This window comes from Sulfitobacter marinus, from assembly GCF_900116285.1.
In the GTDB taxonomy this organism is placed as follows: Bacteria; Pseudomonadota; Alphaproteobacteria; order Rhodobacterales; family Rhodobacteraceae; genus Sulfitobacter; species Sulfitobacter marinus.
Map to the genome: position 1 here is coordinate 1 of NZ_FPAJ01000007.1, position 57,671 is coordinate 57,671.

Annotated in this window: 51 protein-coding genes, 1 tRNA gene and 1 other RNA gene (1 of these 53 running past the window's edge); 27 read left to right on the top strand and 26 right to left on the bottom strand. The window is 57.5% G+C overall.

Going from position 1 to position 57,671, the window contains the following annotated elements:
* The first annotated feature begins 306 nt into the window (after positions 1-306).
* On the top strand, positions 307-1,698 hold the full coding sequence (locus BM347_RS15835) for an MATE family efflux transporter (RefSeq protein ID WP_093917487.1): 1,392 nt from the start codon (positions 307-309) through the stop codon (positions 1,696-1,698).
* Here BM347_RS15835 and ccoS read toward each other — a convergent pair.
* From ccoS to fnrL, 10 genes are all read right to left on the bottom strand, one after another.
* Positions 1,693-1,866: a cbb3-type cytochrome oxidase assembly protein CcoS gene (gene ccoS / locus BM347_RS15840; RefSeq protein WP_093917488.1), complete on the bottom strand. Its 174-nt coding sequence runs from the start codon at positions 1,864-1,866 to the stop codon at positions 1,693-1,695. The genes BM347_RS15835 and ccoS overlap by 6 nt on opposite strands.
* Complete coding sequence (locus tag BM347_RS15845) at positions 1,863-4,013, bottom strand: heavy metal translocating P-type ATPase (protein ID WP_093917489.1); 2,151 nt, start codon at positions 4,011-4,013, stop codon at positions 1,863-1,865. Before BM347_RS15845 ends, ccoS begins: the two co-directional genes overlap by 4 nt.
* Entirely contained in the window at positions 4,010-4,462 is a 453-nt protein-coding gene (locus BM347_RS15850; protein ID WP_093917490.1) for a FixH family protein, read from the bottom strand. The genes BM347_RS15845 and BM347_RS15850 overlap by 4 nt, the downstream gene beginning before the upstream one ends.
* Entirely contained in the window at positions 4,463-6,010 is a 1,548-nt protein-coding gene (ccoG, locus tag BM347_RS15855) for a cytochrome c oxidase accessory protein CcoG (protein ID WP_093917491.1), read from the bottom strand.
* Positions 6,011-6,157: 147 nt separating this feature from the next.
* On the bottom strand, positions 6,158-7,021 hold the full coding sequence (ccoP, locus tag BM347_RS15860) for a cytochrome-c oxidase, cbb3-type subunit III (protein ID WP_093917617.1): 864 nt from the start codon (positions 7,019-7,021) through the stop codon (positions 6,158-6,160).
* A complete protein-coding gene (locus BM347_RS15865; protein ID WP_093917492.1) occupies positions 7,014-7,208 on the bottom strand; it encodes a cbb3-type cytochrome c oxidase subunit 3 in 195 nt (64 codons plus the stop codon). The genes ccoP and BM347_RS15865 overlap by 8 nt, the downstream gene beginning before the upstream one ends.
* Positions 7,209-7,219: 11 nt before the next feature.
* Entirely contained in the window at positions 7,220-7,945 is a 726-nt protein-coding gene (ccoO, locus tag BM347_RS15870; protein ID WP_093917493.1) for a cytochrome-c oxidase, cbb3-type subunit II, read from the bottom strand.
* Between the two features lie 12 nt (positions 7,946-7,957).
* Positions 7,958-9,559, bottom strand: coding sequence for a cytochrome-c oxidase, cbb3-type subunit I (ccoN, locus tag BM347_RS15875; protein WP_093917494.1), 1,602 nt, complete (start codon positions 9,557-9,559; stop codon positions 7,958-7,960).
* A gap of 120 nt (positions 9,560-9,679) precedes the next feature.
* Positions 9,680-10,087, bottom strand: a complete 408-nt coding sequence (locus tag BM347_RS15880; protein WP_093917495.1) for a universal stress protein — start codon at positions 10,085-10,087, stop codon at positions 9,680-9,682.
* Positions 10,088-10,187: 100 nt separating this feature from the next.
* On the bottom strand, positions 10,188-10,922 hold the full coding sequence (gene fnrL, locus BM347_RS15885; RefSeq protein ID WP_093917496.1) for a transcriptional regulator FnrL: 735 nt from the start codon (positions 10,920-10,922) through the stop codon (positions 10,188-10,190).
* A gap of 50 nt (positions 10,923-10,972) precedes the next feature.
* On the opposite strand from fnrL, the gene hemN reads away from it, so the two are divergent.
* Complete coding sequence (hemN, locus tag BM347_RS15890; RefSeq protein WP_093917497.1) at positions 10,973-12,328, top strand: oxygen-independent coproporphyrinogen III oxidase; 1,356 nt, start codon at positions 10,973-10,975, stop codon at positions 12,326-12,328.
* A 2-nt stretch (positions 12,329-12,330) separates the two neighbouring features.
* Here the strand turns inward: hemN and BM347_RS15895 are convergent, their stop codons facing one another.
* Complete coding sequence (locus BM347_RS15895; RefSeq protein ID WP_093917498.1) at positions 12,331-13,287, bottom strand: acetamidase/formamidase family protein; 957 nt, start codon at positions 13,285-13,287, stop codon at positions 12,331-12,333.
* 27 nt (positions 13,288-13,314) lie between these two features.
* Positions 13,315-13,929 carry a response regulator gene (locus tag BM347_RS15900; protein WP_093917499.1) on the bottom strand — a complete coding sequence of 205 codons (615 nt, stop codon included), beginning with the start codon at positions 13,927-13,929 and terminating at the stop codon, positions 13,315-13,317.
* Between the two features lie 337 nt (positions 13,930-14,266).
* On the opposite strand from BM347_RS15900, the gene BM347_RS15905 reads away from it, so the two are divergent.
* The 5 genes from BM347_RS15905 to BM347_RS15925 all read left to right on the top strand — a co-directional run bounded on the left by BM347_RS15905 (position 14,267) and on the right by BM347_RS15925 (position 20,818).
* On the top strand, positions 14,267-14,773 hold the full coding sequence (locus BM347_RS15905) for a putative pterin-binding protein (protein ID WP_093917500.1): 507 nt from the start codon (positions 14,267-14,269) through the stop codon (positions 14,771-14,773).
* 92 nt (positions 14,774-14,865) lie between these two features.
* Positions 14,866-17,391 (top strand): hybrid sensor histidine kinase/response regulator, encoded by a 2,526-nt coding sequence (locus tag BM347_RS15910; protein ID WP_245764299.1) that lies wholly within the window; start codon positions 14,866-14,868, stop codon positions 17,389-17,391.
* A 248-nt stretch (positions 17,392-17,639) separates the two neighbouring features.
* Positions 17,640-18,638, top strand: coding sequence for a glycosyltransferase family 2 protein (locus tag BM347_RS15915; RefSeq protein ID WP_093917501.1), 999 nt, complete (start codon positions 17,640-17,642; stop codon positions 18,636-18,638).
* Positions 18,639-18,738: 100 nt separating this feature from the next.
* Positions 18,739-20,196: a cobyric acid synthase gene (locus BM347_RS15920; RefSeq protein WP_093917502.1), complete on the top strand. Its 1,458-nt coding sequence runs from the start codon at positions 18,739-18,741 to the stop codon at positions 20,194-20,196.
* Between the two features lie 76 nt (positions 20,197-20,272).
* On the top strand, positions 20,273-20,818 hold the full coding sequence (locus tag BM347_RS15925; RefSeq protein ID WP_093917503.1) for a biotin transporter BioY: 546 nt from the start codon (positions 20,273-20,275) through the stop codon (positions 20,816-20,818).
* 35 nt (positions 20,819-20,853) lie between these two features.
* Here the strand turns inward: BM347_RS15925 and BM347_RS15930 are convergent, their stop codons facing one another.
* The 5 genes from BM347_RS15930 to BM347_RS15950 all read right to left on the bottom strand — a co-directional run bounded on the left by BM347_RS15930 (position 20,854) and on the right by BM347_RS15950 (position 28,221).
* Positions 20,854-22,230 (bottom strand): M20 family metallopeptidase, encoded by a 1,377-nt coding sequence (locus tag BM347_RS15930; protein WP_093917619.1) that lies wholly within the window; start codon positions 22,228-22,230, stop codon positions 20,854-20,856.
* Between the two features lie 4 nt (positions 22,231-22,234).
* Positions 22,235-23,656 carry a mannose-1-phosphate guanylyltransferase/mannose-6-phosphate isomerase gene (locus BM347_RS15935; protein WP_093917504.1) on the bottom strand — a complete coding sequence of 474 codons (1,422 nt, stop codon included), beginning with the start codon at positions 23,654-23,656 and terminating at the stop codon, positions 22,235-22,237.
* Positions 23,657-23,711: 55 nt separating this feature from the next.
* A complete protein-coding gene (gene fcl / locus BM347_RS15940) occupies positions 23,712-24,680 on the bottom strand; it encodes a GDP-L-fucose synthase (protein ID WP_093917505.1) in 969 nt (322 codons plus the stop codon).
* Positions 24,681-24,684: 4 nt separating this feature from the next.
* On the bottom strand, positions 24,685-25,809 hold the full coding sequence (gene gmd / locus BM347_RS15945) for a GDP-mannose 4,6-dehydratase (protein WP_093917620.1): 1,125 nt from the start codon (positions 25,807-25,809) through the stop codon (positions 24,685-24,687).
* 198 nt (positions 25,810-26,007) lie between these two features.
* On the bottom strand, positions 26,008-28,221 hold the full coding sequence (locus tag BM347_RS15950) for an NADP-dependent isocitrate dehydrogenase (protein ID WP_093917506.1): 2,214 nt from the start codon (positions 28,219-28,221) through the stop codon (positions 26,008-26,010).
* Positions 28,222-28,455: 234 nt separating this feature from the next.
* Between BM347_RS15950 and BM347_RS15955 the strand changes: the two genes are divergently transcribed.
* Both BM347_RS15955 and BM347_RS15960 read left to right on the top strand, forming a co-directional pair.
* Entirely contained in the window at positions 28,456-29,043 is a 588-nt protein-coding gene (locus BM347_RS15955) for a histidine phosphatase family protein (protein ID WP_093917507.1), read from the top strand.
* 39 nt (positions 29,044-29,082) lie between these two features.
* Positions 29,083-29,997: a 3-hydroxyacyl-CoA dehydrogenase NAD-binding domain-containing protein gene (locus BM347_RS15960; RefSeq protein WP_093917508.1), complete on the top strand. Its 915-nt coding sequence runs from the start codon at positions 29,083-29,085 to the stop codon at positions 29,995-29,997.
* Here the strand turns inward: BM347_RS15960 and recR are convergent, their stop codons facing one another.
* From recR to BM347_RS15975, 3 genes are all read right to left on the bottom strand, one after another.
* The gene (gene recR / locus BM347_RS15965) at positions 29,998-30,591 is read right to left on the bottom strand and encodes a recombination mediator RecR (protein ID WP_093917509.1); all 594 of its coding nucleotides are present in this window, start codon (positions 30,589-30,591) and stop codon (positions 29,998-30,000) included.
* A gap of 73 nt (positions 30,592-30,664) precedes the next feature.
* Positions 30,665-31,009: a YbaB/EbfC family nucleoid-associated protein gene (locus tag BM347_RS15970; protein ID WP_093917510.1), complete on the bottom strand. Its 345-nt coding sequence runs from the start codon at positions 31,007-31,009 to the stop codon at positions 30,665-30,667.
* 78 nt (positions 31,010-31,087) lie between these two features.
* Positions 31,088-32,827 (bottom strand): DNA polymerase III subunit gamma/tau, encoded by a 1,740-nt coding sequence (locus BM347_RS15975; protein ID WP_093917511.1) that lies wholly within the window; start codon positions 32,825-32,827, stop codon positions 31,088-31,090.
* A 193-nt stretch (positions 32,828-33,020) separates the two neighbouring features.
* Between BM347_RS15975 and ypfJ the strand changes: the two genes are divergently transcribed.
* Positions 33,021-33,863, top strand: a complete 843-nt coding sequence (gene ypfJ / locus BM347_RS15980; RefSeq protein WP_093917512.1) for a KPN_02809 family neutral zinc metallopeptidase — start codon at positions 33,021-33,023, stop codon at positions 33,861-33,863.
* 221 nt (positions 33,864-34,084) lie between these two features.
* On the opposite strand, the gene ffs is transcribed toward ypfJ, so the two are convergent.
* Positions 34,085-34,182: signal recognition particle sRNA small type (gene ffs, locus BM347_RS15985), an RNA gene on the bottom strand.
* Between the two features lie 37 nt (positions 34,183-34,219).
* A complete protein-coding gene (locus tag BM347_RS15990; RefSeq protein ID WP_139226519.1) occupies positions 34,220-36,001 on the bottom strand; it encodes a bifunctional metallophosphatase/5'-nucleotidase in 1,782 nt (593 codons plus the stop codon).
* Positions 36,002-36,219: 218 nt separating this feature from the next.
* On the opposite strand from BM347_RS15990, the gene nudC reads away from it, so the two are divergent.
* Both nudC and BM347_RS16000 read left to right on the top strand, forming a co-directional pair.
* Entirely contained in the window at positions 36,220-37,188 is a 969-nt protein-coding gene (gene nudC, locus BM347_RS15995) for an NAD(+) diphosphatase (protein ID WP_093917514.1), read from the top strand.
* A gap of 55 nt (positions 37,189-37,243) precedes the next feature.
* On the top strand, positions 37,244-37,726 hold the full coding sequence (locus BM347_RS16000; protein ID WP_093917515.1) for an SRPBCC family protein: 483 nt from the start codon (positions 37,244-37,246) through the stop codon (positions 37,724-37,726).
* Positions 37,727-37,748: 22 nt separating this feature from the next.
* Here BM347_RS16000 and BM347_RS16005 read toward each other — a convergent pair whose 3' ends face one another.
* Positions 37,749-38,594: a prephenate dehydratase gene (locus BM347_RS16005; protein WP_093917621.1), complete on the bottom strand. Its 846-nt coding sequence runs from the start codon at positions 38,592-38,594 to the stop codon at positions 37,749-37,751.
* 132 nt (positions 38,595-38,726) lie between these two features.
* Between BM347_RS16005 and BM347_RS16010 the strand changes: the two genes are divergently transcribed.
* The 5 genes from BM347_RS16010 (at position 38,727) to BM347_RS16030 (ending at position 45,153) form a co-directional block, all read left to right on the top strand.
* Positions 38,727-39,233, top strand: coding sequence for a c-type cytochrome (locus BM347_RS16010; RefSeq protein ID WP_093917516.1), 507 nt, complete (start codon positions 38,727-38,729; stop codon positions 39,231-39,233).
* Between the two features lie 172 nt (positions 39,234-39,405).
* Positions 39,406-41,337, top strand: a complete 1,932-nt coding sequence (locus BM347_RS16015) for an extracellular solute-binding protein (protein WP_093917517.1) — start codon at positions 39,406-39,408, stop codon at positions 41,335-41,337.
* A gap of 9 nt (positions 41,338-41,346) precedes the next feature.
* Complete coding sequence (locus tag BM347_RS16020; RefSeq protein ID WP_093917518.1) at positions 41,347-42,435, top strand: microcin C ABC transporter permease YejB; 1,089 nt, start codon at positions 41,347-41,349, stop codon at positions 42,433-42,435.
* Positions 42,436-42,439: 4 nt separating this feature from the next.
* The gene (locus BM347_RS16025) at positions 42,440-43,546 is read left to right on the top strand and encodes an ABC transporter permease (protein WP_093917519.1); all 1,107 of its coding nucleotides are present in this window, start codon (positions 42,440-42,442) and stop codon (positions 43,544-43,546) included.
* Positions 43,543-45,153, top strand: coding sequence for an ABC transporter ATP-binding protein (locus BM347_RS16030; RefSeq protein ID WP_245764300.1), 1,611 nt, complete (start codon positions 43,543-43,545; stop codon positions 45,151-45,153). The genes BM347_RS16025 and BM347_RS16030 overlap by 4 nt, the downstream gene beginning before the upstream one ends.
* Positions 45,154-45,175: 22 nt before the next feature.
* Here BM347_RS16030 and BM347_RS16035 read toward each other — a convergent pair whose 3' ends face one another.
* Both BM347_RS16035 and BM347_RS16040 read right to left on the bottom strand, forming a co-directional pair.
* Positions 45,176-46,639 (bottom strand): D-alanyl-D-alanine carboxypeptidase family protein, encoded by a 1,464-nt coding sequence (locus BM347_RS16035; RefSeq protein WP_093917520.1) that lies wholly within the window; start codon positions 46,637-46,639, stop codon positions 45,176-45,178.
* Between the two features lie 251 nt (positions 46,640-46,890).
* A complete protein-coding gene (locus BM347_RS16040) occupies positions 46,891-47,583 on the bottom strand; it encodes an HAD family hydrolase (RefSeq protein ID WP_093917521.1) in 693 nt (230 codons plus the stop codon).
* Between the two features lie 91 nt (positions 47,584-47,674).
* On the opposite strand from BM347_RS16040, the gene clpS reads away from it, so the two are divergent.
* Genes clpS through hemF form a run of 4 tightly spaced genes read left to right on the top strand, consistent with a single transcriptional unit; the run spans position 47,675 to position 50,761 of the window.
* Entirely contained in the window at positions 47,675-48,016 is a 342-nt protein-coding gene (gene clpS / locus BM347_RS16045; RefSeq protein ID WP_093917522.1) for an ATP-dependent Clp protease adapter ClpS, read from the top strand.
* Positions 48,017-48,019: 3 nt separating this feature from the next.
* A complete protein-coding gene (locus BM347_RS16050; protein ID WP_093917523.1) occupies positions 48,020-49,012 on the top strand; it encodes a class I SAM-dependent methyltransferase in 993 nt (330 codons plus the stop codon).
* A gap of 30 nt (positions 49,013-49,042) precedes the next feature.
* Complete coding sequence (locus tag BM347_RS16055) at positions 49,043-49,843, top strand: SDR family NAD(P)-dependent oxidoreductase (RefSeq protein WP_093917524.1); 801 nt, start codon at positions 49,043-49,045, stop codon at positions 49,841-49,843.
* A gap of 24 nt (positions 49,844-49,867) precedes the next feature.
* Positions 49,868-50,761 carry an oxygen-dependent coproporphyrinogen oxidase gene (gene hemF / locus BM347_RS16060; protein WP_093917525.1) on the top strand — a complete coding sequence of 298 codons (894 nt, stop codon included), beginning with the start codon at positions 49,868-49,870 and terminating at the stop codon, positions 50,759-50,761.
* 86 nt (positions 50,762-50,847) lie between these two features.
* On the opposite strand, the gene hemC is transcribed toward hemF, so the two are convergent.
* Positions 50,848-51,801, bottom strand: a complete 954-nt coding sequence (gene hemC / locus BM347_RS16065; RefSeq protein WP_093917526.1) for a hydroxymethylbilane synthase — start codon at positions 51,799-51,801, stop codon at positions 50,848-50,850.
* Positions 51,802-51,910: 109 nt separating this feature from the next.
* On the opposite strand from hemC, the gene hemE reads away from it, so the two are divergent.
* From hemE to BM347_RS16095, 6 genes are all read left to right on the top strand, one after another.
* Positions 51,911-52,960, top strand: coding sequence for a uroporphyrinogen decarboxylase (gene hemE, locus BM347_RS16070; RefSeq protein WP_093917527.1), 1,050 nt, complete (start codon positions 51,911-51,913; stop codon positions 52,958-52,960).
* Positions 52,961-53,022: 62 nt separating this feature from the next.
* Positions 53,023-53,099 (top strand) — tRNA-Met (locus BM347_RS16075).
* 416 nt (positions 53,100-53,515) lie between these two features.
* A complete protein-coding gene (locus tag BM347_RS16080; RefSeq protein ID WP_093917528.1) occupies positions 53,516-54,550 on the top strand; it encodes a TRAP transporter substrate-binding protein in 1,035 nt (344 codons plus the stop codon).
* A gap of 149 nt (positions 54,551-54,699) precedes the next feature.
* A complete protein-coding gene (locus BM347_RS16085) occupies positions 54,700-55,218 on the top strand; it encodes a TRAP transporter small permease (RefSeq protein ID WP_425442476.1) in 519 nt (172 codons plus the stop codon).
* A 1-nt stretch (position 55,219) separates the two neighbouring features.
* Positions 55,220-56,539 carry a TRAP transporter large permease gene (locus BM347_RS16090; protein ID WP_093917530.1) on the top strand — a complete coding sequence of 440 codons (1,320 nt, stop codon included), beginning with the start codon at positions 55,220-55,222 and terminating at the stop codon, positions 56,537-56,539.
* Positions 56,540-56,619: 80 nt separating this feature from the next.
* A protein-coding gene (locus BM347_RS16095; protein ID WP_093917531.1) for a feruloyl-CoA synthase crosses the window boundary here: on the top strand, positions 56,620-57,671 show its 5' portion. 763 nt of this gene lie beyond the right edge of the window; the window shows 1,052 of its 1,815 coding nt (coding positions 1-1,052); it begins with the start codon at positions 56,620-56,622; the stop codon falls past the right edge of the window.

A 57,671-nucleotide genomic window follows, 5' to 3' on the forward strand; every position in this document is an offset into this window, starting at 1 on the left:
CAAACCTAATAAGTTCAATAAATGTATATCTCTCAATACGATAACAATACAAAAAACGCCCGCTGTGAAAATATCACAGCGGGCGTTCTTGCGTTAAAAGGGAGCGATTGGCTGACCCTTGGTCTCTTGACCCGGAACAGTTTCCACATTACCCAGATCACAGGCTGTGGACGCCTGCCTCCCGCTGACGATTGTCTTGGTAAAGTTCTACGCTCGATTATTTCTATTACCTCTTTCCGCAAGTCGCGCGGATGGTAACGCGGGTCCCATCTCATACTGTGCGATCAAGCGAGAGAGATATGGGATATGTCTGATACCCCCAAAAATACCTTCACCGATGGGCCCCTTGGCACCATCTATCTGAAAACAGCCCTGCCGATCATTGTTGTGATGGGGATGAACGGGCTTCTATCCGTCGCTGATGCGCTGTTTCTGGGCATCTATGTCGGACCGGAAGCGCTGGCGGCGGTCACGCTGATGTTTCCGATTTATATGTTGATTGTTGCGCTCTCCACGCTGGTGTCGAACGGCATGTCCAGTTTGCTTGCGCGGTATCTTGGTGCAGGCGATTTGGACGGAGCCCGCGCTGTGTTTACGGGCGCGCATGGGCTGGCACTTGGTCTGGGTGCCTGTCTGATCTTTCTGTTCATCTTTCTGGGCCGGCCGATGACACTGCTCGCTGCTGGCGGGTCGGATGTTCTGGCAGAGATGGGCCTAGTCTATCTACGGATCACTGTGTTCTTCTCGCCGCTGTTGTTCGTTCTATCGGTCAATTCAGATGCTTTGCGTAACGAAGGTCGCGTCGGCTTTATGGCCGCGATGAGCCTGCTGGTTTCCCTCGCGAATATCGCTTTCAACTATGTTTTGATCGCCCTGTTAGACATGGGCGTCGCGGGGTCGGCATATGGCACTGCCGCTGCACAGGCACTCGCTTTTGCGATCATTATGGCCTTTCGGTTCTGGGGCGACACGTCGCTGCGGCCATCGACCTTACTGCGCCATTCACTGCGTGGCGGCTGGGGCAGGATCCTCGCATTGGGCGCGCCGCAAAGCCTGAACTTTATCGGTCTGGCGCTTGGTTCCGCTGCAATTATGACGGCCCTACAATGGGTTGATAGCCCCAGCTACGCCGCTACGGTTTCAGCCTACGGGATCATTACCCGCGTTATCACCTTTGCCTTTCTGCCGCTTTTGGGGCTGTCCTTTGCGATGCAGACGATCACGGGCAACAACTATGGTGCCGCTCTTTGGCAAAGGTCGGATGCCAGCCTGCGGATCGCGATATGGATCGCGTTCATCTACTGTCTTGTGATCCAGTTGTTGGTGACGCGGTTCCCCAGCCAGATCGCGGGCGCATTTGTTGACGACATGGGCGTTATTACCGAGGTGGCCCGCATCCTGCCAATCATGACCTGCGTCTTTTTCCTGATGGGGCCATTAATGATGGTTGCCGCATATTTTCAGGCCATCGGGTCCGCGACCAAGGCCGCGATCTTGGGGCTGTCCAAAACCTACGTCTTTGCGATCCCGCTGACGTTCAGCCTGCCTGTTTGGTTTGGCGAGATTGGTGTTTGGTACGCAGGCCCGCTGGCCGAGCTCATGCTGCTTGCGCTTACGGGGCTTGTGCTTTGGCGCAGCGCCCAAGGGACCCAGCTGAAATGGGGCATCTTTCATCGTGAAAAGGCAGCGGTCTTATGAACGCCTGACCGGTTCATCTTTGTCCGGTTCATCATCGTCCAGCAATAGCCGTGCGGCGCTGCCTTCGGCATCGTCGTACTGGCCGCTGCGCAGGGTCCATAGAAAACCGCACAGGCCCAAGCCGCCCAGGATGATGGACACGGGGATCAGGATCAGCAGAACATTCATCGGACAAACCTGACCCGCATGGCGTTGAGGATAACGGTGATCGACGATGCCGACATCGCGATCGCCGCCAGCAAGGGGGTCGCATAGCCGAGTAGGGCGACGGGGATCGCGATGGCGTTATACCCGGCGGCGATGGCAAAGTTCTGTTTTGACAGGCGCGAGGTGCTGCGCGCGATGCGGATCAGCAGGGGGAAATCATCCAAGTTCTCGCGTAGCAAGACGACGTCAGCCGCATTTCGCGACGCGTCCAACGCAGAGGAGGGCGCCACGGAGGCATGTGCGGCGGCCAAAGACGCCGTATCATTCAGCCCGTCGCCGACCATCAGCACATGGTGCCCCTCATTCTGCAATTCCGTCAGATAGGTGTGTTTCTCTGTCGCGCTTATTTCGGCGTGAATGTCCTGAACGCCAAGCTGGCGGGCGAGGGCGCTTACCGTGCCCTGCCTGTCACCGCTAAGGATCTGCGGCGGAATGCCCAAATCACGAAGCCCTTGAAGGGCCACATCAACACCTTGGCGCGGTGTTTCGTGTAGGGGGAGTTCGACGGCAGCTTGCTCACCAATCTTCAGCCCAAGCCCGTCAAACGAGGCACCCAGCCATGCGCCGCGTCCAAGCTTGACGGTTTCACCGTGCCAAAGCGCCTCCATGCCATTTCCTGAAACTTCAGAGATATCGGTAAGCGTTGCTGCTGGCGCATCGGGCAAGGCACCGATCAGCGCACGGGATACGGGATGGTCAGACGCTTGCGCCAAGCCGCGTGCGACGGCGGCCTGCTCGTCCGTCAGGTGATCCAACCGCGCGCTGCCCCCGGCGAGGGTCAGCGTTCCGGTCTTGTCGAAAATCGCGACATCAACCTCGGCCAGACGTTCCAGCGCGGTGCCTGATTTCACCAAAAAACCCAACCCATATAGCCGCCCGATTGCTGCGGTGGCCACGGCTGGCACGGCCAGACCAAGGGCACAGGGGCAGGTGATAATCAGCACGGCAACGGCGATATTCAATGCATGGCGCACGTCGCCATCAATTAAAATCCACGCTACAAACGACGCGAACGCCAATAGGTGCACCGCCGGTGCATAGATACGCGCCGCGCGGTCAGCGAGGTTGGTATAGCTGTTGCGGCTGTTCTCAGCCATCTCGACCAAATGCGCGACGCGCCGCAAAGTTGTGTCATCGCCGACGGCGGTGGCGGTCATCTCGAACGGGGCACCCAGATTAATCTCGCCAGCTTGAACCTGTTGACCTTTCGCCAGTGTGATTGCGGCGGATTCACCGGTCAGAAACGACCGATCCGAAAGCGCCTGCGCGCTGTCCAATCTGCCATCGACGGGCACACGCACGCCCGACGGGATCAGCAGACGGTCACCAACAGCAAGGCTGGACACTGGCGTTTTGACGGCCTTGCCGTCCTCGATCCGCTGGGCTTGGTGGACCTCAAGCGCTGCCAGTTCCTTGGCCGCTGATCTGACAGAACTGCGCGTGTGATGATCCAGATAGCGACCGATCAGCAAAAAGAACGTCAGCGAAAGTGCCGCGTCGAAATAGGCATGCGCGCCGCCGTTCAATACCTCATACAGGGACATGCCCGTGGCCAGCAAAATCGCCAGCGAAATCGGGACGTCCATGTTCAGCCCGCGCACCCGCAGAGCAGACCACGCGCTGGCGAAAAACGGTTGCCCGCAATACAGCACCGCAGGCAAGGAAATCGCGGCAGAAATCAGGTGAAACAGCTCGCGGGTGGTATCGGTGGCGCCCGACCATATCGCGACTGAAAACAGCATGACATTCATCATCGCAAAGCCAGCCACTGCCAGACGCACCAACAGGTTGCGGCCCACGCTGTCTTGGCGTGTTTCAAGCATCCCCACATCCAGCGGATAGGCGTCATATCCGATAGACTTTAGCGCCGCGACGATTGTGTCGGTGTCGAGATCATCGCCATAAACCGACAGCTGCTTGAGCGACAGATTGACCCGCGCGCTGTCCACATCGGGCATGGCGTTCAACTTGCGTTCAACCTTGCCGATGCAGGCGGCGCAATGGATGGTGGGCAGGGATAGGACAACAGCAGGGGCCGCATGGTTTTCGGCGTGTTTCAACGCCAAGGGGGCCGCAACGCAGCCCGGACAGGCCGCAACCATTGTCATTTCTGTACCCTTACAATCACGCGCTGTTGAAACAATGCCCCGTCGATGGACCGCATTTTCAGCCGCAGGTTCCAATTGCCTGCCCCTGCATCCACATCGGCCACATAGGATTGACCGTTGAATTTGAAATCCGGCGTTTGATCAGCTGCAACGCTGGTGGCGCGGCCAAAGATGGCCTCTTCGATCACGGGGGAAACCGGCGCGTCGCCTTTCAGAATGGTGAGCACCAGATGATCACCTGTCAACGTCGCCGCGACATCCCAATTCAGCGCCTCTTGCGCCGCGCGGTCCGCGTCAAAGCTTTGCGAAGCGACATAGGAATTCTTGACCTCAAGGCCCGGAAAGGTGCGCACGGCATTGAATGCCAGTGTCAGATTGACGGCGATGATGACACCAAAAGCCATCGCAAACCCCGTGAAAACATGCCAGCCTTTAAGCTCGTGTTGCATCTAGTTTCCCTTTCCATTGAACGTTGTCGCTTTGGACGCACGTGTTTGTGCGGTGGTGTCTTCGACCCAGATACGCAGGTCAGTCGCAGCGCTATTTGCCGCCTGATCTTGGGGGCGGGCCGTGACATAGACGCGCTGTAGAACGGTTGTATCTGCGGGAATGTTCAGGGACAGATCATCGGTCCCTTCCAGTTCGATACGCAGGATTTCGTCGCTGGTCAGACGCAGGCGGAAATCGCGGTCTTCGCCTGATTTGTTGCGCAGACGCACATCATAAATGTTGCGGATCGTGCCATCGGACAGGGTCACATAAGTCGGGTTGCGCACCGGGCTGACCGTCAGTTCAATGTCGGAGCGGACAAACAGCGCATAGATCAGCCCCAGACCGATCAGCAGCCAAATGGCGGTATAGAGGATCGTGCGGGGCCGCAGGATATGTTTCCACAACGGTTTGACAGGCGCGCCCGCCCGCTCGGCGGTTTCGTCAGACAGGGCCAGATAATCAATCAAACCGCGCGGTTTGCCGATCTTGTCCATGACATCATCGCAGGCATCAATGCACAGCGCACAGGTGATGCATTCCATCTGTTGACCGTTACGGATGTCGATGCCCATGGGGCAGACATTCACACAGGCCATGCAGTCAATGCAATCACCCGTTTCGGAAACAGGGGACAGCACGGGTGCGGCGGGCTTGTCGTCTTGGCGGTATGGGGTGCCAGAATATCGCGCCGCGCCCGGCCCGGCAGCTTGGGCATCTGCTTCGGCTTGAAGGGCCTTTACCTTGCCGCGGCGGCTTTTGTTGCCCTTGCCGCGCGGCTCGCCGCGCCAGTCGCGATAGGCAACCGTAATGGTATCAGGATCCATCATTGCCGCTTGGATGCGGGGCCAGGGGCACATGTAAATGCATACCTGTTCGCGCAGAAAACCGCCAAAGATAAAGGTTGTCGCGGTGAGAATCGCGATGGTGATATAGGCCGCCGGATGCGCGGTCAGGCTGACCAGATCGCGGGCCAATGTCGGCGCGTCGGTGAAATAGAACACCCAAGCGCCACCGGTCGCGACAGCAATCGCCAGCCACACAGCCCATTTGGTCAGGCGCAGCCGCCATTTGCGAACACCCCAGCTTGCTTTGTGCAGTCTGACGCGGGCGTTCCGATCACCTTCGATCCAGCGTTCAACAAGGATAAACAGATCGGTCCAGACGGTCTGCGGGCAGGTATATCCGCACCAGACCCGGCCCAGTGCCGATGTGAACAAAAACAGCCCCAAGCCCGCCATGATCAGCAAACCGGCGACGAAATAAAATTCATGTGGCCAAATTTCGATCCAGAAGAAATAGAATCGGCGGCTGGCCAGATCGACCAACACGGCCTGGTCCGGCAGGCTCGGCCCGCGGTCCCAACGGATCCATGGGGTGATATAGTAAATGCCCAGCGTGACGACCAGGATCGCCCATTTAAAACGGCGGAAAAACCCCGTGACCTTGCGCGGAAAAATCGGTTCGCGCGGCGCGTATAGGGACGGAGGGGATGCTTGATCGGTCATATGTTACTTCCTGTTCGCCCCTTCACCTAACCCGGTTCTGGCCAGCGAACTTTGATCTTGATCAACAACACCCCCGAAGCGGCTTGTTTTGCGAACAAGCGCGCTTGCGGGGATGGACCAGTCAGGGACTAACTGGTCGTTGCCGTGCTACTCTCCGCCTCCCAAAGAGTGCACGTATGCGGAAACGGCGCGAACATCGGCCTCGGTCAGGCGCGGACCCCAAGCTGGCATCACACCAAAGCGGGCGTTTTTCACGGTTTCGGTCAAGGCCTCGCGGTCGCCGCCGTATAGCCAGATCGCATCGGCCAGATTGGGCGCACCTTGGCTGCGGTCGCCCAGCCCGGCTTCCCCGTGGCAGGCAGCGCAGTTGTCAGCGTAAACGACCGCCCCTGTTTCTGCCAATTGGGCGTCGAAATCTGCGTTTGACAGAGACACCACATGTTCGACCACGGCGGTGATCTCGTCTTTTTCCAGCATCTCACCAAAGGCGGGCATCTGGGAATAGCGCGCATCGTCGTCTTGCTCGTTACGAATGCCGTGGCGCACAGTGTATTCAATCTCGGCCATATCACCGCCCCAAAGCCAGTCGTCATCCAGAAGGTTCGGGTAGCCTTTTGCGCCAGCTGCACCAGATCCGTGACATTGCGAACAATTGGCACGGAACACCGCACCACCGCGCGCAACAGCATAGCGGTTCAGATCGGCACTGGCTGGCAATACGTCCATATCAGTCGCCAAAAGCTGCGCCACCAGATCGGCATTCTTGCCCTCATGGGCCGTAATCTCGGCCGCGACATTCGCGCGGGTGGACCAGCCCAAGACACCTTTGGTCGCGCCGGAAACCATCGGCCATGCGGGATAGGCAATCGTGTAAAGAATGCCCCAAATGATGCACAGATATAGCGTCCATAGCCACCAGCGCGGCAGGGGTGTGTTCAGCTCTTCGATGCCGTCCCAGCTGTGGCCAGTGGTATCGGTGCCGGTGACGTCGTCGGTTTTGCCCTTAGACATGGTCATCCCCTTTATCTGTCATGCTTTTGGGTTTTGTGTCGTCGCCCAAGGGTATCTTGGCCACGGCGGCGTAAACTTTGGTGCTGCCGGGCCGGAATGCCCACAGGATGACGCCGGCAAAGAACAGGAACATCGCAAGCAAAACCCAGCTATCGGCAAGTTCGCGCAGGAAGGAATAGGTGTTCATTTCAGGTCTCCTTAGCGGCTGGCATCTGGGGTGAAGGTCGAAAAATCAACCATGGTGCCAAGAACTTGCAGGTACGCGATCAGCGCATCCATTTCCGTCAGTTCCGGTTGGCTGTCAAAGTTGGCTACGGCGGCACCAGGATAGCGTTCCAGCATGCCGTCATAATCGGAATCCGGGTTGGCCTGGGCGCGGAAATCTGCGCTGGCTTCTTCGATCTGTTCGTCCGAATAGGGGACGCCGACAAACCTGTGGGTCTTTAACAGGGCCTCGATATGGGTCGGCTCAATCTGTGCGTCCATAAGGAAGGCGTATTTCGGCATGATCGATTCCGGTACAACGGATTGCGGATCGCTTAAGTGATCTACGTGCCACGCGTCGGAATAGCGCCCGCCGACACGGGCCACATCAGGCCCGGTTCGTTTGGATCCCCATTGAAACGGGTGGTCATACATTGACTCAGCCGCCAGCGAATAGTGGCCATAGCGTTCGACCTCGTCGCGCATGGGACGGATCATCTGGCTGTGGCAGACATAGCAGCCTTCGCGCACATAGATGTCGCGCCCCGTCAGTTCGAGCGGCGAATAGGGCCGCACGCCTTCGACTTCTTCGATGGTGTTTTCCAGCCAGAACAGGGGTGCGATTTCTACGATCCCCCCGACCGTGACCACCAGCAGCGATGCAACCAGCAGCAGGGTGGGGCTTTTCTCAAGGATGGCGTGTTTGTCGATAAAGGCCATTGTTTCAGCTCCTTATTCTGCGGGTGTTGCGTTGGACGGCAGGGCCGTGGTGACCGGTTTCGCACCGCGAATGGTCATCCACATATTCCACACCATGATCAGCCCACCGGCGAGGTAGAGAACCCCACCCAAGCCGCGCACCACATACATCGGGAATTTCGCAGCAACGGTGTCGGCAAAGGAGTTGACCAAGAAGCCCTGATCATCAACTTCGCGCCACATCAGACCTTCCATGATGCCGGTGACCCACATCGACGAGGCGTAGAGAACGATACCGATCGTGGCCAACCAGAAGTGCCAGTTGATCGCGGACGTTGAGAACATCTTGTCACGGCCCCAGAGCTTCGGCGTCAGGAAGTACAACGCGCCAAAGGTGATCATGCCGTTCCAGCCAAGCGCACCGGAATGCACGTGCCCGATGGTCCAGTCGGTGTAGTGCGACAACGAATTGACGGCGCGGATCGACATCATCGGACCCTCGAAGGTGGACATGCCGTAGAACCCAAGGGAGATGACAAACATCCGCAAAATCGGGTCGGTGCGCAGTTTGTCCCATGCCCCTTGCAGGGTCATCAGGCCGTTGATCATGCCGCCCCAGCTGGGCATCCACAGTACGATGGAAAACACCATACCAAGGGTCGCGGCCCAATCGGGCAGAGCAGTATAATGCAGGTGGTGCGGACCAGCCCAGATATAAAGAAAGATCAACGACCAAAAATGAATGATCGACAGCTTGTAGGAATAGACGGGGCGGTTCGCCTGTTTAGGGACGAAATAATACATCATACCCAGAAAACCGGCGGTCAGGAAAAAGCCCACGGCGTTATGGCCATACCACCACTGCGTCATGGCATCCTGAACGCCCGCAAACACCTGTACGGATTTCGATCCCCAGAAACTGACCGGAATCGACAGGTTGTTGACGATATGCAGCATCGCAACGGTAATGATAAAGCTTAGGTAGAACCAGTTGGCCACATAGATATGGCGTTCACGGCGCTTGAAAATCGTGCCGAGGAATACGACCAGATAGGCAACCCAAATGATGGTCAGCCAGACGTCGGTATACCATTCAGGTTCGGCGTATTCTTTCGACTGTGTGGCCCCCAGCAGATACCCTGTGGCGGCCAGAACGATGAACAGCTGATAGCCCCAGAATACAAACCACGACAAATTGCCCCCGAACAGACGCACGGAACTGGTGCGTTGCACGACATAGAACGACGTACAGATCAGCGCGTTGCCGCCAAAGGCGAAAATCACCGCTGACGTATGTAGCGGCCGCAACCGCCCAAAGTTGGTAAAGGGCTGGCCCCAGTCAAAGTTCAGCTCTGGAAAGGCCAGTTGAAAGGCTATGAAGGTACCGACCAGAAACCCCGCGATGCCCCAAAAGGCTGTCGCGATCACACCGGCGCGGACGACACCGTCAGCATAGCCGGTTTCAGCGGCGGGCACAGGTTCATCAATGCGCCTCAGCACCCAGATGAACATCCCGGCGGCAACCGCCATGATGATGAAAGCATGAACCTTATAGGCCAGATCATGACCCCAGTTCGTGCCGATGGCGGCTATCAGGGCAATAATCCCCAAAACGACGAGTTTAAAATAGTTCATAGTGCACCTTCTTCTGGGCGCAGCCCGCTTTTGGGATACGCGCGGCTGTTCGCAACTGTCGCCTAGCGACTGAGACGCGGGCCTTCTTTGATCTAAATCAATTTTGCCAGCGCGCGGGGGCTAGCGGATGACATGAACCGCGCATTTTGCGTGGCGCACCACGTAATGTGCGACCGATCCCAGCAAAATGTCCGAGATATTCGGCCGGTGAGACGCGATAACGATGCAATCAGAATTGTTTTGTTCAGCCCATTTCAGGATTTGCGTACCGGGGCGGCCCTCGGTGATGGCGGCATGACAATTGGGCAATGTCTTGCTCAGCTCGTCCAGTTTGCTGCGCAATGTTTTGCGTGCCTCGACGACAAAATCGTTCGGAACATATTCAGACACATATACCGGGATATCTTCGAGAACGTGCAGCAAGGTGAAATGCGCCCCTTCATCTGCCAGCGCACGCGCCGCCTCGAACGCAGCTTTGTTTTTCTCGGGGTGGTCCAGTATGACGGGTATCACGATATTCTTGTACATCTGTTAGTCTCCTCTTGGTTGAAAACACGTAATCAGGTCACGGCACGGGCCGTTTTGATACAAATCAAGTCACACTATAGGCAGGCCTGCGCAGGGCGGCTTACACCAGCACGCCGCCATCTGAATCGTCGCCCGTCGCAAGCTGAAGCGCTGGAAAATCAATGACTTCAAAATGTCGCCGGTCCGAAAAGCGCAGGATGCCGTTTTTCTTCATGATGCCCAGCTGGCGGCTGACCGTTTCAAGGGTCAGACCCAGATAATTGGCGATTTGTTCCTGTGTCAGCGGCAAGGACAGCGCCTGCCCCGGCAGGTCTGTTCCTGCGATATGCTGGCGTTGCACCAGCATCTGAACGAAGGTCGCGATCTTTTCGCGGGCGGTTTTCCGCCCCAGCAGCAGCATCCATTCGCGCGCCACGTCCAGTTCATCCAGGGCCATTTCGACCAGACGCTGCGCGACATGTGGCGTAGAGGCGATTAGTGCTTCAAAAGGTTTGATCTGAAAACAGCACAGTGTCACATCCGTGACGGCAACCACATCGAATTCAATCTCGCTCCGGCCGGGCCGTCCGATAAAATCTGATGGCAGCAGCAGTCCGACCATTTGGGTGCGACCGTCCTCCAAGGTTTTGCTAAGGGTGGCAACGCCGTGCACCAAGGATCCCACATAGGTCAATTTATCTGCGCGCCACAAAATAGGCTCGCCCGCCTTGAAGGTTTTATAGCTCTTGAGCTGTTCCAACACATCCAGTTCATCGCCGGTACAATATGCACAGACCGCCCGGTGCCGGATCGGACAGTCGGTGCAGGTCACGCGCGCGCTTAGCTCAATGGTCATGTTTGATCTAAATCAAGGAAAAATGGCCTTAGTAGATGCAAGCTACAGTCATGACAGATTTTAAGCAACTCAGCCGCTATGGCATTCTGGATGCCAAAGTGCCGCGCTACACCAGTTATCCGCCCGCCAATCACTTTAACGCTCAGGTCGGAAACGCCGAGCAATCCGACTGGCTGCGCGCTGTGCCCGAAGGTGCCAGCGTTTCGCTTTATGTGCATATTCCGTTTTGCAAACGTCTGTGTTGGTTCTGTGCCTGCCGGACCCAGGGGACATCCACGCTTCGCCCGGTGGAATCATATGTAGAAACCCTTTTGCGGGAAATCGATTTGGTGCGGGCACGTCTGCCCCAAGACGTGAAACTGTCGCGGCTGCATCTTGGCGGGGGCACCCCCACGATATTGTCATCCGCACTGATGGCGTTGCTGCTGGATAAAATCTTTGCGAATTTCGAAAAGGGTGCCAGTTTTGAATTTTCGGTCGAGATCGACCCGACCGAGGCATCGCCCGCGTTGCTGGATACATTGATCATCTATGGCATGAACCGCGCCAGTATCGGTGTGCAGGATTTCGACCCGCGTGTGCAAGCTGCTATCGGGCGGATGCAATCGTTTCAGCAGACATCCGATGTGGTGCATCATCTAAGGTCTGGCGATCTGGACAGTTTGAACATGGATTTGCTGTACGGGTTGCCCCTTCAAACGCCGCAAAGCCTAAGCCAAACCTTGCAAGAAGTGATGTCTTTGCAGCCCGACCGCTTGGCGCTGTACGGCTATGCGCATGTGCCTTGGATGTCGAAGCGGCAGGTGCTGATCGACGAGGCTGCTCTGCCTGATCCGAAAATGCGCTATGACCTGTCCGAGATCGCACGGGTCTTGTTGACGTCGGACGGGTTTGAACAGATCGGGTTTGACCATTTCGCGCGCCCGGGTGACGGGCTCGCCACGGCCAAGGCAACGGGGCATCTGCGCCGCAATTTTCAAGGTTATACCGATGACACAGCCGAGGTTCTGATCGGGCTTGGGGCTTCGTCCATCTCGAAATTTCCGCAAGGCTACAGCCAGAACGAATCTGCTACGGCCAAATATGTCGCGGCGGTCGAGGGGCAGACCCTTGCCGGGGCGCGGGGCTATGTGCTGTCAGACGCAGATCGTTGGGTCGCCTTGGCGATCGAGCAGCTGATGTGTGGGTTTCAGGTTGATATCGCGCAGTTGCAGGCCGATTTCCCGGCGTATGGACCGGCCATATCAACGGCCTTTGCGCAGCTTGCATCGGCATACCCGCTGGGCGTCGCCCTAACCGGGGACCGCCTGTCCGTAAATCCGGGGTTCGAGCCGCTGGTACGCATCTTTGCGGGCCAACTGGACGTCTTTCAGGCACCTCAAACGTCACATAGCAGCGCAATCTGATCTCAGCCGGCGGCGAGCAACGATTTACGCAATCGACCATGCACGCCTTTTTCTTGGTTCACCGATTGCGTCACTGCAAAGTCTGCGGCCAGAGAACACAGCTGGTAGGCTTGGGTTTCGCTGATATCAACGCGTTCTCGGATCATCGTGATCATTTCGCGCAGCGCTATTTGCAACGCCGTATCCAGGCTGGCGTGAAACCCCATCGAAATAATTTCTGTCGCTGTTTCGGCCCGAGGCAGGGCCATCCGCGCGCCCGCAGCTTTGAGCACCTCAAAGCGGAACGTTCCCGTCAAAGCAGTCTCTAACGCGGTGATACAGACCTCTCCGTCGCCTTGGCAGCCATGCCCGTCACCGCAGGAAAACAGCGCGCCTTTTGTGTGGACCGGCAGATATAGCGTCGCCCCTTCGGTTAGTAATTTCAGATCCATGTTGCCGCCATGCAGGCGCGGCTGGATCGATGTGACCTCGCCCCACTGGGCAGGCGGGGCGACCCCCATCACGCCAAAGAACGGGTTCAGTGGTAGTATGGCACCCCATGGCAGGCGCGCTGTTTTTGCGGCAATATCAATCGGGATATGGGTAATGGTTTCGGTCGAGACGGGAAATTCGCCCGGCAGGGTGCCCGCAGCAGGGCGCACAACATTGAACCCCCAATCCGCGCCAAGGTCGATTTTCTCGATGTTGATTTTCAACACGTCGCCGGGCATCGCGCCCTCTATGGCGATGGGGCCGGTCAGCAGATGCGCCTGCCCCGGAATATCGGCCTCCAAGATGGCGTGCTGTTCTGGCGCAACCGTCATGCCTGAATCAGGCGGCGGCAGAACCGTGGCACGTCCGGAAAATGTCTGGATGGTGGCGCGGTCCCCATCCGCGATGGTCAAAACCGGAGGATGCTCGGACCAGAACCGCCCCCAATGCACAGTTTCAGGGGTGGCCAGCAGGGAATGATCGGACATTTTTGAATTCCAAAGGGACAGGCGGGATTAAAACAGGCCAGCCTCACGGGCGATCAACGCCGCTTGGGTGCGGTTGGCCGCCCCGATTTTACGATAGAGCGTCTTCATATGCAGTTTGACAGTCGGCTCGGTAATGTCCAGATCGCGGGCGATTTCCTTGTTCGATTTCGCCTCGGTCAGGCCTTTGAGAACCTGTAATTCGCGCGGTGACAGTTTTTCGGCCAGGGGGTGTTCTGGCTTGTCGTCCAGCGCGGTCATGAAATCGATGGGGGCGTATTGTTCGCCCATGGCCATGAATTTGACCGCGTTGATCATTGATTTGGCTGGCAGGGTTTTAGGCACGAAACCAGCGGCTCCGGCCTCAAGCGCGTTTTCGGCGATTTCGCGGGTGGCCTCGCCCGACAGCAGCGCCACGCGTTGTCCGCCCTTCATGTCCAAGGTGACCCGTAACCCTTCAAGGCCGTTCATGCCGGGCATATTCAAATCCAGGAGCACAAGATCAAAGCTGTCCTCTGCGTTGATCAACTGGTGCGCTTCGCCAAGATTTGCGGCCTGATGCACTGTAATGTCGCCCTGCGCCTCAAGAAACATAACCAATGTATCGCGAAGCAGGTCATGATCGTCGGCGATAAGTACGCGCATTCGGGTCTCCTAGGCTGTTCCTACACGTTAACCGAGATTGCTCGCATTGCACCATCTAAATATGGCTTTATGGCGGCGCGGCCAACGGAGCGTCGGGATAGGTTAAGCATCATTGGGATATCATGCGCGGCCCGTCCGGCCAAACGAGCCCCCCGTGACAGGCGGGAATGCGCCCGGGCAAGGCCCTATTGCAGGGCAAAAACTGTTGCGGGCCGGCGGGTATGATACGCAGAGCGCCGCTGACCTATCCGAACGGATAGGTGTGTATCCCTATGCTCAGTCGTATGTCGGGGGATCTTGTGCTATTCGGCGGGCAGTCAGAAATAGGGTTTGCGCTATGTTTTCACCACTTTTCAAGGCCGTGATCTTTTTAATGATTTCTATCATTCCAGTTCGGGCTGACGATCTTGGAGTGGCACGTGGCGAAATACTCCTGACTGTTTCGGGTGCCATCGAAACGACAAACGCGGATGGTATGGTACAGTTCGATCTGGAAATGCTTGAAGCGCTTGACGCCACGGTGATCAATACGTCGACCATCTGGACCGATGGCACCCAATCCTTTCAAGGTGTGTCGCTAGACGTGCTGGTTGACCGCTTGGGTATCAGCGCCAGCAAGCTGCGCGCCACGGCAATCAACGACTACGCCGTCGATATCCCGATCTCGGATGCGGTGTCGGGGGGGCCAATCATCGCGTATCGGCTGAACGGCGACACATTGTCCGTGCGCGACAAAGGCCCGCTTTGGATTGTGTACCCCTACGATTCTGATGCATCATATCGCAGCGAAGTGATCTATTCGCGCAGCATCTGGCAACTCGACCGGATCGTCGTATTAGACTAAAATGACGGGGCATGTAGTCCCTTCGGGTGCCGCCGACCACAGGAGGCAAGCCTATATTACGTTTGGCAAAGACATCTTTACGCCTTCGGCTGGTGCTTTCAGTACTGCTGGGGGCGATTGGCATTGTTTCTATCATATTTCTCGCCATCCACGTCGCGCGTGATCTTAGGCTGCTGAACTCCGCCAGTTCCGACAACGTGCAATGGACGTTGTCGCAAGCCGAGGTGGAATTCGTTGAATTTCAACTGCATCTCGCGACGCTGGACGCAGCCGACCCTGCCGATATCAAAATGCTCCGGCGCGATTTTGATATCTTTTACAGCCGCATTCGAACACTTTCGCAATCATCGCTCTATGCTGATCTGCGCAAACAGTTCGAATTTTTTGATAGCCTGACAAATGTCGAACGGTTTCTGGATCAAACGGTTGATGAGATCGATGCCGATGATGCGGGCCTGGTTGCGGCCTTGCCTGATATGCGCGAACGAGCCGATGACATACGCAAAAGCGTGCGCCGGATGTCGAATTCTGGGCTAAACTTCTTTGCCCGCGATTCAGACCTACGTCGCAACAGCGTCGCCGTTACGCTGATGCAAATGGCGTTTGGCGTTACTGCCCTGCTTGTGGCGTTGCTATTGCTATCCCTCTATCTGGGGGTGTTGAACCGCCAGAATATCCGCCGCCGGTCCGAGGTGATCGAGGCCAGCAAACGGATGAAGGTGGTCACCAGCACCGCATTGGACGCCGTGATTGTGGCAAATGCGGAAGGTTATATACTGGATTTCAACACTGCCGCCGAACAGATTTTCGGATACACTGCACAAGAGGCGCTGGGCAAAGAGCTGGGCACCATGATCGTGCCGGATCAGTATCGCGAAGCCCACGAGGCCGGTATGCAACGCATGCGCGACCAAGGCGAAAGACGCGTCGTTGGCAAGGGCCGGATCAAGCTTGAGGCCAAGCGCAAGTCCGGCGATAGCTTTCCTGTGGAACTGGCCGTTCAATCGGCCACCACCAGCGAGGGCGAGATTTACATCGCTTTCCTGCGCGATATTTCCACACAGGTCGAGGCAGAGCGCGAATTGGTGATGGCCCGCGACAGGGCGATGGCGGGCGAGAAGGCCAAGACTGATTTTCTGGCAACGATGAGCCATGAAATACGCACGCCTTTGAACGGGCTATTGGGCAATCTGACCTTGCTGTCCGAAACCAAGCTTAGCGCGAAACAGTCGCGTTACATCAAGAATATGGATACCTCGGGCAAACTGCTGATGAGCCATATTTCAGATGTGCTGGACATCACGAAATACGACGCGGGTAAGCTGCGTTTGCGCCCCATCGAGATGGACATCAGCTTGCTTTTGCAAGACATCGTGGACAATCAAAGCGGTGCCGCCTCGGCCAACGGGACCACCTTGGAATGGAGCTGGATTACCGCCCCCGTAAACTGGATCCGCGCCGATCGTGATCGTATCCAGCATATTTTGATGAATGTGATCGGCAATGCGGTAAAGTTCACCCACGACGGGCAGGTTGTCATTCAGGTCGAAACAAACCAGCAAGCCGGCCAAGCGCCCGAACTGCAAATCACCATATCTGACAGCGGCATCGGCATGACAGAAGAGCTGCAAAAGCAGATATTCGATGATTTCATGACTGGGGACAGTTCTTATGATCGTGAGGTGGGGGGAACCGGGCTTGGGCTTGGTATTGCACAGCGTTTCGTCAAAGCTTTAGGCGGCAGGATCGATGTGGCCAGCAATGTCGGGCAGGGAAGCACCTTTAGCATCCGTTTCCCGATTGAACCCATCGACGCACCCGACCTGAAAATTGCGCAGCGCAAACCAGTGGCGCAGGCCAGCGGCTGCGCGATCCTTTTGGTCGAAGACAATGAGATCAACCGCGTCGTTGCCCGCGAAATGCTTACCGCCGCGGGGCATCTTGTGACCGAGGCGCATAACGGATCCGAGGCTGTCGAAATTGCGCAGGACATCCGTTTCGATTTGATCTTGATGGATATCAGCATGCCAATCCTGGACGGGCGCGGTGCGACCCGAGCGATCCGCGCGGGGCAGGGGATGAGTGCTAACACGCCTATCGTCGCACTGACCGCAAACGCTATGGCAGAAGAGCAAGAGACGTTCTTGTCCGATGGCATGAATGACATTCTGACCAAGCCCTTGGTGCGCAAGGACCTGCTGACGGTCATCGCGAAATATGTTCAGTCGAACGAGGCCCAAGCAAATCCGCCCGAAACCGCCTCTGCACCCGTGGCCACCCGATATCTTGATGAATTGCGCGATACCCTCGGCGTGGATCAGCTACAGTCGCTGCTGGACCGTTACACCCAAGAGGTAGAGCGCACGATCTCTGCATTTTCTGACCCTGCGCAACGAAATTTGCCGGAAATCGCGGCTTTGGCGCATCGGTTGGCAGGGTCTTCTGCGTCGATGGGGGCGATGGAAATGCGCGCTGGGTTCCTTGCGATTGAAACGTCAGCCAAGGCTGATGATCAGGTGCGCACCGATGAATGGATCGCTGGATTGCCAGCCATCTGGGCCCGAACGCGCCCCCTACTGCAAGCCGAACGCCGCACAGCACCACGCACCAGACAATAGGGCACGCGCGACCTAAGCACATCTTTGAGTAACCAGTTAGACAGCATTCGGCTGGGCCACCGTATCCTAAAGGATAGGGGGGCAAGGCGATCGCGCCGCCGTCCTCTCCGGCGGCGTCTGGGACGCCGATCATGCCGTCCGCTAGGAAGGGGTCAATTATTTGATTGGACCCTACTCATGCTCAAAACGCCCAACGACATACCGCTCGACACCGCGGCTGTACCTGCCCTGCGCGACAGGCTTTCGTCATGACGCGCGCCTCTATCATTGTGCCGGCCTTTAATGTGGCAGACAGCTTGGACAAAACCATGCAGGCCTTGCTTGCCCAGACCTATGGTTCTTATGAAATCATCATCGTGGATGATGGGTCTTGCGACGCGACGCCCCGGATTGCGGCGCAGTATTCCACCGATCCACGGGTCAGCGTTTTACGTCAGGCCAACCGAGGTTTTGCTGCGGCCCGCAATGTCGGTATTTCTGTCGCGCAGGGGGAGTATATCGGGTTTTGCAACGCCGGGGATATATGGATGCCGACCAAGTTGGCCCGCCATGTTACCCATCTTCGCGCCCACCCCGAAATTGGGGTTAGTTTCTCTGGCTCGGCGGTGATTGATGGGGCGGGCGCTGTGAAAGGCCGCGCAAAGATGCCTTGTGTTTCCGACATCACCCCAGCCTGCATCCTCAAACGCAATCCGGTTGATAATGGTTCGGCTATAGTGATCCGCCGCGCCGCGCTGAACGACATTGCCTATCGCCCCCGCCGTGAAATCCAGCGCGATTGGTATTTTGACGAAACCTTTCGTCATTGCGCGGATATCGAATGTTGGACGCGCATGGCATTGACCACGGATTGGCGGTTCGAAGGGATCCAAGACATCTTGACCCACACCCGCGATACCCAAGGCGGGCTTTGCGCCAAGGCTGACCGTCAGCTAGAGGCGTGGGAACGTATGGTGGCCAAGCTGACACCCCTGGACCCCGCCTTCTTTCGGATGAATACCCCGGCGGCCCGCGCCTATCAGCTGCGCGATATGTCGCGTCGGGCAATTCGTGATCTTGACGGGGTGCGGGCGGTTAATCTGACATTTGGCGCGATGGCACACTCGCGCGCACCTTTGATCGAAGACCCTGTCCAATCGCTCTGCACTATTTGTACCGCAGCCGCGCTGTTTTGCGCCGGGCCGAAAAACTCTCGCCGGGTGCTACAGATGAAAGCGGCGCTATGCGCACCCAAAGCCGTCTCGTGACCGAGGGGGGGGTAAACTGTCCCGGTGCCTGACGCTCAGACTTGACGCCGCGCGTGGTGGCTGACACGACTTTGCCCAAGCGAATTCCAAAGGACCGGCCATGCCCACACGCGCAATCATGATTCAGGGCACCGGCTCTAACGTGGGCAAATCGATGCTTGTGGCGGGGCTGTGCCGCGCAGCCCTGCGGCGCGGGATTTCTGTCGCGCCCTTCAAGCCGCAGAACATGTCAAACAATGCCGCAGTCACCCACGACGGGGGTGAGATCGGGCGCGCGCAGGCGCTTCAGGCCATCGCATCGGGCCGCAGCTTGTCGGTGCATATGAACCCTGTGCTGCTCAAACCTGAAACCGATACTGGTGCGCAGGTCGTGGTGCAGGGCCGTGCCCGGTCCCGACTTGAGGCCGGTGATTTCGGTGCGGCCCGCAGGGCGTTGCTGGAACCCGTATTGGATAGCTTTGGTATCCTCGGCAAAACCGCTGATCTGATCATCGTCGAAGGGGCAGGCAGCCCGGCCGAGACGAACCTGCGCAAGAATGACATTGCCAACATGGGCTTTGCCCGCGCCGCGAATGTGCCGGTGATCCTGGCCGGTGACATCAATCGCGGCGGCGTGATCGCCCAGATCGTCGGCACCCAAGCGGTGATGGACCCCGACGATGCCGCCATGGTCGCGGGTTTTCTGGTCAATAAATTTCGTGGTGATGTGCGCCTGTTTGATGATGGCTATCAAGATATCATCGACCGCACCGGTTGGGCCGGCTTTGGTGTTCTGCCTTGGTTCAGTGGCGCGCATTTGCTGCCCGCCGAAGATGCAGTTGATCTGGCCCGCGCGCGATCGGATGGCGCGTTTCATGTCGTCTGTCCCATGCTTTCGCGCATTTCGAATTTTGATGATCTTGATCCGTTGGCGGCAGAGCCATCGGTGCGGCTGACCATGATCCCGCCGGGCACCCCGCTGCCTGCTGACGCTGACTTGGTGATCTTGCCCGGTACGAAATCAACCCGCGGCGACCTGAATTTCATGCGCGCCCAAGGCTGGGATATCGATCTGCTGGCCCATGTGCGGCGCGGCGGGCATGTCTTGGGTGTTTGCGGTGGCTATCAAATGCTGGGCCATGTCGTCGCGGATCCAGAAGGGATCGAGGACGCTGCGGGCCAGGACGCCGGACTCGGCTTGTTGGATGTGGAAACCCTTATGGCGGCGGATAAAACCCTGACCCGCGTCACCGCGACCCATACTGCCACTGGTGCGCAGATTGACGGGTACGAAATTCATATCGGTCAAACCAGAGGGCCAGATTGCCAACGCCCCTATTGTCAGATCGACGGTGTGTCAGATGGTGCGGTGTCACGGGATGGCAAGATCGCAGGCACCTATTTACACGGGCTGTTTTCCAATGACAGCTTTAGAAAAGCGTGGCTGGCGCAACACGGGCTGTCTGCCGCGCCGGTATCCTATAGCCAAACGGTCGAGGATACGTTGGACCAACTGGCCGATCACATGGAGCAGCACCTAGATGTGTCCGCAATTCTGGCCAGTGCCGGCCCTGTTTGAACATTGGGCCAATCACGCCCTTGTGTCTTTGGTTAATCACATAAATACATGCGCCACCTAACAGGAAGTATCTTAAATGGAACGTAATCTTACTCTTGTTGCCTTGTTTGCAGCACTTATTGCGGCGCTTGCGCTGATCCCCCAATTCACCTTGGCCTTTGGTGTGCCAATCACGGCGCAAAGCCTTGGCGTCATGCTATGTGGCACCGTTCTTGGGTCCAAACGCGGCGCGCTGGCGGTGTTGCTGTTCATGTTGCTCGTTGCCATTGGCTTGCCCCTGCTGGCGGGTGGTCGTGGCGGTCTGGGATCGTTCATGTTGCCGTCGTCCGGCTTCTTGATCGGTTTCCCCTTTGCTGCATTTGTCACAGGCCTGATCGTTGAAAAATGGCAGGGCCCTTCGCTGGCCATCGTCGGGGGTGTCGCGTCGGTTATTGGCGGCATCATTGTGCTTTATGCCTTTGGTATTGCCGGTCTTGCCATTGCGTTGGACAAAACCCTGCTGGAATCGGCCGCATTGGTCACCGTCTTTATCCCCGGTGACATCATCAAGGCGGTACTGGCGGGGCTGATCACAGCCGCGCTGTACAAGGCCCGCCCGGCAAGCGTGTTGTCACGCGCCTAAAGCCACGCGTTTAAATGACTATGAAAGCGCCCTGATTACGGGGCGCTTTCGCCTATATCCCAAAACAGCCCTGTCATGATTTGCAGCCCGCTTTCGCAGACGGGTTTCAGCACATGTTCATTTGGCGCGTGCTGATTGCAGCCAAGATAACTGTGGGGAATCCACACCGTTGGCAGCCCTAAAATATCCGCAAAACATTCATTTGGTAGAGACCCGGCAAGATTTGGCAGCACATGCGGTGCCATGCCGGTGGTCTGTGTGATTGATGTTTTGACATATTCGACCCAAGGATGTGTCGGATCCAAACGAGTGGCCGGGAAAATCGCCGCGTCAGGGACGATCTGCACCTTTTGCAGCCCGTGCGCATCCAGATGGTTGCGCAGGGCTGGCAGCAACGCCTGTGGATCGGTGCCTACGACATAGCGCAACTGACAGGTCGCCCGCGCCTTGCCGGAAATAGCATTTACTGGCGCGTCCGGCACGCCGCTTGTCATCGCCAGCACAGCAAAGGAGTTCCAGCCATAGGCGCGCTCTGCCGGGGTCAGGGTTTCTTCGCCCCAATCTTCGTCAACGGGGGGAAAGCTGCCTTCGACAATGGGCAACCCATCCAGCGCGTCACGGATGGTTTGGGTCAGGCTATCGGGCCGCCATTGCGGAATGCGCAATTGCCCGCGTGCATCGGTGATAGACGCGATGGCATGGGACAGCAGCATCGCAGGATCGGCCAGCAACCCGCCCCAATTGCCCGAATGATGCGCCCCTTCGCGCAGATCCACGACCAGATCAAAGCTGGCCCCGCCGCGTGAACCCATAAACATCGTGGCGCGATCCGGCCGCAATCGTGGCCCGTCTGACGCAATCAGCACATCCGCTGACAGCAGGTCTGTGTTGGCACTGCAAAAGGCCGCCAATCCCGGCGATCCGATTTCTTCGCTCATCTCAAAGATAATTTTGACGTTGAACCCAAGGTGGCCCCGCGTTGCCAAAACCGTCTCTAGCGCCTTGAGGTTAATCAGATGTTGAACCTTATTATCCGCAGCCCCGCGCCCATATAGGCGGTCACCGTCCTGGGTCAGTTCAAACGGGGTAAGCCCCTCGCGCCATCGATCGGTCTGTGCACGGGTCACATCGCCATGGCCATAGGATAAAACCGTTGTGAAATCAGGGTCTTCAATCCGCAGCGCCACCAAAAGCGGACCGCCGGAGGGATCAGGATTATTATGTCTCTGGATCTCAAACCCCATCGCATTCAGCCGCGGCTCAATTGCCGCGTCCAGATAGCGGGTCAACTCGGGCTTTTGTTCCGGTGTTTGGCTTTCCGTTTGAAACGCGACCAAAGCGGCAAGGTCTGATTGTAACCGCCCGCTGTCAAAATATGTCTGCGCAGTCTCTAGCGCCGCGTCGCGGGAAATCGCGTTACCCTCGTGCATAGATATCCTCGTATCTGATAATATCGTCTTCACCCAAATAGCTGCCGGTTTGTACTTCGATCAGCACCATCGGGACTTTGCCGGGGTTTTCCATGCGATGCACAGCCCCCAGCGGGATATAGACAGATTGGTTTTCACTGATCAATTGCACTGTATCATCGACGATGATTTTGGCGGTGCCTTCAACCACGATCCAATGCTCTGAGCGGTGGTGATGGCTTTGCAAGCTGAGCGACGCACCGGGGTTCACGACGATGCGTTTCACCTGAAACCGGCCGCCGATGACCAGGCTTTCGTACCAGCCCCAAGGCCGGTAATCGCGGGGCAGTTGCACCGCCTGGCTTGACCCCTTGGCCTTGAGCGCATCAACGGCTTCTTTCACGCGCTGTGCCTTGGATTTATCGGCGACCAGTACCGCATCGCCCATGGCGATGGCCACGATATTGTCCAGCCCGATCCCGACCAACTGCAACCCGTCGGTTTCCGACCTCAGCAGGGTATCTTTGCAGTCAATCGCGGTGGCATTGTCAGAACAGACATTCCCCTGCGCATCCGGTCCGGATTCCATCCAAACAGCATCCCAGCCGCCCAGATCTGACCAACCCGCGCCAAAGGGCATCACCGCCAGATTATTTGCCTTTTCCATGATCGCATAATCGACCGAGATATCGTCGGCCTTGGACCATGCGGCGGGATCAAGACGGGTAAAGCCAAGATCCGGATCTGCCTTGTTCAGTGCCTCGGTGACGGCGGTTAGCAGGGCGGGCGCATGGGCCTCATAGGCGGCAATAATGGCCTCTGCGGTGAACAGGAATATACCGGCATTCCACAGAAAATTCCCGGCTGCCAACATCTTGGCTGCGCGGCCTGCATCCGGTTTCTCGACAAATCGCGCCAGCGATTGTGGCGTGTTGGCATCTGCGTCCGCACCCGTCGCTAACTCCAAGTAACCATAGCCCGTTTCGGGTCGTGTGGGCATGATGCCAAAGGTCACCAAATCACCCGATTTCGCCCGCTGCACGGCAGCCTGAACCGTGGTGGCAAAAGCATCCGTATCAGGGATCACGTGATCGGACGGGGCCACCAGCATCAGCGCGCCGGGGTCCGTCTTTGCGATCCACAATGCTGCTGCAAGGATGGCCGGCGCGGTATTGCGCCCCTCCGGTTCGATCAAAATCCCCATCGCGGCCTGTTCGACCTGCGCCAACTGTTCTGTCACAATAAAGCGGAATGGATCCCCCGTCACAACCAAGGGTGCCGCAAAACCGTCGCCAGACAAGCGCCGCGCCGAGGCCTGGAACAAGCTTCCATCGCCCATGAGCTTGGCGAACTGCTTAGGGTATGACTTGCGCGACAGCGGCCAAAGGCGTGTACCGGAACCGCCACAAAGTAGAATAGGATGGATCATGATATGGACCTTAATAGCGATTAATCTAACGAGACATTAATTAAATTTGTAGCATTCAGGACCGAACCGTTTCCTGCTGCAAGAACCAATCGTAGGTTTCTTGCAAACCGTCTTTCAACGCGATTTTAGCCTGCCAGCCCATATCGGCCAGACGCGATACGTTCATCAGCTTGCGCATCGTGCCATCCGGCTTCGACGAGTCAAAGGTCAGCCTTCCCTTAAACCCCGTCGCATCTGCCACCATCTGCGCCAGCGCGCCAATGCTGACATCTGTGCCCGTGCCCACGTTGATATGGCTTAGCATCGGTTGGGTGTTCGCGCTGTACGTTTCCTGGGGCAGGTCGAGCACAAACAGGGACGCCTCGGCCATATCATCCACATGCAGGAATTCGCGCATGGGCTTGCCGGTGCCCCAGATTACGACCTCGTCCAATTCATCACGCGCGGCCTCGTGGAAACGATGGATCAGTGCGGGCAGAACATGGCTGTTCTGCGGGTGAAAATTATCCCCCTGCCCATACAAATTGGTCGGCATCACGCTGCGATAATCGACCCCGTGCTGCCGGTTATAGCTTTCACACAGCTTGATGCCCGCGATTTTCGCGATGGCGTAGGGCTCGTTCGTGGGTTCAAGCGTGCCGGTCAGAAGCGCGTCTTCGGCCATCGGCTGTGCCGCGTCGCGCGGGTAAATGCACGAACTGCCCAGTTGCAGCAGCTGTCTGACCCCAGCGGCAAAGGCCTGATGGATCACGTTGCATTCAATCATCAGATTTTCGTAAATAAAATCAGCGGGGTAGGTGTTGTTCGCCATGATCCCGCCAACGCGCGCGGCGGCAAGGATCACCACATCGGGTCTTTCCGACATCATGAAATCGCGCACGTCCGCTTGCGACGTCAGATCAAGCTCCGCATGGGTGCGGGTGATTAGCGTTAGTGCCTCACCTGCGTTCTTGCGCGCCTGTAACTGACGCAAAATCGCGCCCCCGACCATGCCGCGATGTCCTGCTACGTAAATCTTGCGCATGGGCCTATCCATTCTCAAGCGAGATTGGCAAATCCAGCCCGTGCTCTTTCAACAGCGCATGCCGCCGCGCGACCTTCAGGTCATTGGCGACCATCTCGGCACATATTTCCTGCGTGGTGATTTGAGGCACCCAGCCCAGCTTTTCCTTGGCTTTGATGGGCGAGCCCAGCAGTGTTTCCACCTCAGCGGGGCGGAAGTATTTCGGGTCGATTTTCAACACCACATCACCGGGTTTCACGCCGGGGGCATTGTCACCTTGGATGCCGTCCACGATGGCACGTTCCTCAACGCCGGTGCCCTCGAACCGCAATGTGATCCCCAGCTCGGCTGCCGACCAGATGATGAACTGGCGCACGGAATATTGCACACCGGTCGCAATCACGAAATCATCGGGTTCGTCCTGTTGCAGCATCATCCACTGCATCCGCACGTAATCCTTGGCATGGCCCCAATCGCGCAGCGCGTCGATGTTGCCCATATACAGGCAGTCCTCCAGCCCTTGGGCGATATTGGCCAGCCCGCGGGTGATCTTACGCGTGACAAAGGTCTCGCCGCGCCGCGGGGATTCGTGGTTAAACAGGATGCCGTTGCAGGCATACATGCCATAGGCCTCGCGGTAGTTCACCGTGATCCAATAGGCGTACATCTTGGCCACCGCATAGGGGCTGCGCGGATGGAAAGGTGTGGTTTCGGTCTGCGGGGTTTCCTGCACCAAACCATAGAGCTCGGAGGTGGATGCTTGGTAAAACTTGGTCTGTTTCTCAAGACCCAGAAACCGGATCGCTTCCAGCAACCGCAGCGTGCCATTCGCATCCACATCCGCCGTATATTCGGGCGATTCAAAGCTGACGGCGACATGGCTTTGCGCGCCAAGGTTATACACCTCGTCGGGCCGCACTTCGCTAATGATCCGCGTCAGGTTCGAACTGTCGGTCAGATCGCCATAATGCAAATGCAGCTGAGGGTTGGACACATGGGGATCTTGGTAAATATGATCGATCCGCTGGGTGTTCAGCGACGACGCCCGCCGCTTGATCCCATGCACCTCATACCCTTTTTCCAACAGGAATTCCGCAAGGTAAGACCCGTCCTGGCCTGTAATCCCGGTGATTAGCGCGCGCTTCGCCATGAAGGCCCCCGTTTCTGCCGTCAACATTATAGCGGCCCCGTCAGTGCAGGGCTAATTGTTGTTTAATCAGGATTTAGTGGTGCTGGTAAACCTATGCGTCAGGTTCTTTGTCGCGAGATCAGAAGTTTCAGCGCGACGTTGCCCTATAAGGCAAAGAAAAGCCCCGCCCCCTTGGTCAAGGGGCGGGGCTAAGATCGTTTAGCCGATGATGGCGTTCAGTGTTGCCGAGGGGCGCATGACCGCCTCGGTTTTGGCTGGGTCCGAGTGGAAGTATCCGCCCAAATCAACCGCTTTGCCTTGGACTTCGGCCAGTTCGGCCATGATCTTGTCCTCGTTCGCGGCCAGCTTTTCCGCGATAGGGGCAAAATGCGCGGCTAGATCGGCGTCGCCGGTCTGTGCTGCCAATGCTTGCGCCCAATAGAGTGCAAAGTAGTAGTGGCTGGCGCGGTTGTCGGGCTGGCCGACCTTGCGCGAGGGCGATTTGTTGTTGTCGAGGATACCTTGCGTGGCATCATCAACCGCCTTGCCCAAAATCCGCGCCTTTTCGTTGTTCTTTTGATCGGCCAGGAACTTGAGGCTTTCACCCAAGGCGCAGAATTCGCCCAGTGAATCCCAGCGCAGGTGGTTTTCTTCGACCAGCTGCTGAACGTGCTTGGGTGCAGATCCACCAGCACCGGTTTCAAACAAACCGCCGCCCTGCATCAGCTTCACAATCGACAGCATCTTGGCCGAGGTGCCCAGTTCCAGAATCGGGAACAGGTCGGTCAGATAGTCGCGCAGCACGTTGCCGGTGATCGCGATGGAGTTTTCACCCTTGCGGATGGTTTCCAGCGTTTGGCGCGTGGCCTTGGCAGGCGACATGATCTGGAACTTGTCAGCCACGCCTTTCGCCTCAAGGATCGGCTTTACGTAAGCGATCAGCTTTGCGTCGTGTGCGCGGTTTTCGTCGAGCCAGAAAATAGCCTCGCAGCCTTCGGCTTTTTGACGGTCGATTGCCAGTTGCACCCAGTCTTCGATCGGTGCCTTGCGGGCCGATGCGGCGCGCCAGATGTCATTCGCCTCAACGGCATGCTCGGAAATTACATCGCCGTTGGCGGCGATCATTTTCACGGTGCCGTCGGCAGGGATTTCAAAAGTGGTCGGGTGCGAGCCGTATTCCTCGGCCTTTTGGGCCATCAAACCGATGTTCTGCACAGTACCCGAGGTCGTCGGATCCAGCGCGCCGGTTTCTTTGAAATACTTGATGCTTTCGTCATAAACGGGGGCATAGGAATTGTCAGGGATCACGCAGTTGGTGTCGTGTTCCTTGTTGTCCGGGCCCCAGCCCTTGCCGCCTGCGCGGATCAGCGCGGGCATGGACGCATCGATGATCACGTCGGACGGGACATGCAGGTTGGTGATGCCCTTGTCAGAGTTAACCATATACATCGGTGGACGCTCCGCCATGGCGGCTTCGACCGCGGCAACAATCTCGGCGTTGCCTTCAATGCGGGCCATCATGTCGCCGATGCCTGCGTTCGGGTTCACGCCCGCGGCTTTCAGCTCTGCATCATATTTATCGAACACCGGCTTCAGGAATTCGCGCACAGCGTGGCCGAAAATGATCGGGTCCGACACCTTCATCATCGTCGCTTTCATGTGCAACGAAAACAATGTGCCGTCTTTCTTGGTCTCTTCGATCTGCTCGGCCAGGAACTTGTCCAGCGCCTTGGCAGACATGAATGTGGTGTCCACAACGGTGCCCGCTGGGAATGTCACGCCGTCTTTCAAAACGGTCTCGGATCCGTCTGCCGCCACATGCACGATTCTAGCTGCACCGGCTTGGGCGTCGCTCAACGTCAGGGATTTCTCGTTCGAGAAGAAATCACCGCCCGACATCGCGGAAACCTTGGTCTTGCTGTCCTTGGACCATGTGCCCATCGAATGCGGGTTGGCCATCGCGTATTTCTTGACCGCAATTGCCGCACGACGGTCAGAGTTGCCTTCGCGCAGAACCGGGTTCACAGCCGAGCCTTTGATCGCGTCATAGGCGGCGCGGGCTTTCTTCTCGGCGTCGGTGCTGGGGGCCTCGGGGTAATCGGGCAGGGTGTACCCTTGGGATTGCAGTTCCTTAACGGCGGCAACCAATTGCGGGACCGACGCGGAAATGTTGGGCAGCTTGATCACATTGGCATCAGGCGTTTTCACCAGATCGCCCATCGCGGCCAGATCATCCGATTGCTTTTGATCGGCGGTCAGCGCGTCAGGAAAGGCCGCCAGAATACGACCGGCCAGCGAAATGTCGCGGGTGCCAACAGACACGCCCGCCGCATCGGCAAAGCTGCGAATGATCGGCAGCAGGGAATAAGACGCCAGTTCTGGTGCCTCGTCTACCTTGGTGTAAATGATGTCAGGTGTGTTCGTATCAGCCATGGTTTCAAGCCTTTCAGGAAGTTTGGTATGCGATAGTACACTAAAGCAGAAATATCCACCTCATCTGCGCAAGATATATCGTCATTTTGCAAGAACGACAGCGGGTTTCGCATCGCCTGTGCCAGCCCGCATCACGTCGCCAGAACGCATCTTGCGGCGAAATCATAGGGTTGGCCTTTGTCCTGCCATCGGCCAAGGTGCGCGCAAACAGCAGTTTCAAAAAGGCACGAAGCGATGAAATCCTATCCCAAAGTTTGGTTCATGCGGCACGGCGAAACCGAATGGAACGCCGAAGGGCGCGTGCAGGGCCAAACCGAATCCGTTCTGTCGCCGCGCGGTTTGCGCCATGCCGAACAACAGGCGCGGTTGATGGCACCCATTCTTGAGGCTGACCTGCCGTGTTTCGTCTCGCCGCTGAAACGCACGCGCCAGACAGCCGACATCGCATTGGGCGGGCGCAGCTATGAAACCGACGACCGCCTGAAAGAGGTGTTCGCGGGCGAATGGGAGGGCCATTTGCGCGAGGACATCTACAAAAACCTGCCCGAAGGCATCACGCCACACAGCCCCCATATGGAGTTTTATTCAGCCGCCCCGGGTGGCGAGGGTTTTGACACATTCCAAGCCCGCGTACGGGATTTTGTGGCGTCGCTGACCCGACCAACGGTGATTGTGGCCCATGGTCTTAGCGGTCAATTGCTGCGCGGCGAATTATGCGGGCTTGATCGGGTCGAATTGGGCCAACTGACAAACCGTCAGGGCTGTGTCTATGTTCTTGAAAACGGTGTCGAAACGGTGCTGGAATTGAACGAAACTGTTTAGCTGTCTGCGTTGTCGCCGATTGAATAAAGGAACGCTTTGATGGCCGATAAAACCACCGTCGCGGTTGTGGGTTGCGGTCTGATCGGGGCCAGCTGGGCGGCGTTGTTTTTGCGCGCGGGCCATGATGTGCGCGCGTGGGATCCTGACCCGGAATCGCTTGGCGGGTTTCGGGGTCGAGTTGCGACACCACTGGCGCAATTGGAACAGATCGGCGGGCCGACCGTCCTGGGGGAACTGCATCTGGGTGCTGATCTGGGCGATGCGCTCGAAGGCGCGCGTTTGGTGCAGGAAAACGCCCCTGAAAACGTGTCGCTCAAACAAGACCTCTATGCGCAGATCGAGGCACGCGTGGCTGATGATGTTATCATCGCTTCCAGCACGTCGGCACATCCGTGGTCGCATCTGTCGGTTGGCATGAAACGCCCCGCCCGTTTGATCACCGCGCACCCGTTCAACCCGCCGCATCTGGTGCCTTTGGTCGAAATCTTTGGCACCGATGACGCGGTGGTGGCATGGGCCGAGGCATTTTACAGCGGCATCGGCTCCGCCCCTGTCAGGCTCAAGAAAGAAGCTGTGGGGCATATCGCCAACCGGTTGGCATCGGCGCTTTGGCGCGAGGCTGTGCATATCGTTGCCGAAGGGATTGCGGGCGTCGAAGCGGTGGACAAAGCGTTGGTGAACGGCCCCGGCCTGCGCTGGTCGGTGCTGGGCGCGCATATGGCCTATCATTTGGGCGGGGGTGCGGGCGGGATGGCCGGATATCTGGACCATCTTGGGACCAGTCAGGAGAAACGTTGGGCAAGCTTGGGCAACCCCAGCCTGACCCCGGACGTGCTCGAGAAATTGGTGAACGGAGTTACGGCAGAGGCGGCGGGCCGCAGCATTGCCGAGTTGGAAGCAGAGCGTGACGCCGCGCTAATTGCCTTGGCCAAGCTGCGTCAGAAATCAGAGTGATTAGATAGATTTGCGCGCCCGCATCGCCGCGGTGATCGTACCGTCGTCCAGATAATCCAGTTCACCACCAATCGGGACACCTTGGGCCAGCGACGTTAGGCGCACCTGCCCGTCAAGCTGATCGGCGATATAATGCGCGGTGGTTTGCCCGTCGATTGTGGCATTCAGCGCCAGAATAACTTCGCTGATGTTTTCGCTGGCGACCCGGTCAATCAGACGCGGAATGCGCAATTCCTGCGGGCCGATGGCGTCAAGCGCGGACAGCGTGCCGCCCAACACATGATAGCGCCCCTTGAACACGCCCGACCGTTCCATCGCCCACAGGTCCGCCACGTCTTCGACAACGCAAATCTCGCCATTGGCGCGTTTTGCCGATGTGCAGATATCGCAGATATCGCTGGTGCCGACATTGCCGCAATTCAGGCATTCGCGTGCCGTTGCTGCCACCGTCTGCATCATATCGGCCAGTGGTGTCAGCAGCAGCGCGCGTTTGCGGATCAGGTGCAGCACCGCGCGCCGCGCCGATCTGGGGCCAAGGCCCGGAAGTCTCGACATCAGATCAATCAGGGCGTCGATATCGCGTGTGCTGCTCAAGGGTGCGGACCTCGCTGCGGGGTTAAAAAGAGATTTTATGCCTTCGGCGAGGATTTAGATCCATTTGGAAAGATCAAAAGGGCAGCTTCATGTCGGCGGGCAGGCCCATGCCTTCGGTCAGCTTGCTCATCTCGGACTGGGCGCGATCTGTGGCTTTGGATTGCGCGTCTTTGATCGCGGCGAGGATCAGGTCTTCGACGACTTCTTTTTCGTCCCCGTTGAAAATCGACGGATCGATGTCGAGGGATTTCAGCTCGCCTTTGGCGGTGCAGGTCGCTTTGACAAGGCCGGCGCCGGATTCACCTTCGACGATGATGCTGTGCATGTCTTCTTGCATCTGCGCCATCTTGCCTTGCATTTCCTGCGCGGCTTTCATCATCTTGGCCATGTCGCCCATGGCACCCAAACCTTTTAACATTGTGTCGTCTCCTGAATTTCGTGTCTTGATCTATATGCGAATTGTGACGCTGCCGGACAAGGGGCACCCCCCTGCGCGCTAGTCGTCCTCGAAGGGATCCCATTCGTCTTCGACCTCGGGCAGGGCCTCAGACACGGCGGCGGCGGCGATGTCTTCGGGCGTGCGGATCGACAGGATTTTCGCCCCCGGAAAGGTCGCCATCACGGCCTGCATCAGCGGGTGGTTTTCGGCCTGGGATTTAAGCGCATTTTCCTTGGCATCGCGGATTTCGGCGATGGTTTCCGCGTCGCTGTCGCCGACGATGATCACCGCCCAGCGGTTGCCCGTCCATTGTTGCAGCCGAGTGCCAAGCCGTTGCGCCAGATCGCGCGGCGCGTCATCGGTGGGGGTGAATTCGATGCGGCCGGGTTGATAGGCGGCCAGCCGCAGGGTGTTTTCCACCTCGACCAGTAGCTTGACGTCGCGGTTGGTGCGGATCAATTCGACCACATGTTCAAAGCTGGGAAACCGCGCGAGCGCTTGGTCAACCGCGGGGGCGGTCGCTGTCAAGGTGACACCTGACGCGCCACCCGATTGAACGTGCTGCCCACCCATCGCTGAGGTGCTGCCGCCGCCACCACCGCCGTTTGGCGCGGGGGTCGGGGCCGCAGGGGGCGGCGTGGCATTGCCAAGCTTGCGCACCAGTTCTTCGGGGCTGGGCAGGTCGGCCACATGGGTCAGGCGGATGATCGCCATTTCCGCGGCCATCATCGCGTTGGGCGCGCTTGCGACCTCGTCCAGCGCCTTGAGCAGCATTTGCCACAACCGCGTCAGCACCCGCATCGGCAGCGTTTCGGCCATGGTCAATCCGCGGCTGCGTTCTTCGGGTGATACGGTCGGGTCTTCGGCGGCATCGGGGGTGATTTTTACGACTGACACCCAATGTGTGATCTCGGCCAGATCGCGCAGCACCGCCATCGGGTCGGCCCCGTCGGAATACTGACTGCTCAGTTCATTCAACGCACCCGCCGCATCGCCGCGCAGGATCATGTCGAACAGGTCGAGCACACGGCCACGGTCGGCCAAGCCTAGCATCGCGCGCACTTGCACGGCGGTGGTTTCGCCCGCGCCATGGCTGATTGCCTGATCTAACAGCGATGTCGCATCGCGCGCAGATCCTTCGGCGGCACGGGTGATCAAGGCCAGCGCATCATCGGCAATCTCGGCCCCTTCGGCCCCTGCGATTTTGCGCATCAAACCGATCATCACCTCGGGTTCGATCCGGCGCAAATCAAACCGCTGACAGCGCGACAGCACCGTGACCGGCACCTTGCGGATTTCCGTGGTCGCAAAGATAAACTTCACATGTTCGGGCGGTTCCTCAAGCGTTTTCAGCAGGGCGTTGAACGCGCCCGTCGATAGCATGTGTACCTCATCGATGATGTACACTTTGTACCGTGCCGAGGCCGCGCGGTAATGCACAGAATCGATAATCTCGCGGATGTTGCCAACGCCGGTGTTCGATGCGGCATCCATTTCCATCACATCGACATGGCGGCCTTCCATGATGGCCTGACAATGTTCGCATTCGCCACAAGGTTCGGTCGTGGGGCCACCATTCCCATCCGGCCCGATACAGTTCATCCCCTTGGCGATGATCCGCGCGGTAGTGGTTTTGCCGGTGCCCCTGATCCCGGTCATGATAAACGCCTGCGCAATGCGGTCAGCCTCGAACGCATTTTTCAGGGTCCGTACCATGGCGTCTTGGCCGACCAGATCGGTAAAGGTCTCGGGCCGGTATTTGCGGGCAAGAACGCGGTAAGCGGTGGTGTCTGACATGACGGTCCTTCGGGGATTCGGGTTGCACCATAAGATAGGGCGGGGGCGGGGCAGCGTCCACCGTTGTTGGGCCGGGGAATGCGAAGCTCAACGTACGCCCGGTGTTAAGCGTTGAATGCGATCCACCCTAGAGTGTAAACATATCCGAACCAAACCGATATAACACATCAAATCTTACAACTGGGGGCACGCGATGCGGCTGCGAGGGATACGGCGAAGCAAGAATGTTGAAGTACGTGGTGGCGGTCGTCGCAGCGGCGGGGGTCGTGCAGGTGGATTGGGGTTGGTCGGTGTTTTGGCCGTTCTGGCAATCGGCTATTTCACCGGTATTGATGTGACGCCACTGCTGGGCGGTGGCGGCACCCAAACCCAGCAGGCTGCGCCGGTCAGTCAGGCAGATGGGCAAGCCACCCAGTTCTCAGCACAGGTTCTGGCCACGACTGAAGACGTTTGGAGCCAAATCTTCTCTGAGCAATTGGGCCGTCAATATGTGCCACCGCGTTTGGTGGTTTTTTCCGGCGCAACTCAAAGCGCGTGCGGCGGTGCATCAGGGGCATCCGGGCCATTCTACTGCCCTGCGGACCAAAAAGCATATCTGGATACGCAGTTTTTCGACATGCTGGCGCGGCGCATGGGCGCGGACGGTGATTTCGCTGCGGCCTATGTGATTGCCCACGAGGTCGCGCATCACGTGCAAAACCAGCTGGGCATTTTGCCCAAGGTCGATGCATTGCGGCGGCAATCCTCCAAGGCTGAGGCGAACGCGCTTACCGTCCGGTTGGAGCTAATGGCCGATTGTCTGTCCGGCATTTGGGCGCAAAACGTCAAAGGGCTGATGGAACGTGGCGATCTGGATGAGGCGTTGAATGCGGCGCGTAAAATCGGTGATGACTATCTGCAAATGCAAGCGGGTCGCGCGCCGCAGCCGCATACCTTTACCCACGGTACATCCGCACAAAGAGCAGGCTGGTTCCAGCGCGGCTATGACAGCGGGCAGGTTGGCCAATGCGATACATTTGCGGCTGAACGGCTGTAGGGGGCGGGCTGCGTTCGGTCGTGTAGGGTAAAATTTACGTTTATAAACAGGTTTTTAAGTTGCCCATGAGTAACTTGGCTGCTGTATGCGGGCGTGCCGTTGCCTCAAAGGGCCGAATCATTTCGGAGGCGTGTGTTTTGGTGATTTGGGCTACCCCTCTCGTGCCATCCTGTGGATGACCCTGCCGGGGTGACGCGCATTTTACTTTGCAAAATACGCTTAGGTGAGAGGCTGATAACGACCCAAGTGGGGCTCGTTACGGCTGCTTCCTTCCGGATCTGACCGGGTTGGCGAGGCACCTGCCCGCACCAACCTCTCAGGGCCCATATAGTATAGGGTTTTTCAAAGTGCAAGGATCACAAGGTGATCTGGATACGGTCAAAACCGGTTTCCGTCTGCCCCAATATTTCAGGGCAGAGCGCGTCGATCTCTGAAAAATATCGGGCAGCTATCGGACTGGATTCAAAAACTGCTTTGAACGTGCCGCCGCAATTCAGCTGCCATGATTTAATGGTCATCCACTCGGTCAGATCATCGCTTTGCAAGGCCTGTACGATTGCTTGTACCGGGGTCAAATCGCTTTGAAACAGGGGGGCTGGCAGGTTCAGATCCGTGTAGCCGCCTCCGCCGGCCGCGCGAAATTGATTCGTGGCAATAATGAACTGCTGATCCGGGGTGACTACTGTACCCGCGTGCATCAGCGATCTGATCCGGTCACCCACAGACCGCGATGGATCAATGACATAATCCAGCCCGTAAATCGTATCAAAGATAAAACTGGGGCTTCGCTCGTCGCGTAACTGCTGGTCGGGCATGTCCGGGCTGAGCTGGTTGTACACCCGTGCCGAATGTTCCAGCCAGTTATGCAGCATGGAGCCCGTGATCTGCAACGCGCAAATCCGGTTGGTGGCAGGGGCAAAGTTCGCCAGATGCCGCCGCAGTACCGGCCCTTGCGGTATGTGGATATAGTTCGTCGGGCCGCTTTTCTCGCCCACAGTGCGGGTGGTGGCGGTTGCCAATATGGGCAGGTGATCATAGCCGCTGCCCGCCAATCCCTTGCGGACCTCGATCGCCTTGGACCGCGCCGCAAGCGCAAGCGTGCTGGCGGGATGTACCATCCCGAAATAGCTGTGCAGGTCGTATCCGATCTCTGCGACCGGCTCGGCCAGATAGGCGCGTGTGGCCTGATGGGCCTGAGTGCTTTGATCAATGATGGCGGGGTCAGGTATCACGTTGCCGGTGTTGGGCCAAAGCGCGCTGGTGTGTTTGCCGATATGCCATCCTTTGTTGGGCATCCGTACCAGATCCAGATCAATCACCCCCAGATCAGACGCGCTGTTGCCGGGCATTACCAGCGGCGATGCCGTGACGGGGCTGGTTCCTGTGATTGGTGCCAGAGGGTATCTTTGGTGGGTATGGCCCGCGATAACTACGTCGATGTCAGGCAGTTGGGCCAGGGCGGCGGCACCGGAATCACCGGTGATTGTCTGCGTCTCGGACGGGATGATGCCCATATGGGCAAGGGCGATGATCAGCTCGGCACCTTCTTTGCGTAGCTTTTTGGCTGCGGTGGCCAGCGACGCAAGCGGGGGCTGGATGCGGGCGCTCTTTGGCAGTTGTGATGCATTCCAGATGGCGGTTTCTTGGGGCAGGGCGGACAGGATGCCGATGGTCAGCGGGGCCGTTCCCTGCGATGTCTGGATGTCGGTTTCCAGCAACGCATAGGGGTGCACGCCCGCGACGGCACCGGCGGAAAGATTTGTCGAGACGACAGAGGCATCCAGATGCTCAACCACCTCGGCCAGATAATCGGTGCCATAGTCCAGATCGTGATTGCCCAGCCCGATTGCGTCATAGCCCATCGTGTTAAAGGCGCTGATGATGGGATGTTTGGACGCATCGCCTGACGTGCTTTGCCAGTCGGCAAGGGCGGTGCCTTGCAGGAAATCGCCATTGTCCAGCAAGACGGTGAGCCTTCCCTGTGACTGGGCATCGGCGCGGGCGTCGGCGACCATGGTGGACAGCCCCGCCAAACCGTTCTTGCTGTGCGGCGCATCAAAGGCATAATCAAACCCCAACAGGTTCATATGCAAATCAGTCGTGGCAAGTATCCGCAGCTTTGCGGTAACATGCGTCACGGGCGGGCGACCTTAGCAGTGGATGGCATAGGCCGCCTTGTGCTGTGGACTGTAAAACATAGTCAAATGCCTGGCTCCAATCTCATAGTGCTCTCTATGGTTGTTTTAGTGTAAGCGCTTCTCTTTTTAATTGAAAGCGTCCGGCCCGGAAATTTTGCCGGGCTTGGCTTTTGGGTCCGTTGCTGACTACCTAGGGCAAAGCAGATTTGAGGGACAGTATGAAGCACGCTGAGACAGTAACATTCGGGGGATCGTCGCTTGACCGTGCAGGCGAATTGCGCGGCGATAAAGAGACCGTCGCGGCGGCAAAGGCAGATGACGCTGCACGTGCGATTTTGTTCTGGCGGGGTAAGGTTCTGATCGATCCCGCACGTCCTGCGTCCCTTGTGCGTCTCCCGCTTGATCATCCGGCGCTTGATGATGCCAGTGGTACACCAATTCTGCTTGGCCGAGAAGACGGTGCCGCGCGGTTTGCCTATGACCTGTCGCAGTGGATGCCCGACGACGTTGACCCGCGGCAATTGGGGCAATTTTTGGACCCAAGCGAACAGCGGCATCCCATGCTGCCGCAGGACTATGTCTTTGTCGAATTACGGCGCTGCATGACGTGGTTAGACCCCCGCGATGCCGAACTGGCCGCGACCGGCAAGGCGATTTTGGCGTGGCACGAGATTCACGGGTTCTGCGCCCGCTGTGGTTTTGAAACGGTGATCAATGACGCTGGCTGGCAGCGCAATTGCCCGGCCTGCCGCGCATCGCATTTTCCGCGTACTGATCCGGTGGTTATCATGCTAATTACCCATGGGAATTCGGTTCTTATGGGGCGGTCGCCGGGCTGGCCTGCGGGGATGTATTCGCTACTTGCCGGGTTTGTGGAGCCGGGCGAAACGCTGGAGGCCGCCGTGCGCCGCGAAGTGTTCGAGGAATCGGGTGTGCGCGTGGGCGAGGTCAGCTATCTGGCCAGCCAACCCTGGCCGTTTCCCGCATCGCTGATGTTTGGCTGCGCGGGCGTTGCCACCAGCAAGGAGATCACCATCGATCCCAAAGAAATCGAAGACGCGGTTTGGATGACACGAGAAGAGATGTTGGATGTATTTGCCGGGCAGCACAGCACGATCCTGCCAGCCCGCAAAGGTGCAATTGCGCATTTCTTGCTGGAAAATTGGCTTGCGGATACACTGGATTGATATGATTTATGCATGTGACCGGAATATTATTTCTATTATTTAGTTGGACGCCATTATGAAATTTTCGACGAAAGAGGACATCGAGGCCCCCATAGATGCGGTGTTCGATATGCTGTGTGAGTTTGACACGTTTGAGCGGGCGGCCATGCGGCGTGGAGCCGAGGTCCAGCGGGTCGACACCAAGACCGTGCCGGGCACGGGAATGAAGTGGGAAGCCGCATTTGACATGCGCGGCAAGCGCCGCGACATCGAGGTCGAAATGGTGACCTTTGACCAGCCCAACGAAATTTGCCTTGAATCGACCTCGCCGGGTTTGCTTGGCACGGTCTCCTTTGAATTGATGGCTTTGTCTCGCAGCCGCACGCGGGTTGCGGCAAGCCTTGATATCAAGCCGAAAACCTTGTCGGCACGGTTGCTTGTGCAATCCTTGAAGCTGGCCAAAACGTCATTGACCAAGAAATTCAAACGGCGTGTTGCCGACTATGCCAAAGACATGGAAGAGCGGTATCAGCAATCGCAGGTAAGGCCCGCTGAATAGAAACAAGCGGGCTGCGTTTGTCTTAGCTTTGCCGGTCAGGGTCGGCGGGGTAGACGCCCAGAATTTCCAGCATGTTGGTGAAATATCCCAGTTCCTCAAGCGCGCGTTGCACGGCGGGATCGTCGGGGTGCCCTTCGATGTCGGAATAGAACTGGGTCGCGGTGAACGATCCGCCGACCATATAACTTTCCAGCTTGGTCATGTTGATGCCGTTTGTCGCGAAACCACCCATCGCCTTGTACAAGGCAGCGGGGATGTTGCGGACTTCAAACACGAAAGTTGTCAGCATTTTTTCAGCGCGGCGGGTCATGTCGATATCGGGGGCCATCAACAAGAACCGCGTGGTGTTGTGATCAAGGTCTTCGATGTCGCGCGCCAGCACATTTAGCCCGTGAATATCGGCGGCAACTTCGCTGGCCAGCACGCCGGTGTTGCGGTCATTTGACGCGGCCAGCTCTTCTGCGGCTCCGGCGCTGTCTTTTGCGGCTTCGGATGCGATCCCATGGGCGTCAAGCCAACTGCGTGCCTGCGGGATCAGCACCATATGGGCGCGGGCCAGTTTGATATCTTCAAGTGGAACGCCGGGTTTGGCCATCAGGCAGATGCGCACCCGTACAAAGGCCTCGTCGATGATGTGCAGGCCGCTTTTGGGCAGTAAACGATGGATGTCGGCGACGCGGCCATAGGTCGTATTCTCAACCGGAAGCATGGCAAGATCGGCGCGGCCTTCGCTGACGGCAAGGAACACATCCTCGAATGTCAGGCAGGGGACGGGAATCATATCGGGGCGCGCTTGAAGGCATGCCTCGTGGCTGTAGGCGCCCAATGCACCCTGAAAAGCGATGCGAGGAGAGTTTTTTTGGCTCATTTCGGGCATCCTTTATCAGACCTTTACTATTGTCAGCGCTTCGTAGGGGTAACTACACCTTGCCCCGACGAAGGGAAAGCAATAGATACGCGGACAACCCTATGCCCGAATACCAACGATGGACCTTCACGCATGTTCGATACAATGACGATCACTAAAGTAGCTGCCGGCTTGTTTGGGGCTTGGCTTGTTCTTTTGCTTGGCAAGTTCGCCAGCGAAGTAGTTTACCACAACGAAGTGCACGGTGACGCGGGATATGTTGTCGAAGTCGCCTCGGCTGGTGGCGATGAACCCGCTGAAGAAGTTGATTTCTCGGCTGTGTTGGCGTCTGCCGATGCCAGCGCCGGTGCCAAAGTTTTTCGCAAATGCGGTGCCTGTCACAAAGTTGAAAACGGCGAAAACGCAGTTGGACCGTATCTGTACGGCGTCGTTGGCCGCCCCGTGGACAGCGCCGATGGTTTCACCGCCTATTCCGGCGCCCTTGAACAAGCAGCTGATGTTTGGACACCGGAAAACCTGAACGCGTTCCTGACCAAGCCATCAGCATTTGCGCCTGGCACGACCATGGGTTTCGCAGGTCTTGGCAAGATCGAAGATCGTGCAAACGTGATTGCGTATCTCGACAGCCTCGACGACTGATCTGTCGACCTGATTTTACGAAGGGCCGCCCCACCCGTGGGCGGCCTTTTGCGTTTTGTGGTCCCATTTCAGTGAGATAACATATTCGCAACTTGTGTTCTTGCGCGGTGGGCCGTTAGCTTATGCGCTAGGACGGCCTTGCCGATATGACATTTTGCAAAGGAACATCTTGATGCCCCGCACCCATGCCAGCGCTGCACGTCGCGCCCGCAGTATGACATCCCAAACGTTTTGGATGATGTTTCTGACGCTGGGGACTATGTTGGTCAGCGTCGCAGCCTATGCCCAAGAGGGAAAGATCATCCGCAGTCACGGGTATTCGTTTTACGGCGATCTGAAATACCCCGCAGATTACCCGTATTTCGACTATGTGAACCCCGATGCCCCCAAGGGCGGCGAGATTGCGATCTCGACCCTTGGGACGTTTGATTCGATGAACCCCGCTTCGCGCAAGGGGCGTGCGGGCGCGTTAAGCCACATTATGTACGAAAGCTTGCTGGGCGAAGGGGTCGGCGGAGAACTGGCCCCGGCGGATGTTTATGGCGAAAGCTATTGCCTGTTGTGTGAAAGCCTTGAGTACCCCGAAACCAAAGACTGGGTGATCTTTCACATGCGCAAGGATGCCACGTTTTCGACAGGCGATCCGGTCACCGCGCATGACATCGTGTTCAGCCATAATCTGCTGTTGGATCAGGGTCTGAAATCCTATGGCGATGCGGTGCGCAAGCGTATCCCCAAGGTCGAGGCGATTGATGACTACACGGTCAAATTCTATTTTACCCCCGGCATCTCGCGCCGCAGCCTGATTAGCCAAGTGGGCGGTGTGCCTGCGTGGTCGAAAAAATGGTTTGATGAAACCGGCGCGCGGCTGGACGAATCCCGCTTGATGACGTCGCCGGGGTCTGGGCCATATATGGTGGAAGCGGTCGATGTGAACCGGCGCATCGTCTACAAACGCAACCCCGATTACTGGGGCAAGGACCTGCCGTTTAACGTAGGCCGCAATAATTTCGATACTATTCGTGTCGAATATTTTGGCGACGAAAATTCCGCATTCGAGGCGTTTAAAGCAGGCGAATACACCTTCCGCGTCGAGGGCAGTTCAAAGAAATGGGCGTCGGCCTATGATTTCCCCAAAGTCGCCGCCGGTCAGGTGGTCAAAGAGGAGCTCCCCGATGGTGCGCCGCCCACACCCGCGGGTATTGTTTTCAACCTTGGCCGCGATGTGTTGAAAGACAAACGCGTCCGTCAGGCGATTGCCTTGGGCTATAACTTTGAATGGACGAATGAATCGCTGCAATTTGGGTTGTTCAAACCACGTGCGTCTTTCATCCAAGACACGCCTTTGATGGCCACCGGCAAGCCGCAGGGGATGGAGTTGGCGTTGCTGGAACAGCTTGGCGATGTGGTGCCCGCTGAGATGCTGACCGAAGATGCGGTTATGCCGCATAGCTCGGACGCATCGCGGCTGTTGGATCGCCGCAATCTGCGCCGTGCGATGAAGCTGCTGGATGATGCCGGATGGGCCGTGGGGACAGATGGCAAACGCTATGACGCAAGCGGGCAGCCGTTGCGCCTTAACTTTTTGATGGATTCTGCCGGGTCGCCCACGCTGTCTGCGATTGTCGAAAACTTTATGTCGAATTTGCAGAACATGGGCATCGATGCGGTGCTTGAGAGAGTCGACAGTTCGCAATTTACGGCCCGCCAACGGGATCGCGATTACGATCTGATTTACGATCAATATCCGACGTTTCTGGGCACCGGCACAGGCTTGGCCCAGTTTTTCGGGTCAGAGGCGTCCGGCTATTCGGTGTTCAACCCCGCAGGTGTGGCCAGCCCGATGATCGACGCGATTATCGAAGTGTCCCTTGCGGCGCAGACCAAGGAAGAGGAAGACGCCAGCCTGATCGCGCTGGACCGTGCCTTGCGCTATGAGTTCTTCATGATCCCGACATGGTACAACGACAGTTTTTGGACGGCGTATTATGACCAGTACGAACACCCCGAAAACCAGCCCGCCTATGCTTTGGGCTATCTCGATTTCTGGTGGTACAACGCCGACAAAGCAGCGGCCTTGCGCGCCGCTGGTGCGCTGAGGTAAACGCCGCATATGGGCGCTTATATTCTTCGACGGCTATTGCTGATTATTCCCACTTTGATTGGGATTATGCTGATCAACTTTGCGCTGGTGCAATTTGTGCCCGGCGGCCCGGTTGAGCAGGCAATCGCCCGTATTCAAGGCGGCGGTGACGTGTTCGAAGGGTTCTCTGGTGGGGGGAATGACGCGGGTAATGCGGATGTCGCAGGCAACACCGAAAACTATGTTGGTGCGCGCGGGTTGCCCCCAGAATTCATCGCCGAGCTTGAGAAAGAATTTGGCTTTGACAAGCCCCCGGTCGAACGGTTCCTGAACATGATGTGGAACTATATGCGCTTTGATTTCGGAGAGAGCTATTTCAGGTCGATCAGTGTGATTGATTTGGTCAAGGAAAAGCTGCCGGTGTCGATTACGCTGGGGCTGTGGTCGACGGTGATCGCCTATCTGGTGTCGATCCCGCTAGGTATTCGCAAGGCGGTCAAGGACGGCACGGCCTTTGACACATGGACATCGGGCGCGATCATTGCGGCTTATGCCATCCCGGGGTTTTTGTTCGCGATCTTACTGTTGGTGCTGTTTGCGGGCGGGTCATACTGGCAGATATTCCCGCTGCGGGGGCTGACATCGGATAATTTCGATCAACTTAGCCCGCTGGCCAAGGTCGGCGATTATTTCTGGCACATCACGTTGCCGGTGCTGGCATCGACTATATCGGCCTTTGCAACGCTGACCTTGCTGACGAAAAACAGCTTTCTGGACGAGATCAAAAAGCAATATGTGATGACGGCACGGGCCAAAGGGTTGTCGGAACGCAAGGTGCTCTATGGCCATGTGTTCCGCAACGCGATGTTGATTGTGATCGCGGGTTTCCCCGCGGTATTTATCGGCGTCTTCTTCGGCGGATCGTTGATTATCGAGACGATATTCAGCCTTGATGGCCTTGGCCGTTTGGGGTTCGAGGCGGCCGTGGCACGCGATTATCCTATCGTGTTTGGCACCTTGTTTATCTTTGGTTTGATCGGGCTGCTGGTCGGTATTCTGTCCGACCTGATGTATGTATTTGTTGATCCACGGATCGACTTTGAACGGCGCGAGGGGTGATCTGATGGCATTGTCCCCCCTCAATCAGCGCCGCTGGCACAACTTTACCCGCAACCGCCGCGCCTATTGGAGCCTTTGGATTTTCGCAATCCTGTTCGGGATTTCGCTGTTTGCCGAATTTGTGGCGAACGACAAGCCGATCTTGGTTAATTATCGCGGCGAATACTTTATACCGATCTTTCAGTTCTATCCCGAAACGGCATTTGGCGGTGATTTCCAGACCGAGGCGGTTTATCGCGACCCCGAGGTGAAATGCCTGATTGCGACCGGCGGGCTGGTTGATTGTTTTGACGATCCCGATCAGTTGATCGAGGACGCCCAAGACGGTGAGATTGACGGCCAAGCGATCGACAAAGGCTGGGCGATCTGGCCGCCGATCCCCTATTCGTTCAACACCGCTGTGGACCGCCCCGGTGCCGCACCTTTGCCGCCCAACCGTCAGAACCTTTTGGGCACCGATGGCACCAAGCGCGACGTGTTGGCACGGGTCATTCACGGGTTCCGGTTGTCGATCCTGTTTACCTTGATTGTGACAGGTGCAGCATCGCTGATCGGTATTATCGCGGGGGCTGTTCAGGGGTTCTTTGGCGGTTGGACGGACCTGATTTTTCAACGGGTGATCGAGATATGGTCGTCCACGCCTTCACTTTATGTGATCATCATTATGTTCGCCATTTTGGGGCGCAGTTTCTGGCTGCTGGTGTTCTTGCTGGTTCTGTTCAGCTGGACGTCATTGGTGGGGGTCGTGCGGGCCGAATTCCTGCGCGCGCGGAACCTTGAATATGTGCGCGCGGCGCGGGCGCTTGGGGTGGGGAACGTGACGATCATGTTCCGGCACATGTTGCCCAACGCGATGGTGGCCCTGCTGACGATGCTGCCCTTTATCATCACCGGTACAATCAGCACGCTGGCAATCCTCGATTTTCTGGGCTTTGGTTTGCCGTCCTCGGCCCCGTCGCTGGGCGAACTGACGTTGCAAGCCAAGCAGAACCTGCAAGCACCTTGGCTGGCGTTCACGGCGTTCTTTACCTTTGCCATCATGCTGTCTTTGCTGATCTTCATCTTTGAGGGCATCCGTGATGCATTCGACCCAAGAAAGACATTCTCATGACTGGTATGCCAACCACGACCGAGACCAAATCTGCCCTGCTTGAGGTCAAAGATCTGCGTGTGTCCTTTCGTCAGGAGGGAGCGTTAACGCAGGCTGTTAAAGGTGTCAGCTTTACCGTTGAACGGGGCGAGACTGTTGCCTTGGTCGGTGAATCCGGTTCGGGCAAATCGGTGTCGGCGCTGAGCACGGTATCGCTGCTGGGTGACAGCGCCGAGGTGTCCGGGTCTGTCCTGTATGACGGGCAGCAGATGATCGGGGCGAGCGATGCCTTGCTGCGCAAGGTGCGCGGCAACGATATCAGTTTTATCTTTCAAGAGCCGATGACCTCGCTGAACCCGCTGCACACGATTGAAAAGCAGTTGGGTGAATCGCTGGCGCTGCACCAAGGGGTCGTCGGCACCGCCGCGCGACAACGTATTCTTGAGCTGCTGAACAAGGTGGGGATCAACGATGCAGAATCCCGTTTGGGGGCCTATCCGCACCAGCTGTCAGGCGGGCAGCGGCAACGCGTGATGATCGCCATGGCACTGGCCAACAAGCCCGATGTGCTGATCGCCGATGAACCGACAACGGCGCTGGATGTGACTATTCAGGCGCAGATTTTGGACCTGTTGAAAGAGCTGAAAGACAGCGAAGGCATGGGCCTGCTGTTCATCACCCATGACCTTGGGATTGTACGCAGGATTGCGGACCGTGTTTGCGTCATGCAACACGGCGAGATTGTCGAGCAAGGCCCAACGGCCGAGATTTTCGATAACCCGCAGCACGCCTATACGCAAAAGCTGCTGGGGGCAGAGCCATCAGGCCGTCCTGACCCTGTGCCTGAGGGTGCCGAGGTGATCGCAAGCACCGATCACCTGAAGGTTTGGTTTCCCATTCAGCAAGGTTTCCTGCGAAAGACTGTTGATTACGTCAAGGCCGTGAATGACGCCAGCCTGACGGTACGTGCGGGTGAAACCGTTGGGATCGTGGGCGAATCCGGGTCGGGCAAGACCACGATGGCGCTGGCGATTATGCGGCTGATTGCGTCCGAGGGTGGCATAAACTTTGCGGGGCAAGATGTGCGTAAATGGTCGACGCGGGAATTGCGACGCCTGCGTAAAGACATGCAAATCGTGTTTCAGGACCCGTTTGGCAGCCTGTCGCCACGGATGACCTGTATGCAGATCATCGCCGAGGGGTTGACCATCCATAACGTTGATCCCGACCGAAATCAGCGAGAATTGGTCCGCGATGTCATGATCGAAGTGGGGTTGGACCCCGCCACGATGGATCGCTATCCGCATGAGTTTTCAGGCGGCCAGCGCCAACGCATAGCCATTGCGCGTGCGATGGTATTGCGGCCGCGTTTGCTGGTGCTGGACGAGCCGACCTCGGCGCTGGATATGACCGTGCAGGTGCAGATCGTTGACCTGCTGCGCAATCTTCAGCGTAAGTACGGGTTGGCCTATCTCTTCATCAGCCATGACCTGAAAGTCGTGCGCGCGATGTCGCATAAGGTCATCGTGATGAAGCGTGGGGATGTCGTTGAGTATGGCGATGCCGACACGCTGTATGACAATCCGAAATCGGATTATACGCGCAGCTTGTTGCAGGCGACCACCTAGGAAATAGACGGTCGGTGCCTGTTTAGCTGGGGCCGATCATGAAACAGCTGACATTGCGTGCGGCCAAACGGCGGCAGGCCAGATCAGCGGTTTCGCGGGTCATGCCGAGAAAATTCGCGTCATAGCCTTGAGGGCGCTGGACCACTTTACGCAATGTACCGTCAAGCGTCGAAATCTCGGACAGGGCGGTTTTGACCAAAACGGTTTCGGCAGCATAGCGGCTGGGGAAACGACCCACATTGACGCCCCAGTGACGCCCGCCCGATGTCGATACGCGGGTCACGACCTCTTGTTGTTGCGTTACCGCTTTTGCGGTCTTTGTTGGCGTGATCGAGGCGATTAACCCGCTTGGCCGCGCGGTGGGGCGTGGCGATACAGCGGCAAGGCTGGCGGGTTTTACATCCTTGACAGGGGCCGCTGCCACAGCCTGTTTAACTGCGGCATTGATGTCTTTGGCCAGCAACGGCGAGGTTGCCACCGGTGCCTCAGCCGTGGCGATGACCACCGCGTCGTTGCTGGTGGGGCGCAGCTGTGGCCGCTTGGATTTCGTGACCGCGCCGACCAGGCGGATCGTCTTGCCCGCGCGGCCGGAATTACTGGCAACGGGTGTGTTTTCGATATCGGCGTAAAGCGGTTTGACCGGTTTCATAAGCGGCGCTCTGGACGGTGCGCGGCGGAAACCAAGATCCATCAATTCAGCGACTTTTGCGTTGCGCGCGGTGGTCGAGGTGCCGCCAAAAACCGTGACGATGATCCGTTCGTTTCCACGCTCTGCCGAAGCTGTCAGGTTAAAGCCCGCAGCGCGCGTGTAGCCGGTTTTGATCCCGTCGGCACCTTTGTAGGACGCCAGAAAACGGCGGTTGGTATGGCTGACCTTGCGCACGCCTGCATCGGCTGTGATGCGGGAGAAGAGGTTATAATATTCAGGGAAATCATAGAGCAGGTGACGGCCCATGGTGGTCATGTCACGGGCGGTGGACATGTGGCCCGATTCCGTCAGGCCGTGGGCGTTTTTAAAGGTGGTGTTGGTCATGCCAAGCGCCTTGGCCATGCGGTTCATGCGGCGTGCAAACTTGGCTTCGGAGCCCGAGATCGCTTCGCCGATGGCGGTGGCCGCGTCATTGGCCGATTTCACCGCAGCACCCCGGATCAGGTAGCGCAGCGCGATGGTCTGGCCCGGCCGCATGCCCAGTTTGCTGGGCGGTTCGGACGCCGCGTGTTTGCTGATCTTAACCTTGGTATCAAGCGAAATTTCACCGCGTTTGATTGCGTCAAATGCGATGTAAAGTGTCATCATTTTTGTGAGAGAGGCGGGATGCAATCGCGTATCAGCATTACGGGAGTGAAGAACCTCGTTGGTTCTAGCGTCAATGACGTACGCGGCATAGGGGGCCGCCATGGCGCTGAGGGGGAGCACCACCAAAACCCAGATAGCCGCAAGAATGAATAGCCCATACCGGGCCGGCTGCACGCGCCGCGCTTTCATAATAACTGCCTTTTGCTCTGCCTCGGACCGCCGATTTTTCGACTGGCCACTAATTATTAAGGTTACCGTACCACAACTCGGATTTTCGATAAACCCTTTGAAATTAAGGATTACATGAAAAGGTGAATATTCTGTGAGCCACATCTAGCGGGTGCGATTCGCACAACCACTACTGAGGCGATTGTGACAGTAATGTGCCGCTAGCTTGGCGGGAATACCGCGAATCTTGTGCCGTTGGTGATTTGCCAAGATCAGGTGAGAATTTGTTCCAACTCTGACAGATCGCCAATTTGCCGAAACCGGGGGGCGTGATGGGGGGCGTCGGCGTGTTCAAGCGCCCAGGTTTGCCCATGCGGCACATGAATGCCCCAGCCGCCCGCATCCACCATCGGAACCACATCGGATTTCATCGAATTACCGACCATCATGCCCTGTTCGGCACCGTCGCCAAACTGCGAAAAGATGCGCCTGTAGGTCGCCGGGGTTTTGTCGGACACGATCTCGATCCCGTTGAACATTTCGCGCAGTCCTGACAGGGCAAGTTTGCGTTCCTGATCCAAAAGGTCGCCCTTGGTGATCAAAACCAAAGTATAGCGGCCTTGCAACGCCGCGAGGGTTTCCTGCGCATGAGGAAGCAAATCGACGGGATGCGAAAGCATTTCGCGGCCCGCATCCAGAATTTTGGCGATGACGCTGGCTGGCACTTTGCCGTTGGTCACATCAATTGCGGTTTCAATCATCGACAAAGTGAAGCCTTTGATCCCAAAGCCATAATGGGGAATGTTGCGCTGTTCGGCGACCAGCAAGCGTTCCATCAGCCTGTCGGGTTCGGTATGTTCACGCAGTAGGTCGGCAAAGTGATCTTGGGTCAGGACGAAATAATGCTCATTGTGCCAAAGCGTGTCATCGGCATCAAACCCGATCATCGTTAACGGTTTGGTCATCTTTCCAAGACCCTCTTTTATAAAGTCTGTTTCAGTCTATATAAACGCCTAAACGACTCACTTGAACACTTCTCTCGCAGCAGGAGCAGCAATGCGCCTTGATGATATCATGATGGCTGACAAGGATCGCGACGACGAAGACGTCGATCTGCTGACCAAAGTCAAACCCAAAACAAAGCGGCCGCCGCTGTACAAGGTGATGCTGCTGAATGATGATTTTACCCCGATGGAATTCGTGGTGCACGTGCTTGAACGCTTCTTTGGTCTGAACCATGCACAGGCGTTTGAAATCATGCTGACGGTTCACAAAAAGGGTCTGGCAGTTGTGGGTGTGTTCAGCCACGAGATTGCCGAAACCAAAGTAGCGCAGGTCATGGATTTCGCGCGCAGGCATCAGCACCCGCTGCAATGCACCATGGAAAAAGAAGAATAACACGTGATTGATGCACGTTTGCAGCTGGCGCTTGACGGCGGTGGCCTAGAATTACCAGATGAGGGGACGATTGCCGTCTTCCAGCCGCCCCGTGACAGTGATTTGCCCAGCCTCGACAAAGCCCGCGTTCAGATCATTCAGAATTTCAAACCAGATTATGATGCTTGGGCGGCGCGCGGCTATGACGTGGTTCGCAGCTTTGAGGGTGACTATGCGGCCTGCATCGTGTGCCTGCCCCGCGCCAAGGCAGAAGCGCGCGCGATGATCGCCGACGCTTGCGAGGCCTGCGATGGCATCGTGGTGATCGACGGCCAAAAGACCGACGGCGCTGACAGCATCCTGCGCGAGATGCGCAGCCGCGTGACGATTCACGGGCCGATTTCAAAGGCGCATGGCAAACTGTTCTGGATCGCCGAACCTGCCGCAGAATTCTTTGTGGATTGGAAACAGGGGCCGGAACGTACCGATGGCGGTTTTTGGACCGCGCCGGGCGTCTTCTCGGCGGATGGGGTCGATTTGGCTTCGGCGCTTTTGGTGGACGCATTGCCGGAAAAGCTGGGCGCGGAAGTCGCCGATCTCGGCGCGGGTTGGGGATTCCTCGCGGCTCATATCCTGACGCGGGAAAGCGTTCAAAAATTGTATGTCGTAGAAGCAGGGCATATGGCGTTGGAATGCGCGCGCCGGAATGTCGGCGACGACCGTGCAGAATTCCTGTGGGAGGATGCCACGGCGTGGGAGCCGCCGCATCGCTTGGATGCGGTTGTAATGAACCCGCCATTTCACACCGGCCGCGCGGCCGAACCACAAATTGGTCAGGCCTTTGTCGCGGCCGCCGCGCGTATGCTATCAGGGCAGGGCAAGCTGTGGATGGTCGCGAACCGCCATCTGCCCTATGAGGCCGAGCTGAAAGCCCGCTTTGCCCATGTAGAAGAGATCGGCGGGGATGCGCGGTTCAAGTTGTTTCATGCAGCCCGGCCCCTGAAAAACCGCCGCTAAGCGCCTTCAGCGCCATAAGGAACAGTTTTTATGTCATTTTCGATCAAAGGCAAAAACGTCATTGTGACGGGCGCGGCAAACGGGATCGGTCTGGCGATCGCGCGGCAGTTTGCTGACAAAGGTGCCAACGTCATGTGCGCCGATATGGATGAAAAGACGCTGGCCGAAGAATTTGGCAACACCAAGGACGAGGGCAATATCCGCTTTTTTGCGGGCGATTTGCGTCAGCGTTTGACGATTGCCAATCTTGTGTCCGCAACCATTGATGCCTTTGACGAGGTCGATGTACTGGTGAACGCATCGCGGCAGTTTTTGCCAACGGATGCATTGAACAACGATGATACCAGCGTCGAAACACTGTGGCAGGACAATGTGATGACCGCGCTGCAGCTGACGCAGCAAGTGTCGAAACGGATGATCAAGCAAGCCGAAAGCCGGCCCGAAGGGGTAATGGGCAGCATTATCAATCTTAGCTCGATCGCATCGCGACACACGCGACCCGAGCTGATGGCCTATTCGATGGCCGCCGCCGCGCTGGAGCAGATGACGCGGTCGATGGCATTGACGCTGGCCCCGCACCGGATCCGGGTGAATGCTGTTGCGTTCGGGTCGGTGATGAGCGGATCATTGAAGGCTTCGGTCGCGGATAACCGCGAATGGCGCGACGATATTCGCAGCCACACGCCGCTTGGCCGCATCGCATCGCCCTCCGAACTGGCGGATACCATTCAGTTTCTCGCGACGGATAGTTCCAGTTTTATGACCGGCGAAGTGATCGTGGTGGACGGTGGCCGTTCGCTGCTGGACGCGGTGGATGCACCGGCGCACTGATCTGCGCGAAAGAGGTAATAGCATATGACAGATGATTTCGAGGCGGCAAAAACCCGCGCGGCAGCATGGTTTCGTACATTGCGAGACCAGATTGTGGATGCGTTCGAAGGGTTGGAAGCAGGGCACGATGCCGGGCCGTTGGCCGATGCGCCTGTGGGCAAGTTCGAGGTCACGCAAACCAAGCGCAGCAGCGACGATGGATCGGATGCCGGTGGCGGATTGATGAGCGTCATGCGCGGCGGGCGTGTGTTCGAGAAAGTCGGTGTCAATATCTCGACCGTTTATGGCACATTGGGCGAACGCGCGCAGGTTGCGATGGCGGCGCGAAAGGGCATTCCCGGCATGAAAGACGACCCACGGTTTTGGGCCTCTGGCATCAGTCTGGTGGCGCATATGCAAAACCCCCATGCCCCGGCAGTTCACATGAACACCCGCATGTTCTGGACACCCCATGCGTGGTGGTTTGGTGGCGGGTCGGACCTGAACCCTTGCATCGAATATGCCGAGGATACGGCGCATTTTCACGACCAGCAAAAGGCGCATTTGAATCCGCATGGTTTGGGATTGTATCCCAAGCTAAAGGAATGGGCCGACGAGTATTTCTATATCCCGCACCGCAACCGTGCGCGGGGTGTGGGCGGTATTTTCATGGATGATCATTGCACCGGCGATTGGGAGGCGGATTTTAAGCTGACCCAAGATATCGGCCGTGCGTTTTTGCCAGCCTATGTCCCGCTTGTTGAAAAGCGCAAAGCGCAGGGCTGGGATGACGCGGATAAGGATGCCCAACTGGTGCATCGCGGGCTCTATGCGGAGTATAATCTGGTTTATGATCGCGGCACAAAGTTCGGGCTTGAGACCGGGCATGATGCCAACGCCGTATTGATGAGCCTGCCGCCCCTCGCCAAATGGGTGTGACGTTCTGACAGCGGGCACGGGGGTCAGCCCCCGTCCTGCGGACTCCCCCGGGATTTTGGACCATTTGGAAATGGGTCGCGGGGGGGCTATGTGCCCCCGTGCCAGTCGAAGAAATGCGGGCCGGCCTGGGCGAGCAGTTCCTGGGCGAGGTCGACGCCCATTTGACCGCCATCCGAGATTGGGCCGTTGCGGGTGCCTTTGATGACCTCTGATCCGTCGGGGCGCAAGACTTCGCCGCGCAGGTGCAGGGTGTCGCCGTCCAGCGTGGCAAGCCCTGCGATAGGCGTTTCGCAAGAGCCGTCCAGTGTGAGCAGGAAGGCGCGTTCTGCGGTCAGGCGTTGGCCTGTGGGGGTGTCGTGAATGGCGGACAGCAGCGCCTCTGTATCGGCGTCACCAGCGCGGCGTTCGATGCCGATGGCCCCTTGGGCGACTGCGGGCAGCATGTCGGTGTCGTTGATGGGGGTGGCGGGGACGTTTTCCATGTCCAAGCGGTTCAGCCCTGCCATGGCGAGGAAGGTACATTCTGCCACGCCATCGGCCAGCTTGCGCAGACGGGTCTGCACGTTGCCGCGGAATTCGACGACCTGCAGATCGGGGCGCTTGTGCAGCAATTGCGCGCGGCGGCGCAGGCTGGAGGTGCCGACAACCGCGCCTTGGGCCAGTTGATCAAGGGCGGACATCTGGGGAGCGACAAAGGCGTCGCGGGGGTCCTCGCGCGGCAGGAAAGTATCGAGCAGCAGGCCACCCGGTTGGATAGTCGGCATGTCCTTCATCGAATGGACGGCGATGTCGATCTTGCCCGCCAGCAGGTCTTCTTCGATTTCGCGGGTGAACAGGCCCTTGCCGCCGATGTCCTTGAGGGGGCGATCCTGGATCATGTCGCCGGTGACCTTGATCACCACCACCTCGAACGCGGTCAGGGGCAGGTTGAACGCCGCTGACAGCCGCGCACGGGTTTCATGGGCTTGGGCCATGGCGAGGGGCGAGCCACGGGTGCCGATGTGCAAAGGGTTCTGAGGGGTAGGCAGGGTCAGGGTCATGAAGTTCTCTTTGGGCCAAGTCAATTTTGTGCGACAATGCGGCACCCGCGCCTTGACTTCCAGCCCTCACATCTTGACCAAGGCAAAAGATTACCTGAGGAGCCGACACATGGCGCAGACAACAGCCCCAACCAAAACCATTTTGCGCGCTTTGGCGGGTGAAACGCTGGCGACACCGCCGATCTGGATGATGCGTCAGGCGGGGCGCTATCTGCCCGAGTATAAGGCCACGCGCGCCGAAGCGGGGGATTTCCTGTCGTTGTGCTATAATCCTGATCTGGCGACCGAGGTGACTTTGCAGCCGATCCGGCGGTTCGGGTTTGATGCAGCGATCTTGTTTGCGGATATTTTGCTGGTGCCACAAGCGCTGGGGGCCGATCTGTGGTTCGTCACCGGCGAAGGGCCGCGCTTGTCCACGGTCACCACCCAAGCGGATTTTGATCAGTTGAAGCCCGTGGACGATATCCACGAGACGCTGAACCCGATCTATCAAACCGTGCGCAACCTTGCGGGGGCGTTGCCACCGGAAACCACGCTGATCGGTTTTGCGGGCGCGCCGTGGACGGTGGCGACCTATATGATCGCGGGGCAAGGCACCAAGGATCAGGGGCCTGCGCACCAGTTGCGGATCAATGACAACCCGCTATTTGAATCGCTGCTGAACCTGATCACCAAGGCGACGATTGAATATATGTCGGCGCAGATCGAGGCTGGCGCGGAGGTCATGAAGATTTTCGACAGCTGGGCGGGGTCGCTTTCTGGCGAGGCGTTCCAGAAATACGCGCTGGAGCCGGCGCGCGAGATCACCCAAGAATTGAAGAAGCGCCACCCCGGCATTCCTATCATTGGCTTCCCGCGTGAGGCGGGCGATCAGTATATCGGCTTCCACAAGGCCACTGGTGTGGATTGCGTTGCGCTGGATAATTCCGTGTCTGCTGAGTGGGCTGCGGCCAATGTTCAGGTGGATGGCTGTGTGCAGGGCAACCTTGCGTCACGCCATATGGTCACCGGTGGGCAGGATTTGATTGATGAGACGCGCAGCATCGTAAAGGCCTTTTCCAAAGGGCCGCATATCTTTAATTTGGGTCACGGCATCACGCCAGACGCCAATCCTGACAACGTTCAATTGATGATTGATACGGTTCGCGACGCAGGTTGATGACATTAGATTGGTTTTGGCCCTTGACGGGGGCCAAGGCCCGTCATATTCGAAGCGCCGATGGCGTTATAGCTCAGTTGGTTAGAGCGAACGACTCATAATCGTTAGGTCCCTGGTTCAAATCCAGGTAACGCCACCATCCCCCACCCCTGAAATTTTGCGGTTTGGCCCGAAATATGCCGACCATAGCATGTCCGACATGTGAAATATTATGCATCACCGAAGAATTTCGTTTGACGGTTACAAAGTCAGCCGCGCTAAGTTGCTTTAATCTGTGGGTTTTACCAATGCGCAAAGGCCAATGCGGCATTGCACAGAAAGAGCGCTGAAAAGTTAATGACAAATATTGTTAGATGGCCTAACAATTTTGATAAGAAGCGTCGCGTTGCCTGATCTGTTGGGCAACATGCACGCAAGGGGAGGGAAACGGATGTATGGAGGAGAGCATCACATCTGTGATTGCTGTGCATCTGTTGTTGTCCCCGAGTTTAAACGAGTTTGCGGAAAGCGTGCATAAAGCGGGCACCGTTACGACCAACTATAGGGAGAGAAAACATGATGATGAGAAGAACCGTATTGGGTGTCGCTGCGGCCGCACTTGCCGTGGGGATGAGCGCGACAGGTGCCTTGGCACAAGACGTCACGCTGCGCATGCACCAGTTCCTGCCACCACAGGCCAACGTGCCCAAGCAGGTGTTGGACGTTTGGGCCGATAAGGTTCAGGCAGACAGCGGCGACCGGATCAAGGTTGAACGTTATCCGTCGATGCAGCTTGGCGGCAAACCACCAGAGCTGATGGACCAAGCGATTGATGGTGTGGCCGATATCGTGTGGACCGTGGTCGGCTATACGCCGGGCCGCTATCCGTCGACCGAGGTATTCGAATTGCCGTTCATGGTGAACGATGCACGGGCGGCCAGCTCTGCCTATTGGCAGATGTTTGAAAAGCACATGAAAGATGGCGAATTCAAAGATGTGCACATCTTGGGCACATGGGTGCACGGCCCCGGTTTGTTGCACACCAATAAAGAGGTGCGCACGCCTGCTGATATGCAAGGTTTGAAAATTCGCGGCGGATCACGTCTGGTCAACCAGCTTTTGGAAACAACTGGTGCAACACCTGTTGGCATGCCAGTACCCGCAATTCCCGAAGGCCTGTCCAAAGGAGTTATCGACGGGACGACCATCCCTTGGGAGGTGACGCCTGCGCTGAAAGTGTCGGAACTGGTCAAGAACCACACCGAGTTCACGGGCTCTGCGCTGTATACGTTGACCTTTGTTCTGGCGATGAACAAAGACAAGTACGAAAGCCTGCCTGACGATCTGAAAAAGGTCATCGACGACAATTCCGGCCATGAGTTCTCGGTTTTTGCAGGGGGGACGCAAGCGGATGCAGATGGCCCCGCGCGCGAAATCGCGGTAGGTCTGAACAACAACATCGTCACCTTGTCCGACGCGGAAACGCAGGTTTGGCGTGATGCCGCGCAGCCGATCTATGCGAGCTGGATTGCTGACATGGACAGCAAAGGCATCGACGGTCAGGCCCTGATCGACGAAGCCCGAGGCCTGATGGACGCGTACGGTAAATAAGCTAACGACATTAGCCATGGCCTGCGGCGCATCAAACGCCGCAGGCCAATCGCCACACCAAAATTGTCTAACTTAAGAGATGTCATATGCATCGGCTGATACAATTTCTTGCCCGGTTTACAGCAGTTATCGGGGGGCTCGTCTTGGTCGTGCTGATTCTGATGACGACGCTTTCGATTATCGGGCGCACCGCGAACAAAGTGCTTCATAACGAGTTCTTCCAAACCCAGTTGAACGGCCTGTCCCAAGCCTTGCTTGACCTAGGGATCGGAGAGATCAACGGCAATTACGAACTGCTAGAGGCTGGCATTGCCTTCGCGATTTTCTCGTTTCTGCCGATTTGCCAGTTTTACGGAGCCCATGCGAGCGTTGATATCTTTACCTCGGTTCTGTCGCGGCGGGCTAACCGCTGGATCGCCGCATTCTGGGAGCTGATCCTGACAGCAGTGATTATTCTGATCGTCTGGCGGTTGTTCGAGGGGATGCAGCGCTATATCGGCAATGGCGAGACAACGCTGTTTTTACAATTTCCGGTCTGGTGGGCCTATGCCGCCAGTTTCGCCGCGGGCATCATATCCTGCATCGTCGCGGCATATTGCGCCGTTGTGCGTGTGATCGAAGCAGCGACCGACGCAAACATCCTACCCAGCGAACAAGGGGCACATTGACGTGACCAATCTAGAACTGGGCTTTTGGTCCTTTCCTGTGCTTTTGTTGATGATCTTTTTGCGCGCGCCGATCGGATTGGCGATGCTGCTGTGCGGATTTGGCGGCTGGTATTTCGCCATGGGCGGCAACCCGACCCCGCTGCTGGCCAAGCTGAAATCTGAGACCTACACGACATTTTCAAGCTATTCATTGTCGATCATTCCGATGTTTTTGCTGATGGGGCAATTCGCGACCCTGTCGGGCATGTCCACGGCGCTGTTCAAAGCCGCCGAAAGCTTTCTGGGGCATCGCAGGGGTGGTGTCGCGATGGCCGCCGTCGGGGCCTGTGCCGGCTTTGGCGCGATCTGCGGCAGTTCGCTGGCCACGGCGGCAACCATGTCCAAGGTCGCCCTGCCCGAACTGCGCCGCTATGGCTATTCAGGGGGCTTTTCCACCGCAACACTGGCGGCGGGCGGCACGCTGGGCATTCTGATCCCGCCTTCGGTAATCTTGGTGATTTACGCAATCTTGACCGAACAAAACATCGCCAAGCTTTTCCTTGCCGCGTTCATTCCCGGCATTCTCGCGGCGCTTGGGTATATCATTACGATTTCGATCTATGTGCGCCTTAACCCCAATTCGGCGGGTACGCGCCCTGCGGTGCCGATGGGCGAAAGGTTCAAGGCGTTGGCCAACACATGGCCAGTTCTGGTGATTTTTGTCGTCGTTGTGGGCGGCATCTATCTGGGATGGTTCACCCCGACTGAAGGGTCCGCCATCGGTGCGGCAGGCACGGGGCTTGCGGCGTTGCTGTCTGGCAGCTTGAACTGGTCGTTGCTGCGCGAAAGCCTTCTGGGCACTGCGAAAACCACCGGCATGATCTTCTTTATCGTGCTGGGGGCCGGGTTCTATAACGGTTTTCTGGCGCTGTCTGGCGTGCCGCAATTTATGTCCGATTGGGTTGTTGGGCAGGGCTATAGCCCCTGGTTGGTGCTGACAATCATTTTGGTGTTCTACCTGATCTTTGGTTGCCTCATGGACAGCCTGTCGATGATCCTTCTGACCGTGCCGATCTTCTTTCCGGTGATTTCAGCGATGGATTTCGGGATGAGCACGGAACATGTGGCAATTTGGTTTGGTATCTTGGTTCTTATTGTCGTCGAGGTGGGGCTGATTACGCCGCCCGTGGGGATGAACCTGTTCATCATCAACTCGATGGACCGCGAAACACCCATGACCGAAACCTACAAGGCCGTGATGTATTTCGTCGGATCCGACATCGTCCGTGTGATCATTCTGGTGATGTTCCCCGCGATCACATTGTTCCTGTTACCGGGCTAGGTTTGGCCCCGTTCCCGCGTTGCAGCGCGGGTGAAAACATTCATTAGGTCCGCCTTGTCCGGCGGGGCCAAGGAGGAATCATGACCAACAGTGCCAATTTGAAACCCCACAAAGTCATTAGAACCGACCGGCCGGACGGGGCGATTATCCTTGAGTCGGGCTATGATCTGGGGCCGGTGGCGCGGTGCACGGGCGATTGGCTGCATGATTGGGCCGCAGCGACGCCCGACAGGGCCTTTCTGGCCGAACGGTCAGGTGCTGGCTGGCGGACGGTCAGTTACGCCCAGGCGCTTGAGATGGTGCGGGCCATTGCCGGGCATCTTTTGGAGCGTGATCTGGGGCCGGATAAACCCATTCTGATCGTATCGGGCAACAGTATCGATCACGGGCTACTGTCGCTTGCCGCGCAATATGTGGGGGTGCCGACCGTGCCGGTGGCCGAACAATACTCGCTGATCCCCGCGGCCCTGCCACGATTGGATTACGTGGCCAAACTGGTAAAACCGGGCATGGTCTACGCATCAGATGCCACCCAATACGCAGGGGCCTTTGGGTTGGACAGCCTGAGCCGCGCGGAAAAGCTGTCCTCGGCCCCCGGCGACACAGGTGCGACCGATTTCAACAGCTTCCTGACGCCAGGCGGTGCGGATGTGGATGCAGCCTTTGCACAGATCACGCCCGATACATTGGCGAAAATACTGATGACCTCGGGATCGACCTCTGATCCCAAAGGCGTGCTGACCACGCAAAAAATGATGACCACGAATCAAGCACAGCTGGCCCAAGCCTTGCCCTTTGTGACGACGCGGCCCCCGCAACTGGTGGATTGGCTGCCGTGGAACCACGTCTTTGGCGGGTCGCATAACTTTAACCTTATGCTGGCAAACGGCGGCAGTCTGTACATCGACGAAGGTAAGCCCGCCGTTGGGATGTTTGACAAAACCCTTGCCAATCTGCGCGAGATTTCCGGCACGATCAGCTTTAATGTGCCAGTCGGGTTCGCCCAGCTGGTCACAGCGCTGAAGGCAGACAAGCAGTTGCGTGAACGCTATTTTGCGCAGCTTGATATGATCTTTTACGCGGGGGCGTCGCTGCCGCAGGCAACCTGGGCCGAGCTGGAACGCCTTGCCAT

Coding starts and splice junctions, on each gene's coding strand:
- hemC (WP_093917526.1), bottom strand. CDS start 51,801: ATGACCCTGACCCTGCCTACCCCTCAGAACCCTTTGCACATCGGCACC.
- BM347_RS15845 (WP_093917489.1), bottom strand. CDS start 4,013: ATGACAATGGTTGCGGCCTGTCCGGGCTGCGTTGCGGCCCCCTTGGCG.
- ccoS (WP_093917488.1), bottom strand. CDS start 1,866: ATGAATGTTCTGCTGATCCTGATCCCCGTGTCCATCATCCTGGGCGGC.
- BM347_RS16015 (WP_093917517.1), top strand. CDS start 39,406: ATGCCCCGCACCCATGCCAGCGCTGCACGTCGCGCCCGCAGTATGACA.
- BM347_RS16035 (WP_093917520.1), bottom strand. CDS start 46,639: ATGAAAGCGCGGCGCGTGCAGCCGGCCCGGTATGGGCTATTCATTCTT.
- BM347_RS16025 (WP_093917519.1), top strand. CDS start 42,440: ATGGCATTGTCCCCCCTCAATCAGCGCCGCTGGCACAACTTTACCCGC.
- BM347_RS15970 (WP_093917510.1), bottom strand. CDS start 31,009: ATGTTAAAAGGTTTGGGTGCCATGGGCGACATGGCCAAGATGATGAAA.
- BM347_RS16080 (WP_093917528.1), top strand. CDS start 53,516: ATGATGATGAGAAGAACCGTATTGGGTGTCGCTGCGGCCGCACTTGCC.
- gmd (WP_093917620.1), bottom strand. CDS start 25,809: ATGGCGAAGCGCGCGCTAATCACCGGGATTACAGGCCAGGACGGGTCT.
- BM347_RS15865 (WP_093917492.1), bottom strand. CDS start 7,208: ATGAACACCTATTCCTTCCTGCGCGAACTTGCCGATAGCTGGGTTTTG.
- BM347_RS15835 (WP_093917487.1), top strand. CDS start 307: ATGTCTGATACCCCCAAAAATACCTTCACCGATGGGCCCCTTGGCACC.
- BM347_RS16030 (WP_245764300.1), top strand. CDS start 43,543: ATGACTGGTATGCCAACCACGACCGAGACCAAATCTGCCCTGCTTGAG.
- BM347_RS15915 (WP_093917501.1), top strand. CDS start 17,640: ATGACGCGCGCCTCTATCATTGTGCCGGCCTTTAATGTGGCAGACAGC.
- BM347_RS15905 (WP_093917500.1), top strand. CDS start 14,267: ATGTTTTCACCACTTTTCAAGGCCGTGATCTTTTTAATGATTTCTATC.
- hemE (WP_093917527.1), top strand. CDS start 51,911: ATGGCGCAGACAACAGCCCCAACCAAAACCATTTTGCGCGCTTTGGCG.
- clpS (WP_093917522.1), top strand. CDS start 47,675: ATGCGCCTTGATGATATCATGATGGCTGACAAGGATCGCGACGACGAA.
- BM347_RS15925 (WP_093917503.1), top strand. CDS start 20,273: ATGGAACGTAATCTTACTCTTGTTGCCTTGTTTGCAGCACTTATTGCG.
- BM347_RS15960 (WP_093917508.1), top strand. CDS start 29,083: ATGGCCGATAAAACCACCGTCGCGGTTGTGGGTTGCGGTCTGATCGGG.
- ccoO (WP_093917493.1), bottom strand. CDS start 7,945: ATGGCCTTTATCGACAAACACGCCATCCTTGAGAAAAGCCCCACCCTG.
- BM347_RS16010 (WP_093917516.1), top strand. CDS start 38,727: ATGTTCGATACAATGACGATCACTAAAGTAGCTGCCGGCTTGTTTGGG.
- hemF (WP_093917525.1), top strand. CDS start 49,868: ATGACAGATGATTTCGAGGCGGCAAAAACCCGCGCGGCAGCATGGTTT.
- BM347_RS16005 (WP_093917621.1), bottom strand. CDS start 38,594: ATGAGCCAAAAAAACTCTCCTCGCATCGCTTTTCAGGGTGCATTGGGC.
- BM347_RS16040 (WP_093917521.1), bottom strand. CDS start 47,583: ATGACCAAACCGTTAACGATGATCGGGTTTGATGCCGATGACACGCTT.
- BM347_RS15935 (WP_093917504.1), bottom strand. CDS start 23,656: ATGATCCATCCTATTCTACTTTGTGGCGGTTCCGGTACACGCCTTTGG.
- BM347_RS15880 (WP_093917495.1), bottom strand. CDS start 10,087: ATGTACAAGAATATCGTGATACCCGTCATACTGGACCACCCCGAGAAA.
- ypfJ (WP_093917512.1), top strand. CDS start 33,021: ATGCGGCTGCGAGGGATACGGCGAAGCAAGAATGTTGAAGTACGTGGT.
- ccoN (WP_093917494.1), bottom strand. CDS start 9,559: ATGAACTATTTTAAACTCGTCGTTTTGGGGATTATTGCCCTGATAGCC.
- BM347_RS15895 (WP_093917498.1), bottom strand. CDS start 13,287: ATGTCCGATCATTCCCTGCTGGCCACCCCTGAAACTGTGCATTGGGGG.
- ccoG (WP_093917491.1), bottom strand. CDS start 6,010: ATGACCGATCAAGCATCCCCTCCGTCCCTATACGCGCCGCGCGAACCG.
- BM347_RS16020 (WP_093917518.1), top strand. CDS start 41,347: ATGGGCGCTTATATTCTTCGACGGCTATTGCTGATTATTCCCACTTTG.
- BM347_RS15850 (WP_093917490.1), bottom strand. CDS start 4,462: ATGCAACACGAGCTTAAAGGCTGGCATGTTTTCACGGGGTTTGCGATG.
- nudC (WP_093917514.1), top strand. CDS start 36,220: ATGAAGCACGCTGAGACAGTAACATTCGGGGGATCGTCGCTTGACCGT.
- BM347_RS15950 (WP_093917506.1), bottom strand. CDS start 28,221: ATGGCTGATACGAACACACCTGACATCATTTACACCAAGGTAGACGAG.
- hemN (WP_093917497.1), top strand. CDS start 10,973: ATGACAGATTTTAAGCAACTCAGCCGCTATGGCATTCTGGATGCCAAA.
- BM347_RS15955 (WP_093917507.1), top strand. CDS start 28,456: ATGAAATCCTATCCCAAAGTTTGGTTCATGCGGCACGGCGAAACCGAA.
- BM347_RS16055 (WP_093917524.1), top strand. CDS start 49,043: ATGTCATTTTCGATCAAAGGCAAAAACGTCATTGTGACGGGCGCGGCA.
- fnrL (WP_093917496.1), bottom strand. CDS start 10,922: ATGACCATTGAGCTAAGCGCGCGCGTGACCTGCACCGACTGTCCGATC.
- ccoP (WP_093917617.1), bottom strand. CDS start 7,021: ATGTCTAAGGGCAAAACCGACGACGTCACCGGCACCGATACCACTGGC.
- BM347_RS15975 (WP_093917511.1), bottom strand. CDS start 32,827: ATGTCAGACACCACCGCTTACCGCGTTCTTGCCCGCAAATACCGGCCC.
- fcl (WP_093917505.1), bottom strand. CDS start 24,680: ATGCGCAAGATTTACGTAGCAGGACATCGCGGCATGGTCGGGGGCGCG.
- BM347_RS15900 (WP_093917499.1), bottom strand. CDS start 13,929: ATGCGCGTACTTATCGCCGACGATCATGACCTGCTTCGCGATACATTG.
- BM347_RS16000 (WP_093917515.1), top strand. CDS start 37,244: ATGAAATTTTCGACGAAAGAGGACATCGAGGCCCCCATAGATGCGGTG.
- BM347_RS15920 (WP_093917502.1), top strand. CDS start 18,739: ATGCCCACACGCGCAATCATGATTCAGGGCACCGGCTCTAACGTGGGC.